The 57,671-nt window shown below is 37.5% G+C and carries 46 protein-coding genes and 14 tRNA genes (2 of these 60 cut by a window edge); 29 read left to right on the top strand and 31 right to left on the bottom strand.

Translation table 11 applies throughout. From position 1 onward, the window contains the following. From CXF79_RS09945 to CXF79_RS09960, 4 genes are all read right to left on the bottom strand, one after another. Positions 1-1,241, bottom strand: the 5' portion of a protein-coding gene (locus tag CXF79_RS09945; RefSeq protein ID WP_101154818.1) for a PhnE/PtxC family ABC transporter permease. 271 nt of this gene lie to the left of the window's left edge; 1,241 of the gene's 1,512 nt are visible here — the first part of the coding sequence; its start codon is at positions 1,239-1,241; its stop codon lies off the left edge, out of view. 8 nt (positions 1,242-1,249) lie between these two features. Continuing rightward, positions 1,250-1,960, bottom strand: coding sequence for an ATP-binding cassette domain-containing protein (locus CXF79_RS09950; RefSeq protein ID WP_101154819.1), 711 nt, complete (start codon positions 1,958-1,960; stop codon positions 1,250-1,252). After that, on the bottom strand, positions 1,960-2,826 hold the full coding sequence (locus CXF79_RS09955; protein ID WP_101154820.1) for a putative selenate ABC transporter substrate-binding protein: 867 nt from the start codon (positions 2,824-2,826) through the stop codon (positions 1,960-1,962). Before CXF79_RS09955 ends, CXF79_RS09950 begins: the two co-directional genes overlap by 1 nt. A gap of 390 nt (positions 2,827-3,216) precedes the next feature. After that, positions 3,217-4,239: a Solitary outer membrane autotransporter beta-barrel domain gene (locus CXF79_RS09960; RefSeq protein ID WP_101154821.1), complete on the bottom strand. Its 1,023-nt coding sequence runs from the start codon at positions 4,237-4,239 to the stop codon at positions 3,217-3,219. A gap of 239 nt (positions 4,240-4,478) precedes the next feature. On the opposite strand from CXF79_RS09960, the gene CXF79_RS09965 reads away from it, so the two are divergent. After that, positions 4,479-5,300, top strand: coding sequence for a class I SAM-dependent methyltransferase (locus CXF79_RS09965; RefSeq protein WP_101154822.1), 822 nt, complete (start codon positions 4,479-4,481; stop codon positions 5,298-5,300). A 74-nt stretch (positions 5,301-5,374) separates the two neighbouring features. On the opposite strand, the gene CXF79_RS09970 is transcribed toward CXF79_RS09965, so the two are convergent. From CXF79_RS09970 to CXF79_RS09985, 5 genes are all read right to left on the bottom strand, one after another. After that, a complete protein-coding gene (locus CXF79_RS09970; protein WP_011044068.1) occupies positions 5,375-6,073 on the bottom strand; it encodes a response regulator in 699 nt (232 codons plus the stop codon). 33 nt (positions 6,074-6,106) lie between these two features. Then, positions 6,107-7,651 carry an ATP-binding protein gene (locus tag CXF79_RS09975; protein ID WP_101154823.1) on the bottom strand — a complete coding sequence of 515 codons (1,545 nt, stop codon included), beginning with the start codon at positions 7,649-7,651 and terminating at the stop codon, positions 6,107-6,109. A gap of 101 nt (positions 7,652-7,752) precedes the next feature. Further along, positions 7,753-7,908, bottom strand: a complete 156-nt coding sequence (locus CXF79_RS23380) for a hypothetical protein (RefSeq protein WP_011044066.1) — start codon at positions 7,906-7,908, stop codon at positions 7,753-7,755. Between the two features lie 76 nt (positions 7,909-7,984). Beyond that, positions 7,985-9,490 (bottom strand): cytochrome c peroxidase, encoded by a 1,506-nt coding sequence (locus CXF79_RS09980; RefSeq protein WP_101154824.1) that lies wholly within the window; start codon positions 9,488-9,490, stop codon positions 7,985-7,987. A gap of 239 nt (positions 9,491-9,729) precedes the next feature. Continuing rightward, positions 9,730-11,337: a methyl-accepting chemotaxis protein gene (locus CXF79_RS09985; RefSeq protein WP_157825865.1), complete on the bottom strand. Its 1,608-nt coding sequence runs from the start codon at positions 11,335-11,337 to the stop codon at positions 9,730-9,732. A gap of 719 nt (positions 11,338-12,056) precedes the next feature. On the opposite strand from CXF79_RS09985, the gene CXF79_RS09995 reads away from it, so the two are divergent. The 4 genes from CXF79_RS09995 (at position 12,057) to CXF79_RS23505 (ending at position 16,050) form a co-directional block, all read left to right on the top strand. Beyond that, the gene (locus CXF79_RS09995; protein ID WP_101154827.1) at positions 12,057-12,902 is read left to right on the top strand and encodes an AAA family ATPase; all 846 of its coding nucleotides are present in this window, start codon (positions 12,057-12,059) and stop codon (positions 12,900-12,902) included. Positions 12,903-12,929: 27 nt separating this feature from the next. After that, complete coding sequence (locus CXF79_RS10000) at positions 12,930-14,102, top strand: vWA domain-containing protein (RefSeq protein WP_101154828.1); 1,173 nt, start codon at positions 12,930-12,932, stop codon at positions 14,100-14,102. A gap of 465 nt (positions 14,103-14,567) precedes the next feature. Continuing rightward, on the top strand, positions 14,568-15,491 hold the full coding sequence (locus CXF79_RS10005) for a universal stress protein (protein ID WP_101154829.1): 924 nt from the start codon (positions 14,568-14,570) through the stop codon (positions 15,489-15,491). Between the two features lie 391 nt (positions 15,492-15,882). Continuing rightward, positions 15,883-16,050 carry a hypothetical protein gene (locus CXF79_RS23505; protein ID WP_011044058.1) on the top strand — a complete coding sequence of 56 codons (168 nt, stop codon included), beginning with the start codon at positions 15,883-15,885 and terminating at the stop codon, positions 16,048-16,050. Between the two features lie 110 nt (positions 16,051-16,160). Here the strand turns inward: CXF79_RS23505 and CXF79_RS23510 are convergent, their stop codons facing one another. Both CXF79_RS23510 and CXF79_RS10010 read right to left on the bottom strand, forming a co-directional pair. After that, positions 16,161-16,331: a hypothetical protein gene (locus CXF79_RS23510; RefSeq protein WP_011044057.1), complete on the bottom strand. Its 171-nt coding sequence runs from the start codon at positions 16,329-16,331 to the stop codon at positions 16,161-16,163. A 111-nt stretch (positions 16,332-16,442) separates the two neighbouring features. Then, on the bottom strand, positions 16,443-16,982 hold the full coding sequence (locus CXF79_RS10010; protein WP_101154830.1) for a M48 metallopeptidase family protein: 540 nt from the start codon (positions 16,980-16,982) through the stop codon (positions 16,443-16,445). A gap of 613 nt (positions 16,983-17,595) precedes the next feature. On the opposite strand from CXF79_RS10010, the gene CXF79_RS10020 reads away from it, so the two are divergent. From CXF79_RS10020 to CXF79_RS10030, 3 genes are all read left to right on the top strand, one after another. Beyond that, positions 17,596-17,856, top strand: a complete 261-nt coding sequence (locus CXF79_RS10020; protein WP_011044054.1) for a DUF2999 family protein — start codon at positions 17,596-17,598, stop codon at positions 17,854-17,856. Next, a complete protein-coding gene (locus CXF79_RS10025; protein ID WP_101154831.1) occupies positions 17,856-18,224 on the top strand; it encodes a HopJ type III effector protein in 369 nt (122 codons plus the stop codon). Before CXF79_RS10020 ends, CXF79_RS10025 begins: the two co-directional genes overlap by 1 nt. Positions 18,225-18,370: 146 nt before the next feature. Then, on the top strand, positions 18,371-19,360 hold the full coding sequence (locus CXF79_RS10030) for an NAD(P)H-quinone oxidoreductase (protein WP_157825866.1): 990 nt from the start codon (positions 18,371-18,373) through the stop codon (positions 19,358-19,360). 93 nt (positions 19,361-19,453) lie between these two features. On the opposite strand, the gene CXF79_RS10035 is transcribed toward CXF79_RS10030, so the two are convergent. Together CXF79_RS10035 and CXF79_RS10040 are read right to left on the bottom strand one after the other, a co-directional pair. Then, positions 19,454-20,404: a DUF808 domain-containing protein gene (locus CXF79_RS10035; RefSeq protein WP_101154833.1), complete on the bottom strand. Its 951-nt coding sequence runs from the start codon at positions 20,402-20,404 to the stop codon at positions 19,454-19,456. 236 nt (positions 20,405-20,640) lie between these two features. After that, positions 20,641-20,829: a hypothetical protein gene (locus tag CXF79_RS10040; protein WP_101154834.1), complete on the bottom strand. Its 189-nt coding sequence runs from the start codon at positions 20,827-20,829 to the stop codon at positions 20,641-20,643. Positions 20,830-21,078: 249 nt separating this feature from the next. Here CXF79_RS10040 and CXF79_RS10045 point away from each other — a divergent pair, with 249 nt between their 5' ends. Then, complete coding sequence (locus CXF79_RS10045; protein ID WP_101154835.1) at positions 21,079-21,618, top strand: helix-turn-helix domain-containing protein; 540 nt, start codon at positions 21,079-21,081, stop codon at positions 21,616-21,618. Between the two features lie 293 nt (positions 21,619-21,911). Here CXF79_RS10045 and CXF79_RS10050 read toward each other — a convergent pair. The 6 genes from CXF79_RS10050 to CXF79_RS10075 all read right to left on the bottom strand — a co-directional run bounded on the left by CXF79_RS10050 (position 21,912) and on the right by CXF79_RS10075 (position 23,164). After that, a tRNA-Met gene (locus tag CXF79_RS10050) sits at positions 21,912-21,988 on the bottom strand. Between the two features lie 133 nt (positions 21,989-22,121). After that, positions 22,122-22,198, bottom strand: a tRNA-Met gene (locus CXF79_RS10055). Positions 22,199-22,307: 109 nt separating this feature from the next. Continuing rightward, positions 22,308-22,384: transfer RNA gene (locus CXF79_RS10060), tRNA-Met, on the bottom strand. 111 nt (positions 22,385-22,495) lie between these two features. After that, positions 22,496-22,572: transfer RNA gene (locus CXF79_RS10065), tRNA-Met, on the bottom strand. A 140-nt stretch (positions 22,573-22,712) separates the two neighbouring features. After that, a tRNA-Met gene (locus CXF79_RS10070) sits at positions 22,713-22,789 on the bottom strand. Between the two features lie 298 nt (positions 22,790-23,087). Further along, positions 23,088-23,164, bottom strand: a tRNA-Met gene (locus CXF79_RS10075). Positions 23,165-23,621: 457 nt separating this feature from the next. Between CXF79_RS10075 and rlmKL the strand changes: the two genes are divergently transcribed. From rlmKL to rmf, 5 genes are all read left to right on the top strand, one after another. Next, positions 23,622-25,769, top strand: coding sequence for a bifunctional 23S rRNA (guanine(2069)-N(7))-methyltransferase RlmK/23S rRNA (guanine(2445)-N(2))-methyltransferase RlmL (gene rlmKL / locus CXF79_RS10080; RefSeq protein ID WP_101154836.1), 2,148 nt, complete (start codon positions 23,622-23,624; stop codon positions 25,767-25,769). Between the two features lie 37 nt (positions 25,770-25,806). Continuing rightward, positions 25,807-26,079 (top strand): glutaredoxin family protein, encoded by a 273-nt coding sequence (locus tag CXF79_RS10085; protein WP_101154837.1) that lies wholly within the window; start codon positions 25,807-25,809, stop codon positions 26,077-26,079. Between the two features lie 8 nt (positions 26,080-26,087). Then, on the top strand, positions 26,088-28,025 hold the full coding sequence (uup, locus tag CXF79_RS10090) for an ATP-binding cassette ATPase Uup (protein ID WP_011044046.1): 1,938 nt from the start codon (positions 26,088-26,090) through the stop codon (positions 28,023-28,025). 132 nt (positions 28,026-28,157) lie between these two features. Beyond that, positions 28,158-29,999, top strand: a complete 1,842-nt coding sequence (locus CXF79_RS10095) for a DUF3466 family protein (RefSeq protein ID WP_101154838.1) — start codon at positions 28,158-28,160, stop codon at positions 29,997-29,999. A 245-nt stretch (positions 30,000-30,244) separates the two neighbouring features. Then, a complete protein-coding gene (gene rmf / locus CXF79_RS10100) occupies positions 30,245-30,418 on the top strand; it encodes a ribosome modulation factor (RefSeq protein ID WP_011044044.1) in 174 nt (57 codons plus the stop codon). Positions 30,419-30,576: 158 nt separating this feature from the next. On the opposite strand, the gene fabA is transcribed toward rmf, so the two are convergent. Next, positions 30,577-31,092 (bottom strand): bifunctional 3-hydroxydecanoyl-ACP dehydratase/trans-2-decenoyl-ACP isomerase, encoded by a 516-nt coding sequence (fabA, locus tag CXF79_RS10105; protein WP_011044043.1) that lies wholly within the window; start codon positions 31,090-31,092, stop codon positions 30,577-30,579. Positions 31,093-31,281: 189 nt separating this feature from the next. On the opposite strand from fabA, the gene CXF79_RS10110 reads away from it, so the two are divergent. The 14 genes from CXF79_RS10110 (at position 31,282) to CXF79_RS10175 (ending at position 39,799) form a co-directional block, all read left to right on the top strand. Then, positions 31,282-31,563: a hypothetical protein gene (locus CXF79_RS10110; protein WP_011044042.1), complete on the top strand. Its 282-nt coding sequence runs from the start codon at positions 31,282-31,284 to the stop codon at positions 31,561-31,563. Between the two features lie 157 nt (positions 31,564-31,720). Then, positions 31,721-32,365 carry a UvrY/SirA/GacA family response regulator transcription factor gene (gene uvrY, locus CXF79_RS10115; RefSeq protein WP_011044040.1) on the top strand — a complete coding sequence of 215 codons (645 nt, stop codon included), beginning with the start codon at positions 31,721-31,723 and terminating at the stop codon, positions 32,363-32,365. A 25-nt stretch (positions 32,366-32,390) separates the two neighbouring features. Beyond that, positions 32,391-34,310 carry an excinuclease ABC subunit UvrC gene (gene uvrC / locus CXF79_RS10120; protein WP_101154839.1) on the top strand — a complete coding sequence of 640 codons (1,920 nt, stop codon included), beginning with the start codon at positions 32,391-32,393 and terminating at the stop codon, positions 34,308-34,310. 159 nt (positions 34,311-34,469) lie between these two features. Further along, positions 34,470-35,051, top strand: a complete 582-nt coding sequence (pgsA, locus tag CXF79_RS10125; RefSeq protein WP_101154840.1) for a CDP-diacylglycerol--glycerol-3-phosphate 3-phosphatidyltransferase — start codon at positions 34,470-34,472, stop codon at positions 35,049-35,051. 251 nt (positions 35,052-35,302) lie between these two features. Then, positions 35,303-35,378, top strand: a tRNA-Gly gene (locus CXF79_RS10130). Between the two features lie 64 nt (positions 35,379-35,442). After that, positions 35,443-35,516 (top strand) — tRNA-Cys (locus tag CXF79_RS10135). Between the two features lie 6 nt (positions 35,517-35,522). Further along, a tRNA-Leu gene (locus CXF79_RS10140) sits at positions 35,523-35,607 on the top strand. Between the two features lie 43 nt (positions 35,608-35,650). Next, a tRNA-Gly gene (locus CXF79_RS10145) sits at positions 35,651-35,726 on the top strand. Positions 35,727-35,795: 69 nt separating this feature from the next. After that, positions 35,796-35,871 (top strand) — tRNA-Gly (locus tag CXF79_RS10150). 73 nt (positions 35,872-35,944) lie between these two features. Beyond that, a tRNA-Leu gene (locus CXF79_RS10155) sits at positions 35,945-36,029 on the top strand. A gap of 40 nt (positions 36,030-36,069) precedes the next feature. Then, positions 36,070-36,145, top strand: a tRNA-Gly gene (locus CXF79_RS10160). Between the two features lie 133 nt (positions 36,146-36,278). Beyond that, positions 36,279-36,363, top strand: a tRNA-Leu gene (locus CXF79_RS10165). Between the two features lie 359 nt (positions 36,364-36,722). Then, on the top strand, positions 36,723-37,997 hold the full coding sequence (locus CXF79_RS10170; protein WP_101154841.1) for an ABC transporter substrate-binding protein: 1,275 nt from the start codon (positions 36,723-36,725) through the stop codon (positions 37,995-37,997). Between the two features lie 5 nt (positions 37,998-38,002). Then, the gene (locus CXF79_RS10175; RefSeq protein ID WP_011044036.1) at positions 38,003-39,799 is read left to right on the top strand and encodes a sensor histidine kinase; all 1,797 of its coding nucleotides are present in this window, start codon (positions 38,003-38,005) and stop codon (positions 39,797-39,799) included. 147 nt (positions 39,800-39,946) lie between these two features. On the opposite strand, the gene CXF79_RS23625 is transcribed toward CXF79_RS10175, so the two are convergent. The 11 genes from CXF79_RS23625 to CXF79_RS10235 form a co-directional block, all read right to left on the bottom strand. Beyond that, the gene (locus CXF79_RS23625) at positions 39,947-43,558 is read right to left on the bottom strand and encodes an EAL domain-containing protein (protein ID WP_232769134.1); all 3,612 of its coding nucleotides are present in this window, start codon (positions 43,556-43,558) and stop codon (positions 39,947-39,949) included. 410 nt (positions 43,559-43,968) lie between these two features. Continuing rightward, positions 43,969-45,366, bottom strand: coding sequence for an FAD-dependent monooxygenase (locus CXF79_RS10190; protein ID WP_011044034.1), 1,398 nt, complete (start codon positions 45,364-45,366; stop codon positions 43,969-43,971). A gap of 264 nt (positions 45,367-45,630) precedes the next feature. Beyond that, the gene (locus tag CXF79_RS10195; RefSeq protein WP_101154842.1) at positions 45,631-46,725 is read right to left on the bottom strand and encodes an acyltransferase family protein; all 1,095 of its coding nucleotides are present in this window, start codon (positions 46,723-46,725) and stop codon (positions 45,631-45,633) included. A 51-nt stretch (positions 46,726-46,776) separates the two neighbouring features. Beyond that, a complete protein-coding gene (locus tag CXF79_RS10200; protein ID WP_101154843.1) occupies positions 46,777-47,721 on the bottom strand; it encodes a glycosyltransferase family 2 protein in 945 nt (314 codons plus the stop codon). Then, a complete protein-coding gene (locus tag CXF79_RS10205; RefSeq protein ID WP_101154844.1) occupies positions 47,681-48,826 on the bottom strand; it encodes a polysaccharide pyruvyl transferase family protein in 1,146 nt (381 codons plus the stop codon). The genes CXF79_RS10200 and CXF79_RS10205 overlap by 41 nt, the downstream gene beginning before the upstream one ends. Then, a complete protein-coding gene (locus tag CXF79_RS10210; RefSeq protein ID WP_101154845.1) occupies positions 48,819-50,087 on the bottom strand; it encodes an O-antigen ligase family protein in 1,269 nt (422 codons plus the stop codon). The genes CXF79_RS10205 and CXF79_RS10210 overlap by 8 nt, the downstream gene beginning before the upstream one ends. Before the next feature lie 272 nt (positions 50,088-50,359). Continuing rightward, the gene (locus CXF79_RS10215; protein WP_101154846.1) at positions 50,360-51,772 is read right to left on the bottom strand and encodes a GumC family protein; all 1,413 of its coding nucleotides are present in this window, start codon (positions 51,770-51,772) and stop codon (positions 50,360-50,362) included. Positions 51,773-51,779: 7 nt separating this feature from the next. Continuing rightward, a complete protein-coding gene (locus CXF79_RS10220; RefSeq protein ID WP_198560055.1) occupies positions 51,780-53,057 on the bottom strand; it encodes a polysaccharide biosynthesis/export family protein in 1,278 nt (425 codons plus the stop codon). A 301-nt stretch (positions 53,058-53,358) separates the two neighbouring features. After that, complete coding sequence (locus tag CXF79_RS10225; RefSeq protein WP_101154847.1) at positions 53,359-54,039, bottom strand: sugar transferase; 681 nt, start codon at positions 54,037-54,039, stop codon at positions 53,359-53,361. Then, a complete protein-coding gene (locus tag CXF79_RS10230) occupies positions 54,039-55,142 on the bottom strand; it encodes a WecB/TagA/CpsF family glycosyltransferase (protein WP_198560056.1) in 1,104 nt (367 codons plus the stop codon). The genes CXF79_RS10225 and CXF79_RS10230 overlap by 1 nt, the downstream gene beginning before the upstream one ends. Positions 55,143-55,513: 371 nt before the next feature. Further along, positions 55,514-56,245, bottom strand: coding sequence for a putative nucleotide-diphospho-sugar transferase (locus CXF79_RS10235; RefSeq protein ID WP_101154849.1), 732 nt, complete (start codon positions 56,243-56,245; stop codon positions 55,514-55,516). A gap of 401 nt (positions 56,246-56,646) precedes the next feature. Here CXF79_RS10235 and CXF79_RS10240 point away from each other — a divergent pair, with 401 nt between their 5' ends. Then, on the top strand, positions 56,647-57,671 hold the 5' portion of the coding sequence (locus tag CXF79_RS10240) for a sigma-54-dependent transcriptional regulator (protein ID WP_101154850.1). It continues 442 nt past the right edge of the window; only the first 1,025 of its 1,467 coding nucleotides appear in the window; the start codon lies at positions 56,647-56,649; the stop codon falls past the right edge of the window.

A 57,671-nucleotide genomic window follows, 5' to 3' on the forward strand; every position in this document is an offset into this window, starting at 1 on the left:
AACCTAGTCATCTGCATCTGCTGTGGCGTAATCGCATTACTTTGCTTAACAGCCAAGTAAGCAATAACGCAGCCATTATGAATGGCTAACGCGATAACCGCGGGTAACATCGATGGGCCGAGCAGCATTAAAAAAATAAACGCTAAGATATATTCAGGTACTGAGCGGCCTATTAATAAGATAAATCGCCCAAGCCAAGTCAGTGGTGTAGGCCATAAATGCTTACTCGCGATAGCATGGGCGCTTAACGTAATAAAATGAGTGGCAGCTAAGGCAAGTAGCGCTAAGGTAATGGTTGCGATTGCGCCTGGAATGGCTTGGTTAGACAGGATAGTGCTAAACCAAGCAGTGAGTGATGACCATTGAACTTCTGCCAATGTTGTGACGTTTACTAACGCGGGAGGCAGAATATCTTGGCTGATAAAACGCACCAGTAGGCTGCTATCTACGTTAGGAATATCGACCAGAGTCACGCAAGCAATAACAAGATAAATTCCAAGTGATTTCGGTGGACACCAGTAACGAATTGAGCCAATAAGGGCAATAAATATAATCAATAACGCTGCCCCCTCACTATAGTTTCCCTGTCTAAACGCGGTTTCCATATAAAAACCTAACGTTGGCATTCCGATAAACCCGAGTACGGCGCTACTACGAAGGGCACACTCAAAACGGTAGCGCGTGTAGCTCATCAGTTGTGGCATCACTTGGGCTATTTTGCCATAAGTGAAACGGCTAATTATATCGGCGCGACTATCGATACTCTCTAAGGGGCTGTCTGATGATTGATTGAAAATGTCGTGAAATACGCGGGCAAAAGTGGCGGCAAACGGGATTGCGATAGCCAATATTCCGGTAATGGGAGACAGGCCAAAAACTTGTAAAAATAGCAGCGCCCAGAAAATTTCATGAATCGCACGTAAAAAAGCGCAGCAGCTTGATACTATTGGATTTTGGTATATCAAGGAAAGGGGAGCACCTAGTACCAGGCCTAAGCAGACGCCTATAATGGCAAAGTTAACGGTTTGAATGATGGCTTGAAACAGGTATTCAGTCGCGAAAAAATCGGGTGTTACAAGCCCATTTACCATGCGAGTTAACTCGAGGAAAGGATCGAAACTGACAATCTCTATATCGGCAAAAGGAATAATAACCAGTGCAATAACCCAGATTGATAAAGTGACTTTTTGCCAATAACCCAAAGCATAATCTGCGTTTTTGACTCGTTGCAGTTCCGACATAAAGAGAGCTACGCGACAGCGTTAGTTTGAAATAACGCTGTGATCTGTTGGTGACCGATACTCTGCTGTTGGCTATCGAGTACCATTTGGCCTTTATCTAATGCGATAACGCGGTCAAAAGCGTTAATCGCCAACTCTCTGTCATGAACTACCATGATGACACTCTTATGCTGTGCTAATACGATGTCGAGTAGTCTTGATTTCATCAACGGGTCCAGCGCTGAAAAAGGCTCATCACCGATAAAGGTATCTTGTTGTTGATACATAGCTCTTGCTAACGCCACTCGTTGCCTTTGCCCACCAGAGAGTTGGTCCACTTTTTTTGCCAATGGCTGGTCTAATTCCAACTGCTGACAAAGTTCAGCAATAGCGTTTAAGTCTTTTTTGAAAGGCCTGATTAAATTCACTAAGTTAAATAACCAGTGGTGTCGAGCTAAAGCACCCATAAATATATTGTGATAAATGCTTAAATTATCAACCAAACCTTGTCGCTGTGAGCACAGGGCTGCACTGTTTTGTAACTGTTGATAAATATGATGTAGCAGACTAGATTTACCAGCACCAGAGGGACCGATAATGGCAACCTTTTCACCTTCATTAATTGTCAGGCTCAGATCAAAAATCACCTGAGTAGACGCCTTCTTTTTACCGGTGTACTTACCGATATTATAACCAGCAGTTTTATCATAATGAAGGTTTAGGTTGTCAAGGGTGAGCATTAATCGATAAGTCCTATCTGTTTAGCGACATCTTCCACTGGTTGAAAATCTTCATTTTTAGCTTTGACAAAAGAGGAGCGTGGAAAACTATCTAACAGTGCTGGACTATCCATAGTGAGCAGTGCCGCTTGAACTTTATCAGCAAAGCCTGGACCAAAATTGGCTTCAACATCAGCGCGTATTGTCCATTGGTAATCAGGGTAGGTAGGACTTTTCCAAATGACTTTCACTTTATTGGTGTCAATTTTACCAGCGGCTAGGGCACTTTCCCACACTTTATAGTTCACAGCGCCAACTTGGTAAGTACCTGATTGAACCTGGACAATAGTGCGGTTATGGTCACCAGAAAAACCAACGCGCTTAAATGCTTGTTGTGGCTTTTTCTTTAAATGTTGCTCTATATAATATTGCGGCATCAATCTACCTGAGGTGGAACCTTTTGAGCCAAAGGTGAAGGTTGTCTCGGTAATATCAGGAAAACTATCGCTCATCTCTAAGCCAGTACTGTAGTGAGCAATAAAGTAGCTTTTGAAAAACTGATCTTCATAACCTTGTGCAATAGCTTGCGAGCCAGGCACTAATCGTCTGGCTTGTACTCCAGATAAACCACCAAACCAGGCAAGTTGCACTTGGTTATTTCTAAATGCAGTTACCGCTGCTGAGTAGGATTTAACCGGAACATATTTTACTTCAACACCAAGTTGCTCTTCTAAGTAGAGAGCAACTTTTTCAAAGCGGGTTCTCAGTTGAGATTCGTCTGCATCTGGGATAGCGGTGAAAGTAAATGTTTCCGCGCTCGCGCTGGTAGTCACAAAGAGGCTTAGCGTTAACGCACATAGTACGAGTAATTTAGTCAATATTTTCATAATATCTCAGTTTATTAGAACTTCATCAGTATTTTTGATGTTATTGGTGTAATAAAGTTACGGGTGTTCAGTGGCGCATTATCTCTTAAAAAGGTGTGATTCACACACTATTTACCGATAAAGATGCGTGTTATATCACTTTCGTTAAGTTTGTGATCTTGTTATGCGTAGCAAAATAAATCCAGACAAGGCGAGCAATTGAGCAATGACAGGCTACTGGGGGAGAGCAATGTGTCTTGGAGTCTTGTAACGAGTAGATTTTTTTGATTGAACGCGCTGCTATGGATGTGGAGTTATTAAGGAAAACAGTACTGATAAAAAATATTTCAATAAAGTTCTCTTTGATCATGTGAGTTTTACAAGATATCACCGGAGAGCTAAAGGGTGACTTTAAAGTTCATTAAAGTAAAAGACGATACTACCGCCAGAAAGCGCGCTGCCTTTATGAATATTAATGCCTATGCCGATATTATCAGCTAGTTTAGTGAACTTACGGGTGTCGAGTAATAAACCTACTCCAAACTCATAGAAATGATCTGTACCTAAGCTACTAACCATATCGCCGCCAATATCGGAACGCTGAATTTTTACATAAATAGATTCAGCATGGAATTTCGATTGATTAACGTTAAAGTGGAATTTAAAACCATTATTTAAGCGCCAGCCTGTCGGCTTTGCATCTTGGCTAGACTTAGCTCCCTTAAATGTGACGCCAGAAAATACGTTTAAATCGTTGTTAAATTCCCACTTGGCCCAATCCTTTTTTTGGCTATAGCTTAGCTTTACATTTGGTTCAATAATGAAAGCATTCGCTGATAAATTTAAAAAAACGCCGTCTAATTGATCTTGATATTGCTTTGACTCATCGCTGTTATAACGGTATTTATTTTTATGGTGCATTAAATATGAACCAAACCTCACTCTTAAATTCCAATTTTCAGTCAATTGCCTATGTCGACTATAGGCGAGATAGGCTGAGAAAACTTCATCTTTATTATCATCAGTAATTGATGAGTTAGATAACAAATCATTTTTATTTTCTTGCTTGAGGTAAGAGAGTGATGCGGTTAATTCGTCTAGATAAAAGAAGTTGGACTTTTCTTTTTTAGCTTTATCTTTTGTCTTAGATTTATCGTCAGTCAAGCGCCAAGTATAGGGAATGCTATATACGGTTAACTCATTTCTCAGCTTGATAGAGTCGCTTTCGGAAAAGCTCTGTTCGTGAGGTTTTAATAACTTGTCGGGATCAAAGTTGCCAATTCCTAAGGTGATTGTTTCTGAATCTGTTAGCACGACAGAGGTGGAAAAGAGCTCTTCAAAATGAGTTTTATTATTAGCGATTGAATGATGACTTAATAGAGATAATATTAAGAAAACCAGTGTTTTAAAATGAATTTTTGGTTTAGTTAACATCTAATTAGCGATTTCATAAAGTCAGTATATTATTTATTCAGTATAATTAATAAAAGTGGAATTAACCACGAAAACATTAATTTATACGCTAGAGGTTAGCATTGACTAAATTTTCCATGTTATTGATATAATTCAATAACGGACTTGGATTAGTTTATAATTTTTCTTAACTACCTGACATTATCATGTATAGTTTGTAGACAGCTATTTCACCTTATCTTTGAGTCAAGATTACCTATATGAAGCATATTCACAGTTATTACTCTCCAAACAATTTGTATAATAAAATAATTGAAGGTCTCAATAACCTAGGTAAAGATTTATCTTCAGTCACTCCTGATGACCTTCAGCCGGTTGATGAATTTCATATTCGTGGTGATATCGCCACTAAAGAGTTGATTGAACTTGGCAATTTTACGCCTGATATGCACATCCTGGATGTGGGCTGTGGTGTTGGCGGTTCAACACGTCGATTATCACATGAAACTGGTTGTCATGTTACGGGTATAGATTTAAGTGATGAATACATTGATGCCGCAGAAAGGTTGACACAATTACTGAACATGCAAGCCCGTGTTAAATTCAATGTTGGTAGTGCGCTTGAATTGCCCTATGCGGACAATACTTTTGATGGTGCTTGGTCAATCCAAATGAACATGAATGTTGAAGACAAGCTGGGTTGGTTAAAGGAAATGTATCGTGTACTTAAACCTGGTGCACGTGCTGTATTGTATGAGGTGTGTGGTCATGAAGAAAAAGCTATTTATTTTCCTGTGCCGTGGGCTCAAGACAATTCGATGAGCTTTTTGATACCGAAGGAAGCATTTCACGATTTAATTGCCTCCACTGGTTTTAAGATTGAAGTGTGGAACGATAAGTCTGATTTGGCACAAAAGGCCTTTGCACGAATGAGAGAACCTACAGGTGAGTCGACACTGCCAGAACTAGGTTTGCATATGCTCATTGGCAATGACATCAAAACCAAAGCTTATAACATGCGTCGTAATCTTGATGATGAACGCATTAGTTTGATCGAAATTTTAGCGATAAAGCCTAATTAGAAACAAAGAATAACTACCGCATCCAAATTGCTTAAAGGGGATGTTGAGCATGTGCTACTTATCCAACGTTCAGGTTAAGTAAGCACTAATTTATATCCTACGCTATAGACTGACTGCACTAGTTCGTTGTCTGATTCAATCGCATTCAGTTTTTTACGTAATTTTTTTATGTGACTATCTATGGTGCGCTCACTCACTACACGGTTGTCTTGATAAACCCTATCGATTAATTGTGATCTGGAATAAATACGGCCAGGCGCACTCGCCAAAATATTCAATAAATTGAATTCTATTGCGGTAAGTTCTACCGGGTGTTGATTGATTGTCGCTTGATAGTTGTCGGTGTTTAACTCTACCGTAGTCGTCTGTGATTGCTTAGCGATATTAGTGTTAATGCCAGTGGTTAGAGGCGGGTTGATGCGCCTGAGTATTGTTTTTACACGAGCAACTACTTCTCTGGGTGAAAAAGGTTTGCAAATATAATCATCAGCGCCTAATTCTAACCCTAATAATCTGTCTATTTCGTCAACGCGTGCGGTTACCATGATAATTGCTATGTTACTGAATTCTTGAATTTCTCGGCATATCGTTAACCCGTCTTTACCGGGCAGCATTAAGTCTAATAAAATCAAGTCAAAATGTTGATTTTTAACCGTTGAAACCACCTCTGTTCCCTCATGCATTATGGTGGTTTGGTAGCCAGCTTTAGCTAAGTAATCCGCTAATAATGACGCAATTTTTTCTTCATCTTCAACAATTAATATATGTGACATGTTAATTTTTAATCCTGATCATATCGTTGTCTGCTAAGTTATCAGAGGAAATGTACAACTGATTTCAAGGCCGCCTTGCTTGGCATGAGATGCTTTAATGCTTCCTTGGTGAGCAGACATTATTTTTTTACATAATGCTAAGCCTAACCCTGACCCCCCCGTTTTTCTATTTCTAGAGCTTTCAACGCGATATAAATGGTCAAATAATTTAGGTAGTGAGTTATCGGGCACACTAGGAAAACTATCACTAATAGTAAGTACCGCTTGAGAAGCTTCTTTGGTTAGTGAAAGATGAATAGTGCCCGGTGTTTGCGTGTACTTAACGCTATTATTGATTAAGTTGTCTATTAATTGGTTGATGCGGGTTTCATCGGCCCATATGATTACATCACTGCTAATGAGTTGTTGACTGATGGTAATGTTCAGCTCGCTTGCCTGCTGCTGATGACGCAGTAAATTGTGTTTAACAATGTCGGCTAAATTCAACTGCTCTTTTTGATAACGCATGGCGCCAATTTCGGCATTTGATAAAGCAGATAAATCATTAACGAGTTTATGTAGATGGTTAACTTCATCATTTAGTGAAGATAAACTTTTTAAATCTAAAGGTCTGATGCCATCTTCAATTGCTTCAATTTCTCCTTTAATAATGGCGATAGGTGTGCGTAACTCATGAGATATATTGGCTAACCAGGTATTACGAGAACTTTCATTTTGTTCTAAGGTTTTAGCTAAATCGTTAAAGTGTCGCGACAGTGATGCTAATTCATCATTACCGATCACATCGGTTTTTACTTTAAAGTTACCGTTGTTTAGTGAACGCATAGCCTGTTCTAAACGTTTAATGGGCCTAACAAAGTGACGTGATAAAGGGACAGCAATAACGATAATGATTAGGAAAAGTCCGAGAACAATATAAAGCAGGTTAGCATTAATTTGTGCAAGAAATGCTAAATCAAATTCATCAGTTAGTTTTGTTTTAGGCGGTAAGGCTAAATAGCCAATAAGATCTCCATTCAAGTGAATGGCCTGTAAGCTAAAGTCAGGTGTCATTCTCCCCAATATTAATTGTTTATCTGCATCGAGCAAACTTGGGTGTAACGCGCCTTGGTTTTGAGGAGGCCTTGGTTGACGGTCTTCGGGTCTTGAACTGCGCTGAAAATTTGAACGTGGCGGTGGTCTATTATGCTTAGGCATAAAATCATCGTTGGCCGCTAAATATTGCCTGACATCCGTTGGAAGTTTAACGCCGTCATGTGAAAGTTTTAATAGTTTCCGCCAAGTTTGGCTAGGTCTGAATTGATCGTTTTGTACGGGAGGAGATGAAAAACGTTCATGCTTTCTTGGAGGAGGGCGTCTGTTGTTATTACTTGCAGCCACTAAGGTTGTCCAACGTTGTTCTTGCTGATAAAAAGTGGCTAAGTTGTTTGATAAGAGCTGTAAACTTGCCAGTTCCTTTTTATTAACGTAATCCAACATGCCACGATCAAAGCTCCACTGCACCGCAATATAAATAATACTCAGCAATAATAAGCTAATAAATAACAGTGTCAGTATTAATTTAGTAAATATTTTCATGGCTCAAATCATAAGTATAGGGTCAGTTGTTATTGATGAATTTATAGTGCTGATATGTGCTTTATTTTTTATAAAGCCCGCACAATAAAGGATTCATCTGATTATCGATTTATGGATTCATCGTTTATAGATTTGTTGTTAAACGCTTCGTTCCATTGTTTCCTTAGTGCTAAATACTCTAGGTCATCACGGTTTAATTGCTTGGCCAGCACTCTTTCCATTAAGTAGTTAAAGCGCATTATTTTACGTAAGCTCATGTTATTCATCCTTAATTGTCATTTTAATTAATCCTTTAATTAACGATATAATAATGCTTTAGTGAATGTATTGGAACTACTCATCAGATAATGTTTCTAAAAAGGCCATTAAGTTATCAATTTCATTTTCTGTTAAATTCAGTTCACCAATGCGTCCACCTTGATCGACGTTTTGGTTAACTTCTGGCGCATCGGTAAAGGTTGTGTCCCGAGTATTATAAAAATTGATGACCTCTCTTAATGTGGTGAATACACCGTTGTGCATATAAGGGGCTGTGTGAGCGATATTGCGCAAGGTTGATACTCTAAATTGTCCATCGTTACGATCATTACCTGATTGTGCTCCTAAGCCTAAATCAATGAAGAGCGGATCCTCAATAAACGCAGGCAATAAAGGGTTGCTCGGTACACCAATATTTTTATAGCTGAAGTCTGAAAATATTTCAGAATTGTTGGTGTTATTGGTATTAGCTCCAACAGCGTTAGTGCCGTGGCAACGTTGACAATCACCTTTGTTGTTAAAAATATCTTGTCCTTGGCGTTCAGCGTTGGTGAAGACTGCCGTACCAGCTTGGACTTGGTCGAACTTGGAAGAAAAAGGAGAGAAAAGAGATGTTCTTTCAAAGGCGGCAATCGCATCAGCAACGTAATTATATGCGCGGTCTGTTTCTAGCAAAACGTCATCTCCAAATAATAATTCAAACTCAGTGGCGTAGGTACTTTGAGCGACTTTGCTAATCACCTCACTGGCACTGGCATTGCCCATTTCTACGGGATTAAGAAACGGTCCCTTTGCCTGTTCTTCTAATGAGGCTGCTCTACCATCTAAAAACAAGCCACCCATAAATCCTTGTGTTCCGCCAGGTACTGGGTTTTGCGGCGCGGGTATATGAGCGCTATAGCTTGCAGTTGGGGAGTTACGAGTACCAAAACTGCTGCCATCTGCGCCTACGGACGTTGGATTTGCCGTGTTAGGATCATCAAAACCAGTATTCAAATCGTGACAACTTGCACAGGACTGACCTATAGGACTTGATAAGTTAGTATCGTGATAGAGCAGGTTACCCAAATTGACTAACATGGCGGTATCAACAATGCTGCCATCAAGCAATGTCGTTGTTAGGCTTGGAGCCAGCACTTCAATTGATATCGTCGCAATATTTGAATTATCATCGCCGTCATTGGCTATGAAAGTGAAACTGTCACTGCCGATAAAATTGTTATTTGTGGTGTAAATGACGGTGTCATCATTTTGGCTAATAACACCATTTTCAGAGGAATTTTCAATCGTGTAAGTAAGCGGTGAACTTTCATTGTCTGTCGCTACTAAGGTTATAGTAATGGTCTCATTACTTTGTAGTGTTACGACATTATCAAAAGCGATAGGTGCTTGATTAATGCTATTGGCAGTTGGTTGAGTAATTTGAGTTACCACAGGTATTACTTCAGTAATACTGTCATTAGATGAATCATCTGAATTACAACCAGACAAGGTCAATGCCGATAGGGTGAGTACAGCGACGGAAAGTAACGTTGGATTTGCTGATTTTTTTGAGTTAAAAAATAAAGTGTTAATAAGCATGGCTAACTTCGCTATAAATAGAGTTAGCTATACGTTAACAGTGAAAAGTGTAAGCACTATGGAACAATTAAGGAAGAAATGTGCAAATGGAAAGTTAACTTAAGTGAGGTTAAGTTAATGATCAATGGTGTAGCCGTTACATGAATTAACTTAGCGTTTTACTGAGGTCAATTAGTCGTAAGGGACACTGAATAGTGATCAACATAGGTTGCTCACTATTCAGCATAACTCTTACTTTTTTATAACTTAAATTTTGTTAACTGGGTATTTAATTCATAAGCAAGTGACAATAGATGCTCGCTGATCTCTTTTCCACGAATAGCATCGTCACTCGATTTTTCAGCAACATTACTTATATTAACGACATTAATATTAATTTCATCAGCGGCTAAGTTCTGCTGCGTCGCGGCATCTGAAATTTGACAGTTAAGTTCGTCTAATTCCTGAATTTCAGCACTGATACTTGTCAATAAATCAGCAACATTAGCAACATCTTCAGCTTTTTCGCTGGCTTGTTGACTAACCACATTCATTGAATCAACAGCACCTTTTGCTCCAACTTGTAATCGACTCATTGTCACGTGTATTTGCTCAATTGATTCTCGAGTACGAGTTGCTAAAGAACGAACTTCATCGGCGACGACAGCAAAACCTCTACCTTGTTCGCCGGCTCTTGCCGCTTCTATCGCAGCATTTAACGCTAATAAATTTGTTTGCTCTGCAATGGCAGTAATGACTTCTAAGACACTGCCCACTTCATTGGTTTTATTACTCAAGTCGGTGATCATCGCTGTGTTTTCAACAACTTTATCTCTGAGATCATTAATGCCAACTCTCGCTTGTTCAACAAGAATTAATCCTTGTGAGGTCCTTTCATTTGCTGAAACTGATTTATCGGCTGCACTTTGCGTATTATGTTGTACTTCATTCGCAGAGGTATCTAACTCATTAATTGCAGCAGCGACAGAGTCGGTGCCATTCTTTTGCTCTAACACTGCTTCGAGTGTTAGCGAAGATATTTTATCAACTTCTTTCGCTGATTCAGTTAATTGCTCACTCGCTTGGGCAATTGACATGAAGCTAATTCTAAACTTACTCATCATGTCATTAAGCGCTATGCTTACTGAACCGAGCTCATCTTGATAATTAACTTTAATTTCTTTATTTAAATCGAGTTCTTCAGCAGCCGTTTTAATAGAGTTGCTTAGGCGTTTTAATCGGAAGAAAATTAACTTTCGCAGGGTAAGGCTTAACAAGGTAAAACAAATTAAGGTAATGACCAATTGTAAAATTGCAGCTTGGGTAATAGAGCTGGTGATTTCTTTATCTACGGTAGATAAGTCATAGGTAAGCTTCACTGCGCCCAATATTTCATTTTCACTCACCTGATGGCAAGTCAAACAATTGGTGCCGCGATAATCTGAACTTGCTTTGACCGGTATAATAAAGCTCATCATACGTTTGCCATCAAGTTCAAACTTTTTAAACGCTCTTTTACCCGCTAGACCTTCTCGTTCAAATGCACTTTTTGCACTCTGATCAGGGAAGCCTTCACCAAAAACTTTATTAACCGCTTGAGTACGTAGAATTCTTGCTTCTACAATATCATCTTGGCTGAGAATTTTATTTTGAATAAGTTGTCGATTAGCGATAGTGCCTGTGAGCATCATGGTATTGACCGAGTCAAAATAATTAAGTGCAAGGCTTTCAAGGTTTCGTTCAACAAAGTGCTCTGCCAGCACCTTTTCATCATGATGAAAAAAGAAAATCGTTGTACTTAAAAAAATAGCGCCAATTAAGGTGAGTGCTAAGTGAATTTTTTTAGCCAGTGACAGGTTTTTTAACATATTGACCGTTCCTACTATTACAATAAATAATTCCATTTATTGAACACTGCTCATCCTAAGCAAGTTCTAATCTATCTCGATTGTATATAGCTTAAACTATAAATATAACCACTACTTACAGATTACTTGATCTAGTCTGTCTTATTATTGTCAGTTTATTTTTCTGCTCGATATTAATCGTATTATCGCTATCAATTAAAGCATTCTGAAACATCTACCTTGATTGCTAACCAGTATATACCCAAGCCACTTGAAGATACGTGTTTCAGGACGCCAGAGCACTTCATCTTCAAGACGGCTCATTTTTTTAATGGTTATTCAGGAGAATATGCTCCTGCATTCTCTAAGAAGCTACATCCATGTAGCGCCCTTAAAAATAAAGGCAACGAAGAATATGAATTGCTCAGACGCCCATATAAGGTTGGTTTAGAAACGCTTTATCCTGCGTTATTGATTTCGATAAGGGAGTAACCATTATCATCAATCTATGCCTTGGCTAAAGACGTTTCTAATTCCAACTGAAGCCTGCATCTTCATGTAGTTTGGGTATATATTCTCTGCTTATTCCAACTATTTTTTAAATCCTGTGGAAAATTTTTACTAACAGGTTAAAGTTAGCGTCATATGAAGATATCTAGTGTCATTTTCTATTCGGTTAAATAAAATGGCATAGTTAATCAATACCTTAGTTTAATTTGTAAACAATAAGTGGGAAAAACATGAAATCATTTAATGGCACGGGTAACTATATTGCCTCTAAAGCACTGCAACTTGCTGTAAATGCGGCGATTACACTCGAACGACCTTTGCTAATTAAAGGTGAACCTGGGACAGGAAAAACGATGCTTGCTGAAGAGCTAGCGTTGAGTTTAGGCACGGAGTTAATCCCTTGGCATATCAAATCAACCACTAAAGCTCAGCAAGGGTTATATGAATATGATGCGGTATCACGTCTTAGGGATAGTCAGCTAGGCGATGAAAAAGTTCATGATATTAGTAATTACATAGTAAAAGGAAAACTGTGGCATGCCTTTACAGCGGATCAAAGACCGGTTTTATTAATTGATGAAATAGATAAAGCCGATATTGAATTTCCTAATGATCTGTTATTAGAACTCGATAAAATGGAGTTTTTTGTTTATGAAACCCAAGAGAAAGTTGTTGCTAAACAAAGACCCATTATTATTATCACCTCAAATAATGAGAAAGAGTTACCTGATGCCTTTTTGCGTCGTTGTTTCTTTCATTACATTAGTTTTCCTGAAGCAGAAGAAATGAAAGCGATTGTTGATGTGCATTTTCCTAACATCAAACAAAAACTGCTTGATGAAGCGTTAGCACTGTTTTTTGATCTTCGTGAAATACCGGGTCTTAAAAAGAAACCTTCAACGTCTGAATTAATTGATTGGTTAAAGTTACTTTTAGCTGAAGATATTGATATTGATGTTTTACAAGAAACTCGCACCAAAAAAGTGATCCCGCCTTTACATGGCGCTTTATTGAAAAACGAGCAAGATGTGCATTTGTTTGAAAAGCTCGCTTTTATGCATCGCTCTCATCGATAAATAAAATCACCAGAGGTCAAAAAGCATATGTTAATTGATTTTTTTTGCAAATTACGAGACTACAAAGTGCCTTGTACCATACGTGAATTATTAGACTTAATTCGCGTATTAGAGCAGCACGTAGTGTTTGCTAATATTGATGATTTTTATGTCGTTAGCCGCGCGGTTTTGGTAAAAGACGAAAGTTATTTTGATAAATTTGATCGCGCTTTTGCTGACTACTTTAAAGGCGTATCAACTATTGAACTTGATTTGTCGGCAATACCTGAAGATTGGTTAAAGAAACATTTTGAAAAAATGCTTTCTGATGAAGAAAAAGCAAAGATTTCTGCCATGGGCGGTTTAGATAAATTAATGGAAACCTTGGCTGAACGCTTAAAAGAACAGGAAAAACGCCATGAAGGAGGTAATAAGTGGATTGGCACTGGTGGTACATCGCCATTTGGTGCAAATGGTTACAATCCTGAAGGTGTAAGAGTGGGTCAAGAAAACTCTCGACATCGCCAAGCCGTAAAAGTATGGGATAAGCGTCAATATCGAAATCTAGATGATAACGTTGAAATTGGTACGCGAAACATCAAAGTTGCCCTGCGCAAACTTAGAAAATTTGCACGTACTGGTGCCAGTGATGTATTGGCACTTGATGATACGATATCTGCTACTGCGCGAAATGCGGGGTATCTTGATATTAAGATGAAACCTGAAAGACACAACGCTATTAAATTACTGATGTTTTTTGATGTTGGTGGTTCAATGGATGATCATATCAAGGTATGTGAACAACTGTTTTCAGCAGTGCATACAGAGTTTAAGCACTTAGAGTTCTTTTATTTTCATAATTGTGTTTATGAGCATGTATGGCGAGACAATAATCGTCGAATCAGCGAACCTGTTGATATACATAAAGTCATTCATACTTATGGTAGTGACTACAAGGTGATTTTTATCGGGGATGCGACTATGGGACCTTATGAAATCACTTATCCTGGCGGCAGTGTAGAACACTGGAATGAAGAGCCAGGCAGTGTGTGGATGAAAAGGTTATTAAGTCATTTTGATAAGAGTATTTGGTTAAACCCACAAGAGGAAAGACAGTGGTCTTATCATAGTTCCATCGATATTATGAGAAGCATTGTTGCTAATAAAATGTATCCTTTAACGGTTGAAGGGTTAACTCAAGGTATAAAGGCACTACTCTAAGTATTATAAAGTCTCGGCCCTACGATTTTAAGGAGATAACTAGGTGCATTGATATATGCCCTAGTTATTATCTTAAAGTTAAATAAATATCGCTTTGCGACATAGGGTGATCACAAAACACAACATTGCTCCGGTAAGTCCAATGAGAGCAGTGCCTATCAAAGAATTAACAATACTTGAAATACGATAAATTTATTTTAGCTAACCTTAGTTGATATCAAGTATTAATCATTGTTTTTTGTCAATAATCGCGCCATTGTTCATTGATATCTTTAGCTTTCTCTCTCCAGATAACTGATACATAATTTAGATCAACTTGTGTTCGGAATTAACCTAAATATATTGCTATAAGTATCTGATTCAACTAACTTTAAAATAAGAGATATCTTTATTGTTATTTTCTAAACTAATAAAGGTACTATTCAGATGATTGTTAATTAAATTATTGATACTTAAGGGAATGTTATGAAAGATATTACAAATATATTGGTGGTGATGGACGCTGCTAGTGACCACCAATCAGCGTTAGTGCAAGCAATTAACATTGCAGAGAAAACCTCAGCAAGTATCGAACTTTTTCTTGTGGTTTATAATAGCCAATTTGTTAGCCATTGGAACTTTAATCAAACGCAATTAGATGCTTTACAAAAAGAATATATAGCATCGAAATTACGGTGGTTAGAAACGTACGCTCTTGAAGTGAAATCCCTTGATATTGTCGTTAATATTGATGTCGTTTGGCATTCTGATGTCAGTTGTGCTGTTTTGGCTAAGATCGCCAGTAATGGCGCATCGATAGTAATAAAATCAACTAAGCAAGATTCAACAATTAACAGAATATTCTTCACGCCTGGTGATTGGCAATTATTAGAACACTGCCCAGTACCTTTATTACTAACTAAACACATTCGTGATTATTCATATCGTACTGTTATGGCTGCAGTTGATCCAGAAAGAACACATGATAAACCTGAAAAATTAGACGCCAAGATTCTCCAAGCGGAGTTGCTCATGGCTGAATTATTTGATAGCAAAGCTCACGTTTGCCACTGTTATCAGCCTATGGGCATAGAATTATGGCAAGGTATGAATGCTGTGGGTATGGACCACAGTTTAGCTAGTGGTGATTTTACTGATTACAGCGAGGCGATAAAATATCACCACAAAGTGGTATTTGATGAGTTACTTAGCCATTATATTTTTGATGAAAAGGTGACTCACTTAGTCGCGGGCTCACCTGAATTTGAATTACCTGAGTTGGTAAAATCGCACGAAGTTGATTTACTAGTGATGGGTATGGGCAATAACGGTAAATTTATTGGCAATACTATTGAAAAGATACTCGATAATGTTGATTGTGATATTTTATCCATTAGGTGTCCAAGTTAATTGAGGTTGAGGAGCATTGGGTTCAGATGAATTGCTAAAGTTAATTTTGGCGCAGAATCATAACTATTTCTTTACAGATAATTCGTTATGCTTTAGAGCTAATTTAGTATTTAATAAAATAAATGTTTACTTTATCAACAAAGCCCAGTATATTTCCCAACATCAATTAGCCTTCCTCATCTAATTGATGTTAATCCCCAGTGATTTTTTCGTGTTTTGTCTTTCCCTTTCACAGTCAGCCAACACCTTAATAAAAAGTTATTAAATTAAAGCTTTTTGCTGCATGAGATCCCGAGTCATTTTCGGTTAGTTCATCGTATTATTATCAATTATGTATATGCAGTTATGGGCTTTTTAATGTTGCGTTTTACGCAATTAAAGGAGTTATATTATGTCTTATACTTATCAAGGTAAGATTTACGCTATTGAAGCACCAGTAAAGTCTATTTCAATCAACAAATTAAATGTTGTTGTTAAAGATCAAGCCGGTTCTAAATTGTTTAAATTTAGCCAGTTGAATGAGTCTAAAGATTTTCTAGCTATGTTATATCAAGCATAACAAGCAGAAATCATAACCGTTAGTTTGACTATCGGTTAACCCAAAAAAAACCAGAATTACCTTAATAAGGTATTCTGGTTTTTTGCTTTTAACGCATTAGCCGCTTATAGCTAATCGACCTTATTAACAGTCACTTCTAGATATTTACTATTACCTGCATACCACTTTTGTACATAGATAGAGCCTAAAATTGGTGGCATGCCATCTTTAGGGATTTCTTTATAGCGAACACTGTTTTTGTTTTGTTTTTCGAGTTCAAATTTAATTTTAGTTTCAGACATCTTAGTTTTATATTCTTTGGTCGTAGCTCAGTTATTTATATAATACCAATTCCATTAAATTATTGTCCACTTGTCCTGGTTAAAATACTCACTCAGTTAGGGTCATTGGTATTAAGCGTAAATATCGCCAATTAACTCTACGTGAGTAAGGTAAATACGTAAGTCTAACTCTAATTGATGATAATCCGGCAACATGCTTTGGCATAGCTTGTAAAAGGCTTTGTTATGTTCTTTCTCTTTTAGATGAGCTAACTCATGAACGACTATCATAGCTAAGAAAGCCTCAGGGGCCTTTTTAAACAGGCTGCCTATGCGAATTTCATGTTTACTTTTTAGCTTATTACCTTGTACACGAGAGACATAGGTATGCAACCCTAAAGCATTATTAATGATATGAATTTTATCGTCATACTTTATCTGACTTAAAGGCGATGCTTTTTTCAAATACTGATTCTTGAGTGACATAACATAACCACGTAGGGCTTTGTCGTTACTTACCTCATGGGTCGTTGGGTATTTGTTTAATAAATATTTCTCTAAATTTTTTTGTTCGATCATTTGCTGAACTTGCAGTTGTATTTGTGCAGAATAAGCAGATAAATACTTTAATTTAGGGGATTTAAGCTCTGTATTTTCAAATTTTGATGACATAAATATAATAGATAGTTAGTAATGTTGGCGTTATATGAGCATCATTTATTGAAATATAAATTCAGTAATGGCTCAGTTATGGTGTATTTTGTCTGCGTCAATTCAGCGCTATTATACTTTTTCTTTTTCAATAGTGTAATGAATGAAGTTAGTTATACCAAGTCCATTAAGTTATTTTCCACTCAGCGAGAATTAAAAGGCTTAGAAGCAAGGCATTGATCGAAGAGAATGGTTATTCAGGAGAATATGCTCCTGCATTCTCTAATAAGCTGCATCCATGCAGCGTCCTTGTCAAAATCAATAACGCAGTATGTAAGCCTTTTAAACTCGCCCTTGGGAGCTTGTCAGAAAATCAATAACGGCACAAGTTTGTTCGATATAGAATGACTATGTCAGCAAAAACTTTATTTGTTATAGCTTCTCTGACATAGCTCTGAGGTGGGAATAAATTTAATGGAATTGGTATTAATTAGATTTTTGATTTATTAATGGGCTGCTGTCTGTAAAGTTCTTTATAATTTGATATTATAATCTGCATGACTCATAGGGCTATATTTATTAAAGCAGCCTGATTATTACTAACGCTAAACCTAATATTAAATAGAGACAATTAATGAACCCGATTATTCAAATTTTAAAAGAATTAAATATCAGTGATGAAAAAATTAGTGAGATGTTTCAGGCGCTGACTGAAAACCCTATGATGGCAATGGCATTCATTACACAACTTGGTATTCCACCAGAGAAATTACAAGCTATTATGAGCCTAGTCATGGCAGACCCTAGTCTTATTGAGCAAGCGGTTAATGAATTAGGTTTAGATTTCTCTAAAGTAGAGGAAGCAAAGGCTAGATTAAAAGCTGGTGATGCTTAATGAGCACTCAAGAAGTTAATATTACTCTAACTGATTTCATCAACCAATTAGATTCAAATGCGGAACAAGTAAGTTTTGAGCAAGTAATGCAAGTTATTAGTGAAAACTACAATTACTTACCTGCAACGTTTAATAACGGTGATTTACTTAATGAAGCTGGCACTAATGAAGGGTCATGCAAGATTTTTTATTTTGCCAAACTTAATGATTTATCAGAACAACAAACGTTAGCTTGTTTTGGCCGTTTCTATCGTGAAGACGTGGTAAATAATCCACAAGGAAATGACCACGGTAATATTCGTAACTTTATGCAAAGTGGTTGGAGCAAGGTTGAGTTCAACTCTGTTGCTTTAACGCCACTAACTTAACTTTCCCAAGTTAAGTTTATTAGGTAAAGATCATTAGATAAAGTGTATGAGTTTATGCACTTTATTAATTCTTACTTTTCTTAACACTTATTTAGCGTAACTCCTCTCTAGCTTCAACCAATAAAATCTAACGTAAGGTGATCTCTTTGAAATATATCCATGTTGATAACCAGCAATCATTAGTATTTAGTCAAACCGATATGCCTGAAATTACGGCTGATGAGTGCTTGATTAAAGTTCACGCTATAGGAATTAATCGAGCCGACTTATTACAGCGAGCGGGTAAATACCCAGCTCCAGCAGGCGAGTCATCAATCCTTGGTTTGGAAGTGTCGGGCGAAATTGTTCAATGTGGTGAGGCGGTTTCTGATAATAATTTAGCACAATCGTGGCAAGTAGGTGATAAAGTTTTCGGTTTAGTTGCCGGTGGTGGATACGCGCAATATGTCAAAGTAAAAGCAAGGCAATTGTTTTGTTTGCCTGAGCAATTTACTTTTGAGCAAGGAGCCGCTTGTGCTGAAGTGTTTTTAACCGCTTATCAAAGTTTATTTAGTATCGCGAAGTTAGCCAATAACAGTAACGTGCTTATACATGCAGGCGCGAGTGGTGTGGGCAGTGCTGCAATACAACTTGCGAGAGCGAAACAATGTTATGTTACGGTCACTGTGGGCAGTGAAGCTAAAGCCCTAGCTTGCCTAGCTCTTGGCGCTGATTGTGCAATAAATTATCAAAAAAATGATTTTGTTGCTTGGTCGAAAGAAAACGTATCAGCAGGCTACGATGTCATTATTGATGTTGTTAGTGGTGAGTATTTAGCTAAAAATATTAACGTCGCTGCACTTGATGGGCACATAGTTACTTTATCAATGTTAGGCGGGCGATATTGCTCGCAAGTTGACATAGCAAAGCTATTGGCAAAAAGATTAACGTTATCCGCTTCAACCCTGCGTAATCGCAGTGAGGACTATAAAGCTCAACTCGTTGATAATTTTAGCAGCGATTTTTATGCTGATTTAGTTAATGGTCAAATTAAACCTATCATTGATTCGATTTATCCATGGCAACAAGTCGAGCAGGCCCATGAGAAAATGGCGAAAAATAAGAATGTTGGTAAATTAGTTTTACTTGTTAACTGATTATTAGTCATAGTCATAGGCATAAAGCTAATAGCTAGTTAAGCATTCATCAATGATTAACTAGCCACTAATCTGATGGAATTTCTTAAGGTATTATTGCTCTGTTTTCTTCACTACTTTCATAATAGCTAAAGAGATAAACACCAGCAGCGCACCTAAAATAAATCCAACGAGCAAGTCGATTAATAGTGGGGTGATTACCACTAGCAGACCAGGAAGAACAGGCAGGTTACCAGCAAAATTCGTCGATGATTCAATAATATGATGAAAAGCAGGAACGCCATGAGTGATAAGTGAACCGCCGACTAGCCACATCGCGACGGTACCAGCAACAGCTAAAAATTTCATTAGTTTTGGCGCAAAAGAAATCATAAAATAACCTAAAGCACGTTTTGCCTTTGCCCAAAGGTTTACTGATTTATCTTTAATGAGTAACAAACCACCATCATCAATCTTTACAATACCAGCGACTAAGCCATAAACTCCAATTGTCATCAAAATAGCAATAAAAATTAGGACTGAAATTTGCGTGGTTATCGGCTTATCAGCCACAGTACCTAACGCAATAATGATTATTTCTGCTGAAAGGATGAAATCAGTGCGAATGGCGCCTTTGATTTTATCTTTTTCATAAAGGGTGATATCTATGGTTTCATCTTGGAGTGCGACAACATGCTTTTCGTGTTGCTCTCGGTGTTCTTCTTTATGGGAGAATTTATGCCATACCTTCTCAAAACCTTCATAACATAAATAAGCACCACCGAGCATTAGCAAAGGCATTATCACAATAGGTAGAAAGTAACTCAGCAATAAAGCAATGGGTACTAAAATAGCTTTATTAAGCATAGAGCCTTTAAAAACAGCCCAAACAACGGGTAACTCTCTGTCTGCTTTTAAGCCCCCTGATAGTTGCTCAGCATTTACTGCTAAGTCATCACCCAGAACTCCGGCGGTTTTTTTAGCAGCTACCTTTGATAATACTGCTACATCATCGAGCAGCATGGCAATATCATCTAATAGGGTTAGTAAACTTGCACCAGCCATAGAAATCCTTGTAAATTAAGTTTCGGTTAAATTAAGCGTGTAATTTAAATACTATATTTATCTTAACGTTATTTTTCAATGATAACCTCTAATGGATCGTATTGATTCTTATGTATTCTTTATCGATTATTAGGGGAGGGGATTTAGAGTAAGATGGATTCTCTGTTGAAGGGCATAAAAAAACCGATAAAAAGACTTTATCGGTTTTTACTCGTTATTTGGATTTAAGCGTTAGCTTAAACGCGCGCTTCTTTAGCTTCTAAAGTACACGCTTTTTCTTCAATGATTAAACCAGCTTCAACTGCGTCGATTGCGCGTTGGTCATGCTTGTTAGCAGGACAGCCACAAGTATGAGCGCTAACGTTATGTAAACGAGCTTGCTCTAAGTGCCATTGTGCTACTTTGATATGTTGATCAACATTCATATTATTCTCCAGGACAGTTTGATGAGTGAAATTACCAAGATTGATAAGATGGCTAGATTGTAATGAAAATTTCGACAGTGTCTAGTGGTGAACCACTAAAAATGACAGTAAATTAACAATATGTTTTAATAGTAGAATAAAGGTTGGCAATTTGTTGATATTTTGTAGTCCTAAACAGAACAGTCTGACTGACTTAATTTAGTCTTTCACATCGTGGTAAATCAATATGCAGAATTATGGAGATAACTAGTGAGCAACCCTATTAGTGAAGGTATCAAAAGGTTACGTGCTCAGCACAAACTAACGCAAACTAAGTTAGCTGATATGGCCGATATTCCACGAGCAACATTAGCTAATATGGAAAGTGAACAATCAAATCCAAGCATAACTTTGGTTGTTAAAGTAGCGCAAGCATTGGGTGTGTCAGTTGATGATTTAATAAGTCGGCAATCAGCACATGTTACCGAGGTTTGTCGTAAAGATATGCCCGTTACTCAATTAGATGATGGCAGGTTTTCTAGTACCCGAACGAGTCCTATTAGTACGCAAAAACTACAAGTTAATGATATTAGAATGAAGGCGAATTGTTATAGCAAAGGGGTGCCGCACCCAGAGGGTAGTCATGAGTTGTTTTTGTGTTTGGAAGGGACTGCTTGTGTTGAGGTACAAGGAGAAGAGTATATGGTGGAGGCTGGTAACTTAATTTATTTCCATGGTCATCTTCCTCACTGTTATGGCAATAAAAGCACAAAACCTGTAAATGCTGTTGTAGTGGTCTTTATGGCTTAGTTAGTCGAAGTCATTATGTTGGAGTTATTAAAAATAAAAATAAATAGAAAATAAAATTCTATTGAATTGATTTTGGATGTTGAGCATTAAATAGGCAGTATCAGTTTCCGGTAATTGATTAGTACCAGATAGATGTATTCAATTTATATTTTATATGGGAACAGATATTGAATATTTTGCAGGTGCCACTTTCTTTAATAAATAATGAAACAGGTAATGATCAGTTTTGGCAATTTATAAGTAACAGTTAGGTAGGTTATAACTTAGGAATTAGATAGAGGTTTTACAAAGATTGGTTGCGGGAGCCAGATTTGAACTGACGACCTTCGGGTTATGAGCCCGACGAGCTACCAGGCTGCTCCATCCCGCGTCCGAATGACCTACGATAAAGTAGGAAGCCAAGTTGTTTTAATTCAAACTTAAGAATTAGTTTTGAGAGCCCTTATCTGATGAAGAAGGAACTAAAAATCTACTTTTTATACTTATCTCTTTAAAAGACAAGTTGGTTGCGGGAGCCAGATTTGAACTGACGACCTTCGGGTTATGAGCCCGACGAGCTACCAGGCTGCTCCATCCCGCGTCCGAATGGTTTAAATTTTTACTATTGCTAGTAAATACTTAAACAAGCCAAGTTGTTTTAATTCAAACTCAAGAATTTATTTTTATACTTATCTCTTTAAAAGACAAGTTGGTTGCGGGAGCCAGATTTGAACTGACGACCTTCGGGTTATGAGCCCGACGAGCTACCAGGCTGCTCCATCCCGCGTCCGAATGGTTTAAATTTTTACTATTGCTAGTAAACACTTAAACAAGCCAAGTTGTTTTAATTCAAACTTAAGAATTTACTTTTTATACTTATCTCTTTAAGGAAACAAGTTGGTTGCGGGAGCCAGATTTGAACTGACGACCTTCGGGTTATGAGCCCGACGAGCTACCAGGCTGCTCCATCCCGCGTCCGAATGGTTTAAACATAACTATTGCTAGAGATACTTAAACAAGCCAATAATTGTTTTAATTCTATTATCAGAGAATTGGTTGCGGAAGCCAGATTTGATAACAAACATGACGACCTTCTCTTTATACTTGAGGAAAGTTGGTTGCGGGAGCCAGATTTGAACTGACGACCTTCGGGTTATGAGCCCGACGAGCTACCAGGCTGCTCCATCCCGCGTCCGAATGACCTACAATTAAGTAGGAAGCCAAGTTGTTTTAATTCAAACTTAAGAATTGCTTGCGGGAGCCAGATTTGATAACAAACATGACGACCTTCGGCTATTTATAATGAACAGCCCGACGAGGTTGAACTTTTAGGCTGCTCCATCCCGCGTCCGAATGGTTTAAATATTACTATTGCTAGTAAAACACTTAAACAAGCCAAGTTTTTTTAATTCAAACTCAAGAATTGGTTGTTGGAGCCCTTATCTTATGAAGAGGGAACTGACGACCATCTCTTTATACTTGAGGAAAGTTGGTTGCGGGAGCCAGATTTGAACTGACGACCTTCGGGTTATGAGCCCGACGAGCTACCAGGCTGCTCCATCCCGCGTCCGAATGACCTACAAAAGTAGGAAAGCCAAGTTTTTTTAATTCAAACTTAAGAATTGATTGCGGAAGCCAGATTTGATAACAAACATGACGACCTTCGGCTATTTATAATGAACAGCCCGACGAGGTTGAACTTTTAGGCTGCTCCATCCCGCGTCAGAATGATTCAAATGTTGCTATTGCTAGATATTACTTGAACAAGCCACAATATTTTACTTCTTATTGCGAGAAATTACTTCCAGAAAGGTTACTCCCTGAAAGCGATGCGTATAGTAAGGATAGAGCATCGATAAAGCAAGCGCTTTTATAAAAAAAAGACTGTTAGCATAAATGTTATTCGTTACGTGTGAAAATCAGGCACTTTCGGTCAGTTAAAGTTAACTTTTGTTTATGTGCTTTGCGTTTGTGTATATAATCGCGCCCATAGTTTACTCTGCTTCTTACTCCGGAAATTCACCATGAAAGAATCCACGCAACAATTTTTAGCTTTAACCTCTCCAGGTATTGAAGTTTTATTGTTTGATGAAATTAAAAGCCTCGGCGCATTTAACGTTATACAAAAACCAGAAGGCGTTTATTTTCAAGCTTCTTTAGCTTTGGGATATAAAATATCGCTTTGGACACGTCTTGCGACACGTATCATGCTTAAACTAGGTGAGGGTGAAGCGAAAGATAAAGATGAATTGTTCAAAGCCGCTAGTAGTATTAACTGGCCAGATATTTTTAAGTCGACTACTACCTTTGCTGTCGACTTTGTTGGTTACAGCGAAGAAATTCGAAATAGTCAGTTTGGTGGCTTAACGATTAAGGATGCGATAGTTGATCAGTTTAGAGATCAAGGCTTCGAACGCCCTAATGTTGATAAAAAAGCACCACAAATTAGTTTTCAGGCTCGTTTATTAAGAGATAATGTTACCATTTTTCTTGATTTTTCTGGCCGAGGTTTATTCCAACGTGGCTATCGCGAGCACAGTGGTGCAGCCCCGTTAAAAGAAAACTTAGCTGCAGCGTTAATAATACGTTCGGGTTGGTTAAATGATACCAGCAAGCCGTTGGTTGATCCTATGTGTGGTTCAGGCACTATTTTGATTGAAGCCGTTTCAATGGCAGCTAAGCAAGCACCTGCCATTAACCGACAATCGTGGGGCTTTGAGGCTTGGTTGTCTCATGATAATGCTGTTTGGCAAAAACAATTAACGCTCGCGATAGATAGCTCTGAAGAAAATATGTCGAACCTCAAAGTCAAAGTCTTTGGTATCGATATCGATGAGCGTGTATTGAGAACGGCACAACAAAATGCTCGTAATGCTCAGTTACACCAATATATTGAGTTCACCTGTAAAAACACCAATGATATGGATAATACCTTTGGGCAGCCGGGTACTATTTTATTTAACCCACCTTATGGTGAGCGTATTGGTGAATTACCTGAGTTAGTAGAAAACTTCGTTTTATTCGGTCAAAAACTTAAAATGCAGTTTAAAGATTGGCGTATTGCCATATTGACAGCGAATGTTGATTTGCTTTCTATGTTGAAACTGTCAAGTTTTAAGCGTTATAAATTTAAGAATGGTCCGTTAGATTGTCAATTAGCTTTATATAACCTTGATGCAAAGCAAGGGGCAAAAGATGCGATAAATCCACAATCTGATTTTGCCGAAGAAGATAGTGCGTTTGCTAACCGTTTAAAGAAAAATCGTAAAAATTTAAAAGGCTGGTTGAAATCAAATGAGATTGAAGCCTACCGTTTATATGATGGTGATATTCCAGAGTATAATGTTGCGATTGATATTTATGGCGAATATTTAGTTATACAAGAATACGCCGCGCCAAAAACTATTGAAGAAGATAAGGCCAAAAAACGTCTGCAAGAAGTTATTTATTGGGCACCTAAGGTATTAAATATACCAACAGATAAAGTTATTTTGAAAACCCGTGCTAAGCAGAGGGGCGCCAATCAATATGAACGATTAGAAAAGACGAAACAATCGCTTACTATCAATGAACATGGTGCATTGTTTAAGATTAACTTATGGGATTACCTCGATACGGGTTTGTTTTTAGATCACCGAAAAACGCGTCAAATAGTAGCGAAAAAATCTCAAGGTAAATCATTACTTAATTTATTTGCCTATACGGGTTCAGTGTCAGTACAAGCAGCAGTGCAAGGCGCAGCATCGATTACAACCGTTGATATGTCTAATACCTATCTAAATTGGGCAGAAGATAACTTTGCCTTAAATAAGCTGAACGGTCATAAATACCAATTCATTCAAGCAGATTGTTTAGATTGGTTGAAAAAGAATGTTAACAAGTTTGATGTAATCTTTATTGACCCGCCAACATTTTCTAATTCAAAGCGTATGGAAGATAGCTTTGATGTGCAACGAGATCATGTTGACTTAATTACAGATGCTTTGAAATCACTTAATAGAGGCGGTGAAATATTTTTCACTAATAACAAACGCAACTTTAAGATAGATTTTGAAGCGTTAGCTGAACTGGGCTTAACTGCAGAAGCAATGTCTGATGTGACGCGTGATAAAGATTTCGCCCGAAATAAGCATATTCATAATAGCTGGTCTATTAAGCGCACGGCGACATAAGTAGGCATATTTAGACAAAGGTAAGTAGTTAATCATAATGACTAAGTATAATTTGTATGGCAGCGAAGGCTGCCATTTATGTGAACAAGCGTTGGCCATTTGTTTAACGGTATTGACTGTTGAGCAGTTAACGCAAGTTGATATTATTGAACAAGAAAGTGTTGACCATGAAACGGAAACACTGGTCGAGTTGTATGGTGTACACATTCCCGTACTCGAAAAATTAGAACAAAATAGCAGTGAAAATACTAAGCTGTTTTGGCCATTTACCCAAGCGCAAGTAACGCAATTAGTTAACAGTAACGCATAAGAAGAATTATGGAATTATTAAGAATAGCCAATGGTGAGCTTGCCTTCGGCGAAGATAAGATTTTAAATAAAGCAGATTTAAGTGTACAAACTGGCGAGCGTATCTGTTTAGTAGGGCGTAATGGCGCAGGTAAGTCTACTTTAATGAAGATATTAATGGACTTACAAGGTTTAGACGATGGTCAAATTTTAAAGTCTAGTACCATGAAAATGTCAATGCTAGAACAAGATCCACCAGAATCGTCTGATATCTCTGTGTTTGATTATGTTGCTGAAGGGGTGAAAGAAAACGCCGAACTTATCCGTCGTTATCACGCTTTAATTCACTTGATTGGCGAAGATCCAAGTGATAAAAACCTTAACAAGTTAGCAAATGTGCAAGAAGAGCTTGAAAAAGCTAATGCTTGGTTAGACGAACAGCGCATTGATCAAGCCATGACAACGTTATCATTGGATGCAGATGCAAAAATTTGCGATCTATCTGGTGGTTGGTTACGTAAAGTTGCGTTGGCTAAAGCACTTGTTACCAGCCCTGATATATTGTTACTCGATGAGCCAACTAACCATTTAGATATTGAAAGCGTGTTATGGCTAGAGCAATTCTTAAAAGATTTTGCCGGTACTATTATTTTTATCAGCCATGATAGGGCGTTTATCCGTGGTTTATCTACTCGTATTTTAGATTTAGATCGCGGTAAATTAAAAAGTTATCCGGGTGATTACGATTTGTATATCGAGCAAAAACAGCATGATTTACAAGTTGAAGATCAACAAAATGCGCTATTTGATAAAAAATTAGCGGAAGAAGAAGTATGGATCCGTCAAGGGGTTAAAGCCCGTCGTACCCGTAATGAAGGCCGAGTTCGCTCATTAGAAAAACTTCGTCTTGAGCGTACAGCTCGTCGCGATGTGCGTAATCAAAGCACCATGAATATTACGCAGGGTGATCGCTCTGGCAAACTAGTCTTTGAAGCGGAAGATGTCAAAGTAGCCTTTGGTGATAATGTAGTGATTGAAAACCTCAACCTACTTATTACCCGTAATGACCGATTAGCGTTAATTGGTGCTAACGGTACGGGCAAGTCAACTTTAATTAAACTCATCATGGAAAAGCAAGCTGCTACAAGTGGTAAAATGCGCTCAGGTGTTAATTTAGATATTGCTTATTTTGATCAGCATCGTGAAGCCCTTGATTTAAATCTAACAGTACAAGAAATTGTCGGTGAAGGTAAACAAGAAGTTGTAGTGAATGGCCGTTCTCGCCACGTATTAGGTTACCTACAAGATTTCTTATTTAGCCCTAAAAGAGCACGTACACCAGTAAGAGCTTTATCAGGTGGAGAGAAAAACCGATTATTACTTGCTCGACTCTTTTTACGCCCGAGTAACTTGCTTATTCTCGATGAGCCGACCAACGACCTTGATATTGAAACATTAGAATTGCTAGAAGAAGTTGTTGCAAATTATGCTGGAACCGTTATTTTAGTGAGCCATGATCGCGATTTTGTTAATAACTGTGTGAATACTTGTTTGTATTTTGACGGTACCGGACAGATAAATCAGATTGTTGGCGGTTACGATGATGTGGATGATTACCTCGCTTTAAAAAAGACACAACGCCAAAGCATGGCTGAAGGTGTACAACAAAAAAGTAATCAAGAAAAGCAGACTAAAAGTAGTGTTACTTCTGCAGCAAATAACGTTTTGGCAGAGCCTGAAGCTAAGAAGAAAAAGCTATCGTTTAAAGACGCTCGTGAGCTTGAAATGCTGCCTGGAAAAATTGATGAATTAGAAAGTTTGATTGATTCACTGCAGGCACAAGTTAATGATGCTGACTTTTTTAGCCAAGATGAGAAAATAACACAAAAAGTTTTGAACCAGCTGGCAGAAAGTGAGTCAAATCTTGAAGTCGTTTATGCCAGATGGCAAGAACTCGATGATGAATAACAAATAAATACTTTGAAATGGTAAGTCTTCGTTTTAAAGTATTGCCTTAATGTAGACCTTAAATAACCATGTTTAACTTGTTTTGTTAAAAGATAAGTTAAACAGAACAACCTTAAAGAGTAAGCAAGTAGTATGAAGCAATTTGCAAAAAATATATTGGTGTTAGGAGTTACTAGTGCGTTAAGCCTGAGTTTCCTTAATTTCAGCCACGCTGCTACTTATGAAGTAGTCGACAAAGGTAATGCAGAAAACCTTGAGTATACTTACGGCAAGAAACAAAATAACCAAGGGGTTATGGCCGTTGCTGGTACTAATATTTATAATTTCCCAGTGCAGTTTGAACACTTAAGTGAAACTGACTTTAATAGTATAAGAAGCTTTGCTTTGCAATTTCATGACTACCAATTTGGTTTGGATGAAATTGAAGATTTTGATGCGTTGAAGGCTGGAAATCCAACAGCTAATGACTTAGCTTGGACCAAGTTATTCCTACAAGACAGAAACTCATCGTCGCAAAACCCAAATTTTGAATATCAAATTGTTGGTGATACTGTGGCTATGACTAATCTAGGTGATAGCAGTCAAAGTAGTGAAATACGAATATTTGATACTGGTTTTGACGGTACATACAGTGCAGGAAACGTAATTACCCGTTCAACAATTGATGTTATTGAAGGTGTCACCGATAGTAATATAGCTTTTGGTACGGCAACGGCGCCTTATTTAGCAATGCCGGAGTTCACTGATAGTTCTGGTAATCTTCATACTCATTGGGTCAGAGAACACGGACAGCGAGGATTCTTTTCTCCTGATAATGGCTTGACCATTTATCCAGTTCTTCCTATTGAAACTCGATATGGTGGTGGTATCTCAGCTGTTTTTGATATGAATGAAAATGGCAGTGCTGTTGGTTATAGTAGTTATAAATTGAGTGAACTTAGAGAAGAATATGTACTTGATGAAGACGGTGGTTGTGCCGACCCTGGTGTTGTAGATGATATTCCTTATGAAATTTGTGTACAAAAAGTTCAAAGTGGTATGTATTACATCCAAGCATTTAAGGCAACATTATCGGCTGATAACCTTGTAGAAACAGAGCAATTAGGTTTGTTAGTTACTCCTCATGTCGATGATAATAGAGCTTTTTCTAGCCAAGCGCTTGCGGTTAATAATAACGGCGTCGCAGTCGGCTATGCCCATGGTTGGGATGCTAATGATGTTACTACTCCTACTTCAACTCAGGCTTTGAGCGGTTCTTATGCGGTAATATTCAAAGAAGATGAATTGGGTAATAAAGTTGTGTTTGATTTTAATCAACTGCATTATAGATTTAATACCAACTCAGTCTTTTCATTTTCTAGAGCATTAGATATTAATGATAATGGTTTAGCTGTTGGTTATACCCATGAGATTAGTACTTCTGTTAAAAAGTTTTTTTATGTTGATACCACGGTTCCTGAAAGTGAAATGGAGCTGATCACGCCAAAAGATTTCTTCACGACCTCGAAGAGTACTGCTTTTGCAGTAAATTCAACCGGTATTATTGTTGGTGAAGCAGAAATAGAAAGCCATAATGATAGTACAAATAATCCTCGCCGTACTGCTGGTTTTTTGTATGATACTTCAAATGATGCACCTGTAATGACAGATTTGAACACACTACTAGAATGTAATTCAGAATATAATGTACTGAATGCCAGTGACATTAATGATGAGGGATTAATATCTGCTACTGCTGTTATTAAGTCCGATAGCTATGATGCAAAAGGTGAGTTAAGACTTGATGCAAGCGGAAATGCAATAAGGATTGATGTAGTAAGAGCAGTATTACTTAAGCCTATTACTGGCGGTGTGATTGATGATTGTAGTGAGGTTGAAGAGAAAGTAGAAAGACAAGGAGCAAGTATTGGCGGTATTGCCATATTAGCCTTGTTTAGTTTATTGGGTCTTCGTCGTAGAATATTTAATAAATAATTTTTCAAAGAGTAAATTTAATTGCTTAATTATTGATAGTTAAGCATAAAAAAAAGCACCGGTGAGTGCTTTTTTTATATCCGAAATTTGGCACTAAAATTCATTGTATTTCGATTGTTTTGAACTATGCTTAATGAAATTGGGCAATATCTATTTGATGAATAATTTTATCTTTTTAATACTTATTTATTAATAAACTGATATTGATGTCTCTGTTAAGAACAACCAAGGAGCGTGTATTTATGATGAAGCGGCAAAAACGCGATCGCCAAAGTAGGGCACATACAAGAGGTTACCAAGCAGGTATATCTGGTCGTTCCAAAGAACATTGCCCATACCAAATTGATGCTATCAAATCACAGTGGCTTGGCGGATGGCGAGAAGCCATAGAGGATAAACAACAGGGGCTGTTTAAATAAACATTTTTTTGTTTTATCAAGAACAGTTCAACAGTATTTTAACCCATTTGAATATATTAAAAAGCCCAGCAAATTGCTGGGCTTTTCGATCTAAACTTATAACGTAACTATTTATTTTCAGTAAGTTAATACTTTACTAAAATAACGCCAAAGTTAATTTAGAACTTACTTGTATCAGTGAATAAACCTACTTTAAGATCTTTAGCTGTGTATATTTCACGACCATCAACACTAACACTACCGTCAGCAAGACCCATGTATAGTTTACGTTTGATAACGCGCTTAAAGTCTATTTTGAAAGTAACTTTCTTTGCTGTCGGTAATATCTGACCGGTAAATTTAACTTCACCTACACCTAAAGCACGACCTTTACCTGGACCACCAGTCCAAGCTAAGAAAAATCCAACAAGTTGCCACATAGCATCTAAGCCTAAACAACCTGGCATTACCGGGTCACCCTTAAAGTGACAATCAAAAAACCATAGATCAGGTGTAATATCTAATTCGGCTAAGATGAAGCCTTTACCATTTTCACCACCTTCTTCAGAGATGGTAATTATGCGATCCATCATCAGCATGTTATCAGAGGGAAGCTGTGAATTACCTTCACCAAATAATTCCCCTGTGCCTGCTTTTACTAGATCTTCTTTACTGTATGAGTTTTGTTGTGGCATAGCCATAATAAGCTGAAATCCGATAATAAATTTTAGGAGACTACTTTAGCGTACGCTTGTACACTAAACAACTCTGAACAGTTAAATATTTAAAAAAATTTGTGCTATATCAAATTTGTTTCATGCCTTGATTATACTGTCGTTATGCGTAATTATAGGTCCATGTAACTAGAAATAAACCAAGTTGTTATGAAAAACGTCGAACAAACGAACGAGTTGCCTAATAAAAAAGTCGCCATGAGCAATGCTGAAAAGCAAAAGCGTTATCGCGAACGACAAAAAGAGCGTGGTTTACAGGAAATGCGCGGCTATATGTCACCGGAAGCAAAAAACTGTTATCAACTTATTAGTGAACAAACAAACTGGTCTGATAGTGTTATATTAAGTAATGCAGTTCGACTAACGTATGCTGCTTATAAAAATGGTCAAATAGGTTTATTAAATAATTGGCTGAAAAATAATAAGCTCTAATTGTTATTAATACCAAGAACTCACATGTACTTGTGCTTTTACATAACAGCAGACTAATAAACGCTTAATAGCATTAGTTTTCTATAATAATCAATTGAATAGTCAGTGGTTTAGCTATACCCTTGCTGTTTTTCATTTCTAATTAAGGTTGCCTTGCGTGATAAATGTTTTATTGGTTGATGATCACCACCTTGTACGTGTCGGTATTAATAAAATTTTAACGAGCGTTAAAGGGTTGAAGGTCGTCGGCGAATGTGAAACAGGTGAAGAAGCCATTAAATTCTGCCGAAACAGTGAACCTGATGTTTTACTCATGGATATGGATATGCCAGGTATGGGTGGACTTGAGGCAACCAAGAAAATTTTACGTTTTGCACCTGATGTTAAAATTATTGTTTTAACTGCGCATACCGAAGACCCTTTTCCAAGTAAAGTGATGCAAATGGGGGCCGCTGGCTATTTAACTAAAGATGCTGGTCCTGATGAAATGGTTAATGCTATTCGTGCTGTTCACAGTGGTCAACGTTACCTCCCTTCTGATATTGCCCAAAAAATGGCATTGAACCAGTTCAAATCGGTTGAAGATAATCCTTTTAATACATTATCCGATCGAGAATTACAGATTATGATCATGATCACGCGTGGTGATAAAGTACCCGCTATATCTGAGCATTTAAATTTGAGTACTAAAACAATTAATAGTTATCGTTATCGCATGTTTGAAAAACTTGATGTTAGTAATGATGTAGAGCTAACGCATTTAGCGATCCGATATGGTATGTTAAAAACAGAAAAGCTGTAGATATCCATAAAAAAGATTAGCCTCAATGCCGCACAATACTACTGATAATGTAGAAAATAACCAAACCATTAAAGCCTCAACTTTCGATAGTGAGGCTTTTTTGCGTGTAGTTACTGAGCAGGCTGGTGTTTATCGAATGTATGACAGTAAGCAAGTAGTCATCTATGTAGGTAAAGCAAAGCAGTTAAAAAAACGTCTTGCGAGTTATTTTCGAAAAGATTTAGGGTCAGTAAAAACACAAGTTTTAGTGAAACAAATTGCCGCCATTGAAGTAACCGTTACCCATACGGAAGGTGAGGCGCTGATCCTTGAAAATAACTACATCAAAAAGTATCAACCAAAATACAATATTTTATTACGTGATGATAAGTCATATCCTTATTTACTCATTACTGCACATAAGCATCCCAAATTGGGTCTACACCGTGGCGGTAAAAAAGTAAAAGGTGAGTATTTTGGTCCATTTCCTACGGTTGGTGCCGTTTGGGAAAGTTTGCGATTAATGCAAAAAATATTTCCTATTAGACAATGTGAAGATAGCTACTATCGCGCTCGGTCAAGACCCTGTTTACAACATCAACTAGGTCGTTGCTCAGCGCCTTGTGTTGATAAAATATCGGTTGATGATTATAAGGAACAAGTCAATTTAGCTAAGTTGTTTTTGCAAGGAAAAAGCTCGGCGGTGATAGAGCAGTTAGTTGCAAGAATGGAGTTAGCGAGCAATGAACTACATTTTGAACTTGCGGCAAAATATCGTGATCAAATAGTGACATTACGTAAAGTCCAGCAGCAGCAGCATGTAAGTGGTCATGTGGCAGAGCTTGATGTTGTCGGATTATATCGAGACAAAACCCAAGTCTGTATCCATCTACTCTTTATTAGGCAACATAAAATTTTAGGCAGTAAAAGTTACTTCCCTACGGTGCCGAGTGAAAGTAGCGACAGTGAAATATTACAAGCTTTTATTGCTCAGCACTACTTAAGCAATGAAATGTTAAATCATGGCAAAGTGCAGAGTAGTATTCCAAAAGAGATTGTCATTAAAGAGTCAATTGAACAGGTAGTAGAATTAGCAAGACTGTTGAGTGAACAAGCAGAGTATGACGTTAAGATATCCACTAATACCCGTAGTGAGCGAGCCCAGTATTTAAAACTCGCCGGAACTAACGCACATACAGCCTTAGTTACCCGAAATAGTCACAAAGAATCAATGCAAGCTCGCTTTGTTGCGTTAAACGAAGTTTTTGAGCTTGAAAATGGCATTCAACGTATTGAGTGTTTTGATATAAGCCATACCATGGGACAACAAACCGTAGCCTCTAATGTTGTCTTTAACCAAGAGGGTCCACTAAAAACGGATTATCGCCGTTATAATGTTTTCGGTATCACACCAGGGGATGATTATGCCGCCATGGCGTTTGCGTTAAATAAACGGTATGGAAAATTAAAAGCGAATCCAATCAAACCGGAAGAACATGGTGCTTTAGAAAAGTTACCTGATATTGTTTTTATAGATGGTGGTAAAGGACAGCTTGCTAAAGCTGAAGAGTTTTTTAGCCAGCTTGCACTAACAAGAACGCCCTTGTTAGTGGGGGTTGCTAAAGGAGAGTCACGTAAACCAGGCCTAGAAACGTTAATTTTAGCGGGTAGCCATCAGTTGATCTCTTTACCTGCTACCTCACCAGCATTGCACTTAGTACAACATATTCGAGATGAGTCACACCGTTTTGCCATAACAGGGCATAGAGCGAAAAGACAAAAGGTCAGTAAAAAGTCTCGCTTAGAGTCAATTGAAGGAATAGGTGCAAAAAAACGTCAAAGCCTATTAACGTTTTTAGGTGGTTTGCAAGAAGTCATGCAAGCCGATATTACCGCCTTAGCCAAAGTTCCCGGTATAAGCCATGTTTTAGCTGAAAAAATTCATAATGCTCTTCATGATAAATAAGCGTTCAGTGTTACGATTTACACTCTCTGCTGAAAAATAGAAAAGACTTTCCTATACAAGACTTTATTCAAAGCTTTTACTTAAACTTGTCTTATTCTGCCGTAGCACTGCTATAACAACTTGTGTAAACTAAAGAAAAATACTTGAAGTGAAAAGTAAATGTGGACAATACCTAATCAAATAACCTTATTTCGGATCGTCTTGATCCCTATTTTCTTGATAATTTTCTATTTACCCCTTTCGTGGAGTAATTTTGGTGCATTTGCAGTTTTCTGGTTGGCGGCAATTAGTGACATCTTAGATGGTTACCTTGCTAGAAAACTCAATCAGTCATCTGCTTTTGGTGCGTTTATAGACCCAGTAGCCGATAAACTCATGGTTGTTGTTGCGTTGGTAATGATTGCACAAGACTATAGTTCTTGGTTGGTCTCCATTGCCGCTATCATCATGATAGCGCGAGAAGTGTTTATTAGTGCTTTACGTGAATTTATGTCTTCTATAGGAAAGCGTGACATTATTGCGGTTTCTAATATGGGGAAATATAAAACCGCTGCACAAATGCTCGGTATTATGGGACTGATTTGGCAGCCTAGTTATGATATTCCATTAATTCTGTTTTACTTGCCACATGAAGTGATTAATTATCTTTCTTATGGCTTTTATTCTATTGCGACGGTATTAACCGTGACTACTTGGGTTAGTTATTTCAAAGCGGCATGGCCAGAGCTGAAAGGGCAGTAAAATTTTATAAAAGCTTTGTTTAATTATAAACGGTCCAATAAATGGACCGTTTAGTTAAAAATAACGCAAACGACTCGCTTTTTAAGCAGTTAGAATAAAAATTTGATTTAATAGTTGACTGAAAAATATTTAGATGTAGAATGCGTTTTCGTTGACAGGGAGTCAGCAAGTAAAACGAAATGAGCCAAGATGATGTTACATTATCTAGCAAAACGGTTTACTAAAGTTTGTAATTATTAAGTTTAAATTTAGCGGCTGTAGCTCAGCTGGTAGAGCATCACGTTGCCAACGTGAATGTCACGAGTTCGAGTCTCGTTAGCCGCTCCAATTTAAGTGTAAATAAATAAAAACTTATGATATTGATATCATTGAAAAACATCGTTAACAAAATGGCGGGTTGGCAGAGTGGTTATGCAGCGGATTGCAAATCCGTGTACACCAGTTCGATTCTGGTATCCGCCTCCATTTTGTGCCCGGGTGGTGGAATTGGTAGACACAAGGGATTTAAAATCCCTCGCCGAAAAGCGTGCCGGTTCAAGTCCGGCTCCGGGTACCATTCCTTAACGATGATGGGAAGTAAAAAGTAAAGCTCTCATGAAGCGGCTGTAGCTCAGCTGGTAGAGCATCACGTTGCCAACGTGAATGTCACGAGTTCGAGTCTCGTTAGCCGCTCCAATTTTAGTTAGTTAAACTAAAAGAAGTTTTACCTATAAAAGTAGTAAGTGAAGATTAATATTCTACGAAGCGGCTGTAGCTCAGCTGGTAGAGCATCACGTTGCCAACGTGAATGTCACGAGTTCGAGTCTCGTTAGCCGCTCCAAGATTTCACTAAAAGAATAAGTAGGTTACCAATACCTACTATAAAAAACTCCCTTTATCTTTTAGATAATTATGCCCGGGTGGTGGAATTGGTAGACACAAGGGATTTAAAATCCCTCGCCGAAAAGCGTGCCGGTTCAAGTCCGGCTCCGGGTACCATTATTTAGATGTAAAATAGTAAAAGTAAAGCTCTCATGAAGCGGCTGTAGCTCAGCTGGTAGAGCATCACGTTGCCAACGTGAATGTCACGAGTTCGAGTCTCGTTAGCCGCTCCAAATTTTTATAAATTTATGACAAGTAGTCAGTCATTTTTATCAATAAAAATGATAACTAAATTTATGAAGAGTAGGTACCAACCTACTATAAAAATACTCCCTTATCTTTTGGTGTAAGCCGGAAAGATATAATGCCCGGGTGGTGGAATTGGTAGACACAAGGGATTTAAAATCCCTCGCCGAAAAGCGTGCCGGTTCAAGTCCGGCTCCGGGTACCATCTTAAATATATAATCAGTTCTAAGTTATTCAAAAAAATAAACAATATTGAAATGTTTATTTCTAAATCTAGTTATTCTTAAAAACAAACATATACCTTCAAACTTTTATATTTTCTAGTTACAGCAATTTCGATTATAAATTTACTTTTAATCACATCATCAAAAACTCTATCGTTTCATCATCTTAAGAAACACACAAATCACATCATGCTATTCTTGAATTTACCTAGATCTTAAAGACTAACTCCAAGCCTCGTTTATAAATACATTGAATAAGCTTTATTAGTACCCCGCTAAAATGATAACTTAACTAAAATGAATAAGACAAGTATGTCATTAATTATTAAAAGGATACTTTATGTTGATTATGAAGTTTTTGTTTAGATTTTTCTTGTTCACCTACCTCATCTTTATCACTACTTATACTTCAAATGTTTATGCGCAGAAAAAATATACTATTTACCTTGATGCCGATTTTAGCGGTGCTACAGCATCTAGCTTAGCCATACAACAAGGTATTACTACTGCGTTGGCTGAAGTTGATAATCAAATTCAAGGAATTGAATTTGGCCTTATTTTGAAAGACCACAGAGCGAATTCATTGCGTAGCCGCCGTAATTTAGAAGCATTCTTATCTGATGAACAAGCATTAATGGTTTTTTCTGGTTTGCATTCGCCTCCTTTGTTAGCAAATAAATCCTTTATTAATGATAATGATATTTTATTATTAGACCCTTGGGCAGCTGCTGGGCCTATAACTCGTAGCGCTTCAGAGAAAAATTGGATATTTCGATTATCTATAGATGATAGTAATGCTGGTAAATTTATAAGTAAAAAAGCGATTGAACAAGGCTTTAGAAAACCTTATCTATTATTAGAGGACACAGGGTGGGGGCGTTCTAATAAAATAACAATGACTCAAGCCCTGAACGAATCATCAGTAAAACCTATAGGCTTGTCTTGGTTTAATTGGGGAGTAGGGATGAATCATGCCAAGGTGTTACTTCGTGATATTAAAGCAAGTGGTGCGGATGTTATCTTTTTTGTTGGTAATTCAGCAGAAGGGGTTACTTTTGTAAATGCTATGATTGAATTACCCCAAAGCACTCGTTTACCTATTAGGAGTCATTGGGGTATAACAGGGGGAAATTTTTCTGAAAAAGTTACCGCAAGTCAGCGTGAAAAAATTGATTTACAATTTATCCAAACAAATTTCTCTTTCATCAATGACAACTTATCAGTAACGGCTAAAAACGTCTTAGCGTTGGCTGTTAAGTCAAACAGCACTATAAAACACCCTACAGATATTAAAGCACAAACAGGTTTTATTCATGCTTATGATCTCACTAAAATTGTCATTGCTGCCATTAAGCAAGTTAAATTAACGGGTGATAGAAACCAAGACAAAAGCTTGATTCATCATGCATTGGAGCATTTAGTGCAGCCAGTAACTGGTTTGCTAAAAACATATAAAGGACCGTTTACTCCTTATAGTAAGTCACAGTTTAATGCCCATGAAGCGTTGACTATTGAGGACTATGCAATGGGAAAATATAGCCCTAAAGATGAGATTGTTTTACTTAACTCGTTAGAGAATAACCATCAAAGTAATATTATTGAAAGTATTGAGTGAAATAAATGATTAAAACTACAGTCTCTTTTGCTTTAGCAAGATTTGTTTTTATTAGTTGTGTCGGCTTAGCTGTAATTATCACCAGCTTAGTGAGTACTCATGTGGTTGATCTTGTTAATAGTGAATATGAGAAAATTGCCAAAGGAGAGATCACTGCATTAAATAGTAGTTACCGTGTGTTCCTTAACCATCACTTGATCTTACTGAAAGAGCAATCTCAAGAGTCACTTTTTGTTCAAGGTATAATGCAGCCTAAAAGAAACATAGGGAAAATAAAAGACTATATGGCAGGCTTAACATTATTAGGTCTAAAGTATGATGAAACCTTGCTCGACTTTGAAGGCTCTACATTACATTCCACTTCCGCTACTGATACTAACTACCAAGAATTTCCATGGGTAAAAGCCATACTTAATGAAGAGCAGTTTAGCTCTATACAAATTCTAGCTGTAGAGGGCCGATATTTTTGGTGTGTAGCATTCCCTGTAATATATAACAAACATGTTGAAGGCGTTTTATTAGCCAATATACCTTTAGAAACTATCCTTGCAGCTCAAATAGATGTTGAAGTTCTTGATGGTTTAATGATTGAGGTGGTGAAGGGGACTAAAACGATTGCTAAGTTTGGTAAACAGGCCGTGGGCACCAAGCAAACAATACAATGGCATGATGCAGGGGTTAGCTTTAATTATACCGTTGATGAAGCTTATAGGAATGATGCTCTGTATGATTTAGTTATTCAAATGGGGAGTTATATTATTCTTGCAATAGTGCTAACGACATTATTAGCCTACTTGTATGGCTATCGCTATTTTGTCAAACCTATTCTCGCTCTTTCTCAGTTAACCTCTAGCCTTGATAAAGGTCATGAGCCTGATGCTTTACAAGGCGACTTAAGGTTTATGGAGTTTGCTGATTTGTTTAATCAGTTTAACCTTATGAGTGAAAAAGTAGCCCGACGTGAACGCGCGTTAAAGGAAAGTTATGAAAAATTATCGAATACTAATGATGAATTAAAACAGAGTGAATCACAATTAGTACAATCTGAAAAAATGGCCAGTATCGGTGTGTTAGCTGCAGGAGTTGCACATGAAATAAATAACCCTATTGGTTTTATTCGGAGTAACTTAGAAGTACTCGAAGATTACTTTTCTGATGTTGAAAAATATTATTATGAATTTAACAGCACTCTTGCCAGTGAAGAGGATAAGGAAAACCATAAAAAACTAGCAAAAAAATATGAGCTAGAGTTCCTTTTCAAGGATACACCGCCGTTAATTAAAAGTAGTATCGCAGGCGTAGACCGAGTCAGCGAAATAGTCAAAAACTTAAAAACGTTTGCTCGTATTGACCAAGTAGAAAAAGCCCTTGTTGATATCAATGAAGGATTAAATGCTACTTTAAATATGGTTCATAATGAACTTAAATATAGCTGTAAAGTGCATATCGATTTACAACCATTGCCGAAAGTTCATGCATTTCCAGGCAAGTTAAATCAAGTGTTTATGAATCTATTGATTAATGCTGGTCAATCAATCACTGATAAAGGAGACATCTTTGTCAGAACATTTGTTGAAGAAGACAATATTATTATTGAAATAGAGGACACGGGTAGTGGTATTGACTCAGAGAATATAACGCAAATATTTACCCCTTTTTATACTAGTAAACCCATCGGAGAAGGGACCGGATTAGGCTTGTCTATTAGCCACCAGATAATCGAACAACATAATGGCAAAATAAGGGTTAAATCAGTACTAGGCAAGGGAAGTTGTTTTTCAGTTTCCATACCTATTAGTTGAACCAATGATCTCGGAGTTTGAATTTGTGGCAAAGTTAACTGAAATAAATTGAACGTTCAGATCAGGAAAATTTGATCGTATGTTATGGCCATTATTGAACCAGCATAGGGCTAAAATCGATAGATTTCATATAGTTCTACTATTACTTCAGTTTTGCCAATTAACATCTGGCTTCCAGTCACTAATCCACGTAGGAATTTCACTGGCAGGCATTGGCCTAGCAATGCCATAACCTTGTGCTAATTCACATCCTAGCTGCAATAGTGCTGTGCCATGTTCAATCGTTTCAACGCCTTCTGCAATCACGTCCCGTTTGAATGATTTAGCTAACGCTATTACGCCTTCAACAATGGCCAGATCATCCGAGTCATGCAACATGTCTCTTACAAAACTTTGGTCTATCTTAATTAAGTTTGCTGGTAATCGTCTTAGGTAAGTCAGGGACGAATAGCCCGTGCCAAAATCATCTAGGGCAAAATTTACGCCTAGCGCCATACAGGCATTCATTATTGTTGAAACATTGTATACATCTTCTAAGGCACTTGTTTCCAGTACCTCTAACTCTAAATAGTGTGCTTCAACATCGGGGTGGGCTGCTAGTAGTATCATTAACCTGTCCGTAAAGTCAGGCTGCTGCAACTGTAACGCTGCAATATTTACGCTAATACTTACTGGGAAGTTAAGTCCTAATTTTTGCCATTGGCTTATTTGTGTCAGTGCGGTATCAATAACCCATTCACCCATCTCAATACTCATGGGGTTATTTTCAATGACAGGTAAGAACTCGATTGGGTTTAATAGCCCTCGTTTCGGATGTTGCCAGCGAATAAGCGCCTCAACTCCCGTCACTATACCCTTCCTCATATTAACTTTAGGTTGATAATGAAGAACAAATTGATGATTATCTAACGCGCTTCGAATTGCCTCTAAGCTTTCCCGTTGTACTTTCACTGCGTCATCTTGGGCCGTATCAAATAAGTGATAACGATTCTTACCTGATTCTTTAGCCACATACATGGCTTGGTCGGCATGCCGCATGAGTAAGTCGGCACCCACATTATCTTGCGGATAGAGTGTGACGCCAATGCTGGCTGATATATTCAATACAATGTTATCAAAAATAACCGGCTCTGATGCAGCGAGTAATAACCGTTCTAATACGGGTTCACAATCTTCAACTGTGGTTAAATCAGCTAACACAGCAACAAATTCATCACCGCCAATACGTGCTAAACTATCATTTTCCCGTAATGCTTCTTTCATGCGCACAGAGAGGGCAATCAGTAGTTCATCACCTATATCATGCCCATGAGTATCATTGACGTGTTTAAACCCATCTAAATCTAAGAATACGACAGCGAGGGACTGTTTGTGACGGCTACACTGCAACATGGCTTGAGACAATCTGTCTGCCAGCAATACGCGATTAGGCAAATTAGTGAGTATGTCGAAATGGGCTATGTGCTCCAGTTGATTCTGATGTTCTTTCATCAGGGTTATGTCGTTACCTAAGGAAACATAATGGGTCGCAATACCGTGTACATCACGTACGGCACTGATAGTTTGCATTACGGCATACACTTCACCATTTTTACGTCTGTTCCAAACTTCGCCAGACCAATAGCCTTCATTCTGTAGGGCTTGCCACATATCCGCATAGAACTCAGGTGTTTGTCGTCCTGACTGGAGAATACGTGGATTTTTACCAATAGCCTCTTCACGACTAAAACCGGTTATATTAGTAAAGGCGTCATTAATATCGATAATAGTGGCTTTATCATCGGTGATAATAATGCCTTCACCTGCATGGCTAAAAACACTAGCTGCTAGTTTTATTTTTTCTTCTGCTAGTTTACGGTTGGTTATATCACTATGTGTACCGCTCATACGAAGTGGCTTGCCATTACTATGACGTTGCATCACATTAGCTTGGTCATGCACCCATCTATAACCACCCTCTTTAGTTAACATGCGATATTCAAGGCTATGGGATTTTGATCGACCTTCAAGTACGTCATTAATTGATTGCCATGCTTTCTCTCTATCTTCCTGATGTACGAAATCTGCCCATTGATTAGTGCTGTGTTTTAATTCTTTATGGGTATATCCCAGCATAGTTGCCCAACGCTCATTTCTATCTACTCTACCTGTGACTATATTCCAATCCCAAAAACCTAGATCGGCCCCCGCTAAGACTAGTTGCATTTGCTCATCGCTTGCCTTTAAGGCTAAGTTGGCTTGGATTTTCTCAATGGCGATACTTGCTAAACTGGCTGCTTGCTCAATTAATGTCATATTGGCTTCTGTTGGCTTATTTACCTCAAGGTGATAAATAGCAAAAGTGCCGAGAACCTTCCCTTGAGTGGAACGTATGGGTTCAGACCAGCACGCCCCCAACCCCGCCTTACTTGCTAGCTCTTTATAGGGAGTCCAATAAGGATGATTTTGAATGTCTTCAACGATGACACGTTTGTTGGTAAATGCGGCAGTACCACAAGAGCCAACCCCTACACCAATCTCAATGCCATTAATCGCGGAGTTATAGAAATCAGGAAGGCTCGGTGCTGCGCCACTCAATAGATGCTTACCCTCATCATCTAACAACAAAATACTACATAGCATGTCTGAATTCTCTTGCTCAACACCGCGTACAATAGCTTCCAAAATTACAGGTAATAAGTCGCCACTTGTAAGGAGTTCTAATACATGAGAACGCGATTTTTCACGTAGTTCAGCTAGTTTCCGAACGGTAATATCTTGATGTGTTCCACAAAGTCGAACAGGTTCGTGGGTATTTTCGTCGTACTCAATAACAGAGCCAGAGCCTTGAATCCATACCCATCGCCCATCAGCATGCTTCATTCTGAATTCAACAACATAATTTTTTCCAGACAGAATATGAGTTTGGACAGTCTTTTTCATAAATTGGTCGTCATTGGGATGAATAAGTCCATCCCAATCACTAATGTGATTGGTGATATCTTGACGAGATAGACCAAGTATTGATAACCATTCATCATTAACAACATGCTCTCCAGTTTGATAACACCAATCCCAATAACCCAGCTTCGCTCCATTAATTACATTTAGAAGCTGTTTCTGAGAGGAATTAACGTTTTCATTGCTCAATTTTAGTACGTCTATATTTTTGATTCGTTTATTGTTAAAGCGAAGGGATAAACCACCGATGATGATGCCCAATATAAGAAGCAGGGTGATTAATAATACTTGTGTAAATTTAAATGTTTGTAAATCTTCTGCTCTTACCTTCTGTAAGGCGCTCTCAACATTATCAGTAGAAAGATTAAATTTTAAAAAGGCGAGGTCAAATTGTTGTTCGATACCAGAACCGACACCCGATGTTGACTGTGATGCCCATCGCTTTTTTGCTATTTGGCGAAAGTGATGAATACCATCTATTGTTTCTTCAATTTGGCTACGTAAATCAGGGTCATTTAAAGCGAGGAAGGTGCCTTCCTCATTAGTGCCACCGTCAAGCATTGCTTGAGCATACCATTCGGATTGGTCAAGGTTGGCCCAGATAGTTTCGATATCAACCGTTTGGTCACCACTCATCATCTCTTCAAACCACAAATGTGCTGTGGTCGCTTCAAGTTTAATTTCCATAGTGGCATCAACTAAAGGCGTGTAACGTTCTGCTATATCGCGTCCGATGAGGAATGAATAATAAACGATTGCCATGGTGAATAGTGTTACGGATATAGAAATAAAGAGAATTTTACGAGAGTTAGTATTCATCAGGTACATCCATACTTAATACGGTGAATTAACTGTTCTTATGCGGTTAAAATCCTTTTATTTTAATTACTTGCTTACATCTATTTTTATTAAGTATCGAGCGATAAACAATCATATATGCAAGGTTATTAATATAGCAAAAACTCAGGTATTATCATCCTAATTAAAGTTAATACTTGAATTGATAATCATCAAGGATAGTAAATAAATATTAAACGTCGCCTAACGGATCAGAATATTTTGCCTGAAGCAGACGTACAGTGATGACTGCTTTATACGCAGAATAGCCCTTTTAAAGGCTGACTTAGGTATTTTAAATCATCTTCTCTGTGGAAGTAGTCGTGTAAAAAACGACTTTACTGTCTACTTAGAAAAAGCAGACAGTATACTGTTAGTTGGCTTGGGTAGTCTTATGCATCTTTTTTCTGTAGACATCGTCCTCTAGGTTCATCGCCTTCATGAAGCACAATATCTGAATGCAAGAACTGTGCGGCCTCTGCTGAATCTTTCACTTTGGAAGCACTGCGTGCTAGCATTTCTGATTCAAACTCAGTTAACACACTTTCCCTTATTCCCGTTTCCCTCCATCTAGAAAAGGGTCTACATCCTTTTGATATCCCTCGAGCCAACGCAAGCGCATCCAGCAGAGCTTGATTCGCTCCTTGCCCTTTGAATGGACTCATAGGGTGAGCAGCATCTCCGATCAGTGTCACTTGATCTCCTTTCTCCAAGAATTCTGACTTGAGCAAGGCTCGGTCGTATACCGGATAACCAGAAATTTGAGCTTCAAGAGTCGCCGCTAAAATTTGAGGTATGGGATCGTGCCACTGACATCTGTGACATGCTTCTTTTTTGAGTGCTTGAACGCCTAAGGCACTCAATGCCTTAGCCTCTTCTTCTGGCATTGGGAAGCTAAGCTGCCACATTACCGAGTCTGATGAATAAGGCATGATGTAGATGCGCTCATGGCCATTGGCTGTTTGGAATACCGTAGCCGAGTCGAGCAAAGGACTCTCAAGCCCATCGAGAGCTGCCAGAGGGCAAATACCCAAGATCACGAGGCAACCTAAGTACAGTAAAGGGGAAGCATCCTCACCAATCAATAACTTTCGAACCGAACTGCGAATACCATCCGCTCCCACCACAATATCTGCCTTGGCGTTTTTTATTTTTCCGGCTACTTGAAAGCTCAGATCAACAAATTGATCTGTGCATTCATTAGTTTTTTCTTTAAAACTAACTAACTGGTGGCCCCACTGTACAGCATCATGTCCACCGAGTTGTTCAAGCAGAGCTAAGCGCAAAGACTGTCGTGCAATATGAATATTAGTGCGCTTGGGTGACTTTTTCGTATCTAACTGCAGCCATTTTCGGATACCCCATTCACCGATCACTTTTCCTTTTGTGGTATGAACCACATGTCTTGTTGAGATCAATCCTTTTTCTAATGATAAAATACCCAATCCTTCGATTGCTTTACTCGCTTGTTGTAACGTCAGTCCATAACCCTGAGAACGGGCATCAAAACCGCTATCGCGTTCATAAAGTGTAAAGGGGATGCCGCGGTGTAAACAAGCTACAGCCAAAGCTACTCCTCCGATACCACCACCAATAATTGCGACGTGTGGGTAATGTTCTGTATCCGCTATAGGGTGGTTGGCAGACTGAAGCAAGCCCGTTCCGCAACATTTTAAGCAATCGTAAAGGTGGCCCTTCGGCCTAACGGGGGCTGTGCCTTCGTTATTAGTTTTTTCAAACAGCTCTAACTCTCTTTGGTAGCGGAGTCGAACCTTTTTTCGTAATCTCATGCTTCTTTGGCCGCGTCCCTGACATTCCTGACATGTAGCCCAGTTAACCTGTTCATCTTTCAACTTTTTCACTACCTTTTATTTCGTCAGATTTAGACTTACGTTTTATAAGAGACATCTTAGCCGATACCGTTGGTGCTAACCTAATAGTAATACTTTTGTGGCTTGGATTGGTATTCAAGTAGCAGGGCTTTAATTACAAATACTATTAAGCGTTACTGGAAGTGGCTATGCGGATTAACACTTCAGTAAAAGCTAACTACGTCATGCCTGTTTAGCTAACTTGTTATATGCAATTATAAGTTTACTAGGAATTGATTGTATTTTAGTAATTATTTCATAAAGTGTACTCATAAATAGTGTTTTCCAGACATTTGACAAGCGCATTTCTATAACTCGATGCATAAAGTATGAAACTGATAAAACAATTGATATTGTTACTATATAAATAAAAATTTTATTCTCTTCTGTAGCATATTTTGAAATGAACATATAACCAAAGTGGGCATGAATTAAATATACCGGATATGTTAATGCACCAAATATTTTTGAAAGTGGAAGTTTTAATGATTGAGCCTTTTTTGTATTCAGAAAAATAAAAAAAACAAAGAAACAGAAAATAATTAACCCTACAATATATTCTGAAAATATTACGCCCATGAACTCTGATTTTAATAATGCTTGGTCTATTGAATACAACAAACCTAAAATAAAAGAAATAATTATTGATAAGATAATCTCCAGCGATTTATTTATTTGTAATATTGCAAATAAAGCCCCAGCAGAAAAATAGTAGAAATACCCACCAAGATACGGAAGGTCATCATAACCTGTGATAAATGCTCCAAGCATTGCAATAGGCCATAGTATGAATAATAGATCTAAATGTTTTTTCAAACCAATAATAAGTAAAAAGAAAACCAAAGCATAAAACTTTATTTCATATACCAATGTCCAGTACACACCGTCAACATGTTCAATATTTAAGTAATTTTGTAGCAGTGTAAAATTAACAATTATTTGACTCGGAGTTACTGTCATAATATCGCCCCCCCAATGGAATGAAAAGATTGATGTAAAAATCACCGCAAACCAATATGAAGGATAAAGACGAATTGCTCTAGAAACGGCAAACTGGGCAGGTGTTCTATTTTTAGCCGAGTTAAAAATAACAAAGCCACTAATCATAAAAAATAATTCAACCCCAAGGTATCCATATTTTGTGAATTCAATTAGTGAATCAACATGCTTTAAGGTGTCAATCTTTCCATTAGCTATGCCATTAAAAGTATAGTGAAATATAATGACTATTATAGCTGCAAAAAAACGGCCATAATCTAACAGCTCTAATCTTCTCATCTGAATACTCCCTAATTGTAGATTCATAAATCAATTGGTATTAGCTAATATTTATATTTGTTTGTAATCAATGATATTTGCTAACCATTGACTCGTTTGTTGTATCCATGAAAGTCCATAAAGGCCAATCAAATGCTTAGGCTTTAATTTACAACGAGGATCTGATAACAATTTTCTCGCTTGAGAAAAATGACCATTGCCAATATTAAGTTTTGCAAGGTGGCATAAATGTGTCGCGCTATATTTAAGCATATACTTAGCGCTCTTTCTTTTGGTATCCTTTCTCGCTTCTTTAGTTATACGAACGCTAAAACCACACTCCGTTGATGGAATATTTATTCTACTTGCTTGGTTTTGTGCATCTTTATGATAAAGAGAATGAATATTCGGTGAATAGGCAATTGAGGTATTTAAAGCAACGCGACAAAATAAATCTTGATCCTCTCCAATTGGCTCATTAAGTGGAAAGCCCCCAATTGACTGAAATAATGAACGTTCAATTACCATAGAAGACATGGTAAAAGGTAAATCGCCTTGGGAAGCGATATCAAAATAGTTATCCAATATCACGCCTTCTGGGTTTATATTTTCTAGCTTAATTTTTGCATCACAATAGTTGTTTTCAGATTCCACTATTTGATAGCGGGTACCAAAAAACTTCGCTTGTGGAAACTTAACAATTAAGCGTGCGACTTCATCTAAAAATAACGGCAGCCATTCGTCGTCGGCATCTAAAAAGGCCACATATTCATGACTCGCTAAGGCAACACCATTATTTCGAGCCGCCGATACCCCTTGATTTTCCTGATGAACCAGTTTTACATTTTTGATGTTAGCTTTTTCGACTAGGGCAGGGCCTTCATCTGTCGAGCCATCGTCAATCACAATTATTTCTGCTGCAGGATATTTCTGCCATTCAACACTTTGTAACGTTCTTAAAATATGCTCTGCTTTATTAAACAGTGGAATAATTACGGTAAAATTTAAATTGTTCATTTTGAGTACTCCAGTTAGATAAAGAATTTTTTAAAGCGTTGTTTATAGATAAAGTAGGTTGCTGAAATGTAGTTGAAACACCTAGCGCTATTTGCGAAACGATTTTTTCAATGTTTAGGTTAAACAAATCTATTTTATAGTCTTCTGGCATGCCAACTTCGTCACACCAACCTTTGCATTTACTGTGATAATTAATAGATAGAACGGGGGTGTTTGCTAAGTAACCGAGAATAGAACCGTGCAAGCGCATACTTACAATCGCTTTGTAGCCTGAAAGTTTGTTAAGTAACGCAATAGGGTTGGGATCATATTTTTTTATAGACACCGGAATGTATTTATCTAATAAACGGGTAATAATGTTGTTATTGATTTTCCAATCACCTAATACGTTATGCCCGTTAAACTCAATCAAGGTAATAGGCTCACCGGTTCTAGCATAAATTTTGGTAATTAATTGAACAAATTGTTCTACTCTTTTTTCTTCTTCTAACTCATCTGTATTGCCCATGGCATCAATAGCAACTGAACATAAGGTTAAGGCAATACCTTGGCGTTCTCTATTTGATGGTTTGTATTGTTTTGAACATAATAACAATGGCGCTAAATCAAATGTTTTATGTACGTTTGCATGAGGCGCAATATTTCGTGCTATTGCTAAACTCGCGTTATCTCTAACACCCACATAACCACATTCATTTAAAAATTTTGCGCAAGACTTTTCAGCCATAACAGAATTAAATGGACCGATACCGATACCGACCGCTAAGCTTTTTTTCTGGTTAGCTAAAGACATTAACTGTCTTTTAAGATTGATGTCGCTTTCGCTGTGCAAAACTGAACCGCCTCCAAAAATGATACGCTTACTTTGAATGGCCGTTTTATAATGCAGTAACCTATTTTGACCTGGGAATTGTTGAGTAAACTTTAGAGGAAGCTGATTATCACTTTGGGTTTCTCTGGCGTAATCACCATATAAACCTACTTTAGTGTTATTACATCCCAGAATTTTTTTAGCTGCCCAAGCCGTGGCGTACATTAGAGCGTCATCACCGCTATTTTGCATGCCGTAATAGCCGACTAAATAAGCATCATATTTCTTAAACATATTTTTCTCCTGATTTTAATGGGTTAAGTGCAATACCAATCCATAAAAGTGCTGGCCAGTAAATAAAACTTAAAATCTCTAGGTTTTCGAAAAAGGAGTAACAAATAAACACCACAAGCATTAACGCTGCGGTATAACAAGTTTGGCTTTTCAGGCTGTTCCAAAACAAATAAATACAGGTGAAAGCTAGAGGAATTGCTAGCGCTAGTAGCCCTACGATACCTTTTACAAATAACAAGCCGTACCAAGTGTGATGCGAGCCAATAGGCATTCCTTCAACAATCTTAGGACCTCTTTCGACAATACCGTGCCCCCAAATTGGAGCTTCTGACTCCCAGCGTTGTAACGCTAATACTTCTAAAGTTTTACGTACACGTGTTGATTCAGGGCGCGATGCTTTGATATCTGCATAGCTATTGCTTAACCAGCTAAATAAAGGCTCGCCTAATAAGGTAATAGCAGGGATCACTAAACCAATAAGGACTAACAGCATTGGATTTTTAAAATGTTTGTGTAAGAAACATAACGGGGTTAAGGCGATATAAATAACCCAGCCAGCACGTGATTGAGACAACAAAGACATGACAAAGCTGCCTAACAAACCAGTATTTCTCCAAAAAGAATCTTTTTCTTGGCATGTGAAAATTAAAAATATACAGGCCATAAAACCTGCAGCTGGCGCCCAAGGAGTAAAAAATCTCCACCGTCCAGCACCTGTTTCAGGGTTTAATCCGAATAAACTCACGGTAAAAAAGGTTTCACCAGGTCCACCAATAACTTTTAAAGGTGAAACAAATAAGTCGCCATGAACACCAGCCATATAAAGAGCCATAGTGACAAGCGCAAAAATTAAGGAATGAAATGAAACTATGCATACGGCTCTAACGATTAATTGCGGTTTTATATCAACAAAGGCACCAATAAATAAAAATAGTGGCATAAGAGCCCAACCTTTTGCCCAGCCAATTGATGATTTAATTGTTTTCGCCAAACCTAAATCCCAATTAGAATGTCCAATCAGTAAGGCTAATAACATAAATAGACCACCAATTACCCATAACCAAACGATGGCAGGGATAGCTGAGAACTTGTCTTTACCATTGACATACCAGCGTAATAAAACCACTGTAAATATCATCCAACCTAATACTGAACCCGTAATATAAAGACCACCAAAAGCGAAGAATGGGTAGGTTAACGTTAACCCAAACCAGATCAGCTTTTCTTCGGTAGAATTAGGGTTTAATTGGTTTGTTGTCATAAGAGCATTAGTCCAATGGTGAGTAATACAAAGGCTGTTTTAAAAGTATTATGCTATTGCAGCTTACTTTGTTTCTTGCCTAAAACCGCGTTGTTACTCTTGGTATTGCTAAAGGTGTGCCAAACTTATTTAAGTTTTTATGTTGTTGATAATAAAGGGGTATTGGTGTTTTTTTCGTTTCATGATGAAGAAGGGAAGTGTTTGTGAATTGCAAAATAAAAAGGCTATTATCATTTTGCAATTCATTAGTTATTGTCGTTGATGTTAAAAAGTTAACTATTACTTGAAGTTGTTTCCTCTTTTTTAAGTATTATTTGAATTAACTTATTACGTTGAGATAAAATAATTAACCCTAAGGTGATAAATATAAATCCAGTTATTGCACCTATAAAAGCAATAATGTTTTTAGGGCTGCTTTGTTTCATTGGATATGAGGGGGTTGTTAACATTTGCAGCACGGGATAAGAGGCAAAAACATCTGACTTACTCGCTTCAAGTCGTGCTGCTGCAGAGGTGAAAATTGCTTCAGCCATGTTGAACTCTCTTTGTAAGCGCTCTAACTCCACAATTTCTCGAGAATAAATTTTTAATTGGTCCCCCAAGTGCAGGGCTGAACGGCCTAAATCTTCGAGCATCGACTCTTGGCCCTTTTGCTTTGCATAAGCGTCAATTAAATCAGCAAATAACTCAGAGCGTTTCGGGTTTAAATCTAAATTCAATGAATTAAATATTTCATTAGAATTTACCCCGTACATTTGGCTACTTCGCTCGTTAATCGAGATACGGGTAAAGTTTAATCTCTTTTGTTGCGCTTTAACTTTAGGATGATTCACTCCCCACCTTGAACTGTACTCTGTAAGTTGGGTTATGCTTTCCTTTAACTCGGTAATGTAAGCACGAAATTCAACATCAGATTGCAGGGCGAAAGCTTGCCCAGCTAACTTGGGTGATACGCCTAACTCGTCACTTAACTGATATATATACTCTTGCAATTGTTTTGTTTCGGCTTTGACATAGAGGTGTTTTTCTCTAACCCCAGAAAGGGTTCTCACTAATTGGTCCATTTGGTCTGTTGAAACGACAATTGAACGCTGTTGAAAATCAACAATAGCATTACGTGTTATGTTCATTCGTTCTCGGTATCGGTCAAGCACTTGTTCAATACTTTGATCTCGACGTAATACTTCATCGGCTCTTAAGTTATTTAACTCATCTTGGAGAGACTCATATAAGGCAAGCGTCTTTGCTTGCGCTAATTTTTGACCATTAGCACTCATCTCAAGTGAAATAATTGACGTTTGTTCAGTCAGTTTAATTCTTGGTTCACCAAGATCCTCAAGCGAAAGGTGCAGTTTTTTTGCCGCACGAGCTCTTACGCCTCTGCTTGATAACATTTCTTTATAATTAACACGAGGGTTAAAACCACCACCAGAAAAGGGGGTATTAGTTTGTGAGACAACTTGACCAACATTATCCAACGATACACTGTTACTACTACCAGTACCTGGTAATACCATCTCCATATCACTGGTAAATGAAGGGGCTTTATTTAAATAAATTATTACAAGCAGGGCAACCATGAAATAAGAAACTAAAGCTGTTACCAAATAGGGCCGTTTCAATACCGCATATGTTTGTGCTCTAAATAATCCAAATTTTGTCAATGGAACAATAGGATACTTCATAACTCACCTATAATAATTTGAATGGAATAATAAGATCAGTAAGGGTTTTGGCGATATCTCGATAATTAGTAATATCTGAGTCGTAGCAAGCAACCGCATCGTTCGGCATCAGATAAGGATTAATTCGCGCTTTATTTGGCATAGTCATCAACTGTTCAACTGAACGTTCAATGACTTGAGTTTCACCCGTTATCGGATTTTTACTTGAAAGCACAACTCTGCGTGGTGCATTAGTCCATTCTTTACCACCAACACAGTTAGCTGAAACAGCTGCCTGAAGTAAGCGTGTGCCATAAGGCAGGCTTGTTGAAAATCGGCCAATGCCGGCACTAGAATTATCACCTGCAGAATCAATTAGGTTAGACATAAACACGCGAAAACCTTTAGGGGTAATTTGGCTTGGTCTAACTAAATGCGCTTGAAAACAACCTGTACTAGGTACTATGACTCGGTCACCGGCGACTAAAGGATAATCATTGACCAGGTTCCCACTTAACATGCCAGTCATATCTATTTGTACCTGCCAGCCTTTACGGATCAAAATGATTTGGTCCAATTTGGCATCGGGTCTAATACCTGATGCTGCTCTTATGGCTTCAGATAACAAACGCGTGGTTGAATAATCACCATAGGCCTCTAAATGTTCTGCATTTTGAATGCCGATGGGCTTTTTATTGATTAATACTGTACCGGGTTGGAAAACGGCACCAGCAACGGCAACTTCAATTGATGACCAATTTAAAACATATATCGTTACGCTTGCACTATCAGGCTGAAATATTTCTGCTCTAATAAGGGCAAGCTCAATTTTTGTTTCCAATTTATTGGTTGTCGCTCCGCCTGCCTCAACAACACCAATAATTGGTAATTTGATATAACCTGCATTATCAACAATGTAACGACCATTAAAGCCTTCACCATCTTCTATAATCACTTCGACTAAATCACCAGGACTCAACAGTAAACCTTGTGCCAGAATGGGATCGTTCTTGGCAGTAGCTTTCATGTTTGATGAGCTTAAATTTAATGGTTTATCAGTTCTATAATTTAATGCCGCTCCCATGTTTTGAAACTGACTACAACTTAAGCCATCGGCAAAGACACTATTGGGGGCTTCTTCATGAATAAAATCATCGCCATTGTCAGTAGGATTACCATAAAATCGAAGTTCAGATTTATCCATATTTTCAGAAGAATGCCTAGCACAACCTTGTGTAACTATTGCCGCTATTAAGGCAACAAGTACTGGTATCATTTTATAATTGTTAAATGCGTGATACAGCATAATATTCTCCATGACGATGTTAGCGATATAAATAGTAATTGCACTTAACGTACCAAGTGTCTATTTGAGGTTTACCTGTTGTATTTAAAGGGATTATTGTTTTTTTATCTGAGTGAGGTATGGGGTGTTTTTGCAATGTGCAATAGCTATTCTCACTTTTGCAAAATGCTATTTGCAAGGAAATAACCAAAAAGAACTAGGAATACAAACTAAAAAGTGAATTGATAATGAGTGTTATCAATTCACTTTAACTGTTAATACGTAAAGTCTAATGATGTCTATACGCGAGTGGTTGTTAATATTAATAAGCACCTTTTGCACTTAATACTGCAGGAATGGTGAGCGCTATTATTTTACAATCCATTAAAAAACTCTGCTGTTTAATATACGTTTTGTCTAACTGTAACTGCTCTTCAAAATTAGTATCTGCTCGGCCAGATACTTGCCATAACCCCGTTAGACCAGGTTTGGTAAACAATCTTGTTTGATCGTTATTATCATACTCATAAGTTTCAATAGATAATGCAGGTCTAGGTCCAACCAAACACATATCCCCTCTAACAATATTAAATAACTGTGGGATCTCATCTATCGAATATTTTCTGATAAATTGGCCAATCTTGGTAATTCTAGGGTCATTAATATACTTTTTACACACCCCTTCACGAGAGCTTTGTGTTGGATCCGGCTCTTTATAATTAGGATCTGTTTTTAAATACATAGAACGGAATTTATACATTTTGAAATGCCGACCATTTTCACCCACTCTTGTTTGAGAGAATAAAGCACTACCTGAACTTTCAACTTTGATCAAAATGAGCACTAATAAAAGTAATGGGCTTATCAATAGTAACGTAATCAATGCAACCGTTTGTTGCAAGATAACTGGGATCCCTTTATGTTTATAATTTTTATCAATGGTTTTATGAGTACCAGTAAATACAGCGTTATTTTTAACGTGTTGTAAAATTTGAATAGCCATTATTTTTCTCCTGTATTTACTAAACCAAGAATGAAGGTTCTATATAAAAAAAGTGGATTACCAATAACATATCGATTAAATTTATTGCGAGGTTCTTGTAATAAACGCCAAACCCATTCCATACCTATTTCTCTTAACCACATTGGTGAACGTGAAATATTGCCAGAATAAAAATCAAATAATCCACCTACCGCTAATGCGGTTTTACAGTGTAATTTGTCTCTGTGTTCGAGTAACCATTGCTCCTGTACTGGTGAGCCCATAGCCACTAATAATATGTCGCAACCACTATTGTTTATTGATTCGATAATTTGTTCAGCATTGTTATCTTCGTTATAACCATGCTTGGTACCTGCAATATTAAGACCAGGGTACTGCTTGCATAATGCACTCGCGGCTTGCTCAGCAACTCGGGGTTTAGCCCCAAAAAAATATAAAGATTGATTACTTTCAACACAGCTTTCACAAAGGTGAGGTAACATGTCTGTGCCATTATTATTACCATTAAGAAGAAAACCCGCCTTTTTCGCAGCTAATCTCATACCTGAGCCATCTGCAAATAAAGCATTTGCATTTGATAGTTGTTTAAAAAAAGTAGGATCGCTTATCGATAAGTTAATTGAATGTACATTGACGAAAAAACCTATTTGAGTTTTGTCCGCGGGTGTCTGTATTATCCAATCAACAGCCTCTGCCATAGATGTGTTTTTAACGTTTAAGCCAAATAAAGATAAATACTTAGCTTTTTTTAATTTTGTTATTGCTCGACCATAAAGAACAATAGACATAAAACTTTTGATAATAAGTACGAAATAATCAACCGAATTGCCATTAAGCTGCTGTTCAAGTAGTTGCTCTTTGCTCATGATTGCTAAACCCGTTCTGAGGTGTAAATCATACAAACTAAAAAGGCCTGCTCTACATTTAATTTGGTTAATCACGCAAAACTGTAGATCGGGTGACAATCTGTGAGTTAGCGGGATACCACAAAAAGAAATTCTTCCTGAGTAAATATCAAACAAAACGGCGGTTTTGACCCACATACCACAACTAAAGTTATGCAATATAACCGGTCTGCTTAGAGCATCTGTTCTATGTTGCATTGAAAACAAGCTTCTTTTAGTGCACAGAGCCAATGTTATATTGATCAAAAAACAAGGCAGAAGGATTAAAATAAGCATCAGTGCAATAGGGCGATCCATAAAAGTACCGCGATATTGATGATTAATGGAATCGTAATGCTTAAGAGATTGAGTCATTGTTCGAAGTGAGAATTTAGTATTTATCATTTCAGTTAACCTAATCATTGGGGGTTAACTGATACATTGCTTAAGCTATGCCAATCTGTGAGGTTATTTTATCTTACTGTAAATAATGAAGTTTTTTGTTTTGTTGCCTTTTTTGTTGGAAGGGAGGGGGATAATATATTGCAAAATAGAAATTAGATTATCATTTTGCAATATATGTATAATTTTTAGAGGCAGGCGAGTTTTGGGTAGATAGATAATATTACATTTGTTTCCCGTGACAGAATATCTTCATCAAGTTCCTTACTCAAAATCCTCCTGTTTTTATTACCGAAAGCTGATAAGCGTGCAGATAGAAAAAAAACAACTTTATGAAAGAAATTATTAAGAAAGCCCGTTCTCATGGGCCCACAATTGCGGTGACGTATATAATCGGTTAACTGATAATCGAATGTGTTGTTCCACTTTTGTTCAAGCTCTACTATAAAAGGGACTTCTTTACTGAATTCAATAACATGGCCATTCTCCCCCCAACCGACATCGTTTTCACTTTGTACTTTATCAAACTGAGCATCAATAACCTGCGTGAGCCATTCTATGGTTTTTACATTGTTTCTCGCTAAAAGCACTCCTGAATTGAATCTATTCGAATATCCTTTTGCCATATACAGGTATTTACCTGTTTGAAATACATCGGTTAAATCAGGACAGTTTTCATTAACCATGGTATCGGCATCCAAAAACAATACATTTTCATAGCCGGACAATAAAGCCGCTCGCATTAATGTTAATTTAAGCCAGCAACACTCTACCCCTAGGGCAGAAACAAAAGGACGTGTTACGGCTTGGTGAACATAACCGTATTTTTGTGCATAGCGTCGATGAGATTTAAGCTCCCGTTGGTACATCCATTGATAACCGTTTAAAGCAATACTCAGTATTAATGTTTTATGTTGCATATATTCACCCTTGCAATTAATCAATTATTTTTCTCTTATTAACAATTAATAAGCAATATTTGCTCCATCTATTTCATTAAAGTAATTATTCTGCATAGCTTTTAGCTATACGATTGAATTTCAATATGTTTTGCTATTATTGATAATTAACGGTTATATTTATTTATCAATAATTTATTAATGATAAATATCAACTATTATTTATCTGTAGAAACAAATAAAGCCCGATTGTAATTACAACAACTATTTAATAAACTTGTTGATATTTATTGTTTTATTTGTGTTTTATTTGTGATTTATGAAGTGAAAGTTATCCATTTGACCGCAGTTATTCAACAGGCTGTTGAGTGTTTACTAAATACAATTTAGATGATCAATACTCGCAATTTTAAGGATTGGAAATGCAGAACTTAAATAAATCTAGAATTTTATTTGTAGATGATGAACCAGAAATTCTGCGTTCTCTCGAACGTATAACAAAAAAATTGGATGCCGTTATTTTAACTGCTTCTAGTGGACAAGACGCACTTGATCTTATTAATGAGTGTCCTGTAGATGTCATCGTGTCTGATTTTAATATGCCAAATATGGATGGTAATCAATTACTGGAACAGGTTGCTAAAATTTCACCAGAAACAGTTCGTATGGTACTGACAGGCCATGGTGATATGGAAATGATCGTCAATTTGATTAACAATGGCCATATCTGGGGCTTTCTTCAAAAGCCTTGGGATAACTTCGATCTTATAATTAAGTTACAACAAGCCTTGCAATTACAACAGGTTTTGGCCGAACGAACGTTAATGCGAAGAACAATTGATCAATACCAAAAATATCATAAATCTAGTTTTGAAGGTTTCATCGGTGATTCAGTGGCTATGCAATTTGTATATTCATGTATCGAACAAAGCGCACCTAGTAACGCTTCTGTCTTTATTACAGGACCAAGTGGTGCAGGTAAAGAAGTTGCGGCACAAGCTATTCATCACTTAAGCAAAAAGAAAAATGGGCCCTTTATTGCGCTTAATTGTGCGGCTATTCCATCAGAATTAATGGAGTCAGAAATTTTTGGCCATATTAAAGGTGCATTCTCAGGCGCTGTTTCTAACCGAGATGGAGCGGCCTCTCTGGCAAATGGTGGTAGTCTTTTTCTTGATGAAATAGGTGAAATGGATATTAGTTTACAAGCAAAACTATTACGGTTTATTCAAACCGGTTGTTTTCAAAAAGTTGGTAGTGGAAAAGAAGAGAAAGTAGATATTCGTTTTATTAGTGCGACCAATAGAGAGCCACAAATTGCCATTGCCGAACATAAATTACGTGAAGATCTCTTTTATCGGTTAAATGTTATTTCAATAGATTTGCCGGCGTTAAATGAACGAGATAATGATATTCTTAAATTAGCTGAACATTTTTTAAGACACTT

Source organism: Colwellia sp. Bg11-28 (assembly GCF_002836245.1).
In the GTDB taxonomy this organism is placed as follows: Bacteria; Pseudomonadota; Gammaproteobacteria; order Enterobacterales; family Alteromonadaceae; genus Colwellia; species Colwellia psychrerythraea_A.

Bases quoted from the DNA above. Each gene is read 5' to 3' on its own strand.
- CXF79_RS10210 (WP_101154845.1), bottom strand. From the start codon at position 50,087: ATGACAACAAACCAATTAAACCCTAATTCTACCGAAGAAAAGCTGATC.
- CXF79_RS10215 (WP_101154846.1), bottom strand. From the start codon at position 51,772: ATGAAGTATCCTATTGTTCCATTGACAAAATTTGGATTATTTAGAGCA.
- CXF79_RS10040 (WP_101154834.1), bottom strand. From the start codon at position 20,829: ATGAATGTTGATCAACATATCAAAGTAGCACAATGGCACTTAGAGCAA.
- CXF79_RS09960 (WP_101154821.1), bottom strand. From the start codon at position 4,239: ATGTTAACTAAACCAAAAATTCATTTTAAAACACTGGTTTTCTTAATA.
- uup (WP_011044046.1), top strand. From the start codon at position 26,088: ATGGAATTATTAAGAATAGCCAATGGTGAGCTTGCCTTCGGCGAAGAT.
- CXF79_RS10170 (WP_101154841.1), top strand. From the start codon at position 36,723: ATGTTGATTATGAAGTTTTTGTTTAGATTTTTCTTGTTCACCTACCTC.
- CXF79_RS09995 (WP_101154827.1), top strand. From the start codon at position 12,057: ATGAAATCATTTAATGGCACGGGTAACTATATTGCCTCTAAAGCACTG.
- CXF79_RS10195 (WP_101154842.1), bottom strand. From the start codon at position 46,725: ATGAGAAGATTAGAGCTGTTAGATTATGGCCGTTTTTTTGCAGCTATA.
- CXF79_RS09970 (WP_011044068.1), bottom strand. From the start codon at position 6,073: ATGTCACATATATTAATTGTTGAAGATGAAGAAAAAATTGCGTCATTA.
- CXF79_RS10085 (WP_101154837.1), top strand. From the start codon at position 25,807: ATGACTAAGTATAATTTGTATGGCAGCGAAGGCTGCCATTTATGTGAA.
- CXF79_RS23510 (WP_011044057.1), bottom strand. From the start codon at position 16,331: ATGTCTGAAACTAAAATTAAATTTGAACTCGAAAAACAAAACAAAAAC.
- CXF79_RS10235 (WP_101154849.1), bottom strand. From the start codon at position 56,245: ATGCAACATAAAACATTAATACTGAGTATTGCTTTAAACGGTTATCAA.
- CXF79_RS10010 (WP_101154830.1), bottom strand. From the start codon at position 16,982: ATGTCATCAAAATTTGAAAATACAGAGCTTAAATCCCCTAAATTAAAG.
- CXF79_RS10200 (WP_101154843.1), bottom strand. From the start codon at position 47,721: ATGAACAATTTAAATTTTACCGTAATTATTCCACTGTTTAATAAAGCA.
- uvrC (WP_101154839.1), top strand. From the start codon at position 32,391: ATGCCGCACAATACTACTGATAATGTAGAAAATAACCAAACCATTAAA.
- CXF79_RS10020 (WP_011044054.1), top strand. From the start codon at position 17,596: ATGAACCCGATTATTCAAATTTTAAAAGAATTAAATATCAGTGATGAA.
- CXF79_RS10025 (WP_101154831.1), top strand. From the start codon at position 17,856: ATGAGCACTCAAGAAGTTAATATTACTCTAACTGATTTCATCAACCAA.
- CXF79_RS10220 (WP_198560055.1), bottom strand. From the start codon at position 53,057: ATGCTGTATCACGCATTTAACAATTATAAAATGATACCAGTACTTGTT.
- CXF79_RS10225 (WP_101154847.1), bottom strand. From the start codon at position 54,039: ATGGCTATTCAAATTTTACAACACGTTAAAAATAACGCTGTATTTACT.
- pgsA (WP_101154840.1), top strand. From the start codon at position 34,470: ATGTGGACAATACCTAATCAAATAACCTTATTTCGGATCGTCTTGATC.
- rmf (WP_011044044.1), top strand. From the start codon at position 30,245: ATGAAGCGGCAAAAACGCGATCGCCAAAGTAGGGCACATACAAGAGGT.
- CXF79_RS23625 (WP_232769134.1), bottom strand. From the start codon at position 43,558: ATGAATACTAACTCTCGTAAAATTCTCTTTATTTCTATATCCGTAACA.
- CXF79_RS10110 (WP_011044042.1), top strand. From the start codon at position 31,282: ATGAAAAACGTCGAACAAACGAACGAGTTGCCTAATAAAAAAGTCGCC.
- CXF79_RS09965 (WP_101154822.1), top strand. From the start codon at position 4,479: ATGAAGCATATTCACAGTTATTACTCTCCAAACAATTTGTATAATAAA.
- CXF79_RS09955 (WP_101154820.1), bottom strand. From the start codon at position 2,826: ATGAAAATATTGACTAAATTACTCGTACTATGTGCGTTAACGCTAAGC.
- CXF79_RS09985 (WP_157825865.1), bottom strand. From the start codon at position 11,337: ATGTTAAAAAACCTGTCACTGGCTAAAAAAATTCACTTAGCACTCACC.
- rlmKL (WP_101154836.1), top strand. From the start codon at position 23,622: ATGAAAGAATCCACGCAACAATTTTTAGCTTTAACCTCTCCAGGTATT.
- CXF79_RS09950 (WP_101154819.1), bottom strand. From the start codon at position 1,960: ATGCTCACCCTTGACAACCTAAACCTTCATTATGATAAAACTGCTGGT.
- fabA (WP_011044043.1), bottom strand. From the start codon at position 31,092: ATGCCACAACAAAACTCATACAGTAAAGAAGATCTAGTAAAAGCAGGC.
- CXF79_RS23380 (WP_011044066.1), bottom strand. From the start codon at position 7,908: ATGAGCTTACGTAAAATAATGCGCTTTAACTACTTAATGGAAAGAGTG.
- CXF79_RS10005 (WP_101154829.1), top strand. From the start codon at position 14,568: ATGAAAGATATTACAAATATATTGGTGGTGATGGACGCTGCTAGTGAC.
- CXF79_RS10230 (WP_198560056.1), bottom strand. From the start codon at position 55,142: ATGCAACATAGAACAGATGCTCTAAGCAGACCGGTTATATTGCATAAC.
- CXF79_RS10000 (WP_101154828.1), top strand. From the start codon at position 12,930: ATGTTAATTGATTTTTTTTGCAAATTACGAGACTACAAAGTGCCTTGT.
- CXF79_RS10175 (WP_011044036.1), top strand. From the start codon at position 38,003: ATGATTAAAACTACAGTCTCTTTTGCTTTAGCAAGATTTGTTTTTATT.
- CXF79_RS09980 (WP_101154824.1), bottom strand. From the start codon at position 9,490: ATGCTTATTAACACTTTATTTTTTAACTCAAAAAAATCAGCAAATCCA.
- CXF79_RS10095 (WP_101154838.1), top strand. From the start codon at position 28,158: ATGAAGCAATTTGCAAAAAATATATTGGTGTTAGGAGTTACTAGTGCG.
- CXF79_RS09975 (WP_101154823.1), bottom strand. From the start codon at position 7,651: ATGAAAATATTTACTAAATTAATACTGACACTGTTATTTATTAGCTTA.
- CXF79_RS10190 (WP_011044034.1), bottom strand. From the start codon at position 45,366: ATGAGATTACGAAAAAAGGTTCGACTCCGCTACCAAAGAGAGTTAGAG.
- CXF79_RS10035 (WP_101154833.1), bottom strand. From the start codon at position 20,404: ATGGCTGGTGCAAGTTTACTAACCCTATTAGATGATATTGCCATGCTG.
- CXF79_RS23505 (WP_011044058.1), top strand. From the start codon at position 15,883: ATGTCTTATACTTATCAAGGTAAGATTTACGCTATTGAAGCACCAGTA.
- CXF79_RS10205 (WP_101154844.1), bottom strand. From the start codon at position 48,826: ATGTTTAAGAAATATGATGCTTATTTAGTCGGCTATTACGGCATGCAA.